36 protein-coding genes, 2 tRNA genes and 2 pseudogenes (1 of these 40 only partly in view) are annotated in these 57,671 nt (G+C 33.5%); 25 read left to right on the top strand and 15 right to left on the bottom strand.

The window, feature by feature from the left end; all coding sequences use genetic code 11:
* Window positions 1-358 precede the first annotated feature (358 nt).
* Window positions 359-1,258 (top strand): Abi family protein, encoded by a 900-nt coding sequence (locus Q4Q40_RS10335; RefSeq protein WP_303301718.1) that lies wholly within the window; start codon window positions 359-361, stop codon window positions 1,256-1,258.
* 209 nt (window positions 1,259-1,467) lie between these two features.
* Here the strand turns inward: Q4Q40_RS10335 and Q4Q40_RS10330 are convergent, their stop codons facing one another.
* The gene (locus Q4Q40_RS10330; protein WP_303301717.1) at window positions 1,468-1,896 is read right to left on the bottom strand and encodes a DUF1801 domain-containing protein; all 429 of its coding nucleotides are present in this window, start codon (window positions 1,894-1,896) and stop codon (window positions 1,468-1,470) included.
* A gap of 224 nt (window positions 1,897-2,120) precedes the next feature.
* Here Q4Q40_RS10330 and Q4Q40_RS10325 point away from each other — a divergent pair, with 224 nt between their 5' ends.
* Window positions 2,121-2,999, top strand: a complete 879-nt coding sequence (locus Q4Q40_RS10325) for a hypothetical protein (protein WP_303301716.1) — start codon at window positions 2,121-2,123, stop codon at window positions 2,997-2,999.
* Window positions 3,000-3,145: 146 nt separating this feature from the next.
* A complete protein-coding gene (locus tag Q4Q40_RS10320; protein WP_303301715.1) occupies window positions 3,146-4,453 on the top strand; it encodes a beta-helix domain-containing protein in 1,308 nt (435 codons plus the stop codon).
* A gap of 124 nt (window positions 4,454-4,577) precedes the next feature.
* On the opposite strand, the gene Q4Q40_RS10315 is transcribed toward Q4Q40_RS10320, so the two are convergent.
* Entirely contained in the window at window positions 4,578-5,111 is a 534-nt protein-coding gene (locus tag Q4Q40_RS10315; protein ID WP_303301714.1) for an RNA methyltransferase, read from the bottom strand.
* Between the two features lie 346 nt (window positions 5,112-5,457).
* Between Q4Q40_RS10315 and mutS the strand changes: the two genes are divergently transcribed.
* The 3 genes from mutS to Q4Q40_RS10300 all read left to right on the top strand — a co-directional run bounded on the left by mutS (window position 5,458) and on the right by Q4Q40_RS10300 (window position 8,350).
* Complete coding sequence (gene mutS, locus Q4Q40_RS10310; protein ID WP_303301713.1) at window positions 5,458-8,067, top strand: DNA mismatch repair protein MutS; 2,610 nt, start codon at window positions 5,458-5,460, stop codon at window positions 8,065-8,067.
* A 99-nt stretch (window positions 8,068-8,166) separates the two neighbouring features.
* A tRNA-Gly gene (locus Q4Q40_RS10305) sits at window positions 8,167-8,238 on the top strand.
* A 28-nt stretch (window positions 8,239-8,266) separates the two neighbouring features.
* A tRNA-Leu gene (locus Q4Q40_RS10300) sits at window positions 8,267-8,350 on the top strand.
* Between the two features lie 468 nt (window positions 8,351-8,818).
* Here Q4Q40_RS10300 and Q4Q40_RS10295 read toward each other — a convergent pair.
* From Q4Q40_RS10295 to Q4Q40_RS10245, 11 genes and pseudogenes are all read right to left on the bottom strand, one after another.
* Window positions 8,819-9,886, bottom strand: coding sequence for an ABC transporter permease (locus tag Q4Q40_RS10295; protein WP_303301712.1), 1,068 nt, complete (start codon window positions 9,884-9,886; stop codon window positions 8,819-8,821).
* 2 nt (window positions 9,887-9,888) lie between these two features.
* Window positions 9,889-10,845 (bottom strand): ABC transporter ATP-binding protein, encoded by a 957-nt coding sequence (locus Q4Q40_RS10290; protein WP_303301711.1) that lies wholly within the window; start codon window positions 10,843-10,845, stop codon window positions 9,889-9,891.
* 2 nt (window positions 10,846-10,847) lie between these two features.
* Window positions 10,848-11,996: a COG1470 family protein gene (locus tag Q4Q40_RS10285; RefSeq protein ID WP_303301710.1), complete on the bottom strand. Its 1,149-nt coding sequence runs from the start codon at window positions 11,994-11,996 to the stop codon at window positions 10,848-10,850.
* 81 nt (window positions 11,997-12,077) lie between these two features.
* Window positions 12,078-13,031: a DUF4340 domain-containing protein gene (locus Q4Q40_RS10280; RefSeq protein WP_303301709.1), complete on the bottom strand. Its 954-nt coding sequence runs from the start codon at window positions 13,029-13,031 to the stop codon at window positions 12,078-12,080.
* A 41-nt stretch (window positions 13,032-13,072) separates the two neighbouring features.
* Window positions 13,073-14,575: a GldG family protein gene (locus tag Q4Q40_RS10275; protein WP_303301708.1), complete on the bottom strand. Its 1,503-nt coding sequence runs from the start codon at window positions 14,573-14,575 to the stop codon at window positions 13,073-13,075.
* Between the two features lie 104 nt (window positions 14,576-14,679).
* The gene (locus tag Q4Q40_RS10270) at window positions 14,680-15,402 is read right to left on the bottom strand and encodes an ABC transporter permease subunit (RefSeq protein ID WP_303301707.1); all 723 of its coding nucleotides are present in this window, start codon (window positions 15,400-15,402) and stop codon (window positions 14,680-14,682) included.
* A gap of 2 nt (window positions 15,403-15,404) precedes the next feature.
* The gene (locus tag Q4Q40_RS10265; protein ID WP_303301706.1) at window positions 15,405-16,334 is read right to left on the bottom strand and encodes an ATP-binding cassette domain-containing protein; all 930 of its coding nucleotides are present in this window, start codon (window positions 16,332-16,334) and stop codon (window positions 15,405-15,407) included.
* Between the two features lie 38 nt (window positions 16,335-16,372).
* Complete coding sequence (locus Q4Q40_RS10260) at window positions 16,373-16,792, bottom strand: hypothetical protein (RefSeq protein ID WP_303301705.1); 420 nt, start codon at window positions 16,790-16,792, stop codon at window positions 16,373-16,375.
* A gap of 20 nt (window positions 16,793-16,812) precedes the next feature.
* The gene (locus tag Q4Q40_RS10255) at window positions 16,813-17,205 is read right to left on the bottom strand and encodes a hypothetical protein (protein WP_303301704.1); all 393 of its coding nucleotides are present in this window, start codon (window positions 17,203-17,205) and stop codon (window positions 16,813-16,815) included.
* A gap of 575 nt (window positions 17,206-17,780) precedes the next feature.
* On the bottom strand, window positions 17,781-17,834 hold the full coding sequence (locus tag Q4Q40_RS10250; protein WP_303301969.1) for a hypothetical protein: 54 nt from the start codon (window positions 17,832-17,834) through the stop codon (window positions 17,781-17,783).
* A 178-nt stretch (window positions 17,835-18,012) separates the two neighbouring features.
* Window positions 18,013-18,282: pseudogene (locus Q4Q40_RS10245) on the bottom strand (transposase family protein); the annotation flags it as partial.
* 824 nt (window positions 18,283-19,106) lie between these two features.
* On the opposite strand from Q4Q40_RS10245, the gene Q4Q40_RS10240 reads away from it, so the two are divergent.
* Both Q4Q40_RS10240 and Q4Q40_RS10235 read left to right on the top strand, forming a co-directional pair.
* The gene (locus Q4Q40_RS10240) at window positions 19,107-22,235 is read left to right on the top strand and encodes a SusC/RagA family TonB-linked outer membrane protein (protein ID WP_303301703.1); all 3,129 of its coding nucleotides are present in this window, start codon (window positions 19,107-19,109) and stop codon (window positions 22,233-22,235) included.
* Window positions 22,236-22,253: 18 nt separating this feature from the next.
* Complete coding sequence (locus Q4Q40_RS10235) at window positions 22,254-23,933, top strand: RagB/SusD family nutrient uptake outer membrane protein (RefSeq protein WP_303301702.1); 1,680 nt, start codon at window positions 22,254-22,256, stop codon at window positions 23,931-23,933.
* A 351-nt stretch (window positions 23,934-24,284) separates the two neighbouring features.
* Here Q4Q40_RS10235 and Q4Q40_RS10230 read toward each other — a convergent pair.
* A pseudogene (locus Q4Q40_RS10230) lies at window positions 24,285-24,374 on the bottom strand (IS5/IS1182 family transposase); the annotation flags it as partial.
* A 562-nt stretch (window positions 24,375-24,936) separates the two neighbouring features.
* Here Q4Q40_RS10230 and Q4Q40_RS10225 point away from each other — a divergent pair.
* Together Q4Q40_RS10225 and Q4Q40_RS10220 are read left to right on the top strand one after the other, a co-directional pair.
* Window positions 24,937-28,089 carry a SusC/RagA family TonB-linked outer membrane protein gene (locus Q4Q40_RS10225; protein WP_303301701.1) on the top strand — a complete coding sequence of 1,051 codons (3,153 nt, stop codon included), beginning with the start codon at window positions 24,937-24,939 and terminating at the stop codon, window positions 28,087-28,089.
* Window positions 28,090-28,135: 46 nt separating this feature from the next.
* On the top strand, window positions 28,136-29,845 hold the full coding sequence (locus tag Q4Q40_RS10220; protein WP_303301700.1) for a RagB/SusD family nutrient uptake outer membrane protein: 1,710 nt from the start codon (window positions 28,136-28,138) through the stop codon (window positions 29,843-29,845).
* A 352-nt stretch (window positions 29,846-30,197) separates the two neighbouring features.
* Here the strand turns inward: Q4Q40_RS10220 and Q4Q40_RS24075 are convergent, their stop codons facing one another.
* A complete protein-coding gene (locus Q4Q40_RS24075; protein WP_367892782.1) occupies window positions 30,198-30,344 on the bottom strand; it encodes a transposase in 147 nt (48 codons plus the stop codon).
* A 272-nt stretch (window positions 30,345-30,616) separates the two neighbouring features.
* Here Q4Q40_RS24075 and Q4Q40_RS10215 point away from each other — a divergent pair, with 272 nt between their 5' ends.
* From Q4Q40_RS10215 to Q4Q40_RS10145, 15 genes are all read left to right on the top strand, one after another.
* Complete coding sequence (locus tag Q4Q40_RS10215; RefSeq protein WP_303301699.1) at window positions 30,617-33,904, top strand: SusC/RagA family TonB-linked outer membrane protein; 3,288 nt, start codon at window positions 30,617-30,619, stop codon at window positions 33,902-33,904.
* An 18-nt stretch (window positions 33,905-33,922) separates the two neighbouring features.
* Complete coding sequence (locus Q4Q40_RS10210; RefSeq protein ID WP_303301698.1) at window positions 33,923-35,620, top strand: RagB/SusD family nutrient uptake outer membrane protein; 1,698 nt, start codon at window positions 33,923-33,925, stop codon at window positions 35,618-35,620.
* A gap of 240 nt (window positions 35,621-35,860) precedes the next feature.
* Window positions 35,861-37,189 (top strand): sugar MFS transporter, encoded by a 1,329-nt coding sequence (locus Q4Q40_RS10205; protein WP_303301697.1) that lies wholly within the window; start codon window positions 35,861-35,863, stop codon window positions 37,187-37,189.
* A gap of 46 nt (window positions 37,190-37,235) precedes the next feature.
* Window positions 37,236-39,164: a glucosamine-6-phosphate deaminase gene (nagB, locus tag Q4Q40_RS10200; protein WP_303301696.1), complete on the top strand. Its 1,929-nt coding sequence runs from the start codon at window positions 37,236-37,238 to the stop codon at window positions 39,162-39,164.
* Window positions 39,165-40,160: 996 nt separating this feature from the next.
* Entirely contained in the window at window positions 40,161-42,416 is a 2,256-nt protein-coding gene (locus Q4Q40_RS10195) for a GH92 family glycosyl hydrolase (RefSeq protein ID WP_303301695.1), read from the top strand.
* Complete coding sequence (locus Q4Q40_RS10190; RefSeq protein WP_303301694.1) at window positions 42,416-44,293, top strand: sodium:solute symporter family protein; 1,878 nt, start codon at window positions 42,416-42,418, stop codon at window positions 44,291-44,293. Before Q4Q40_RS10195 ends, Q4Q40_RS10190 begins: the two co-directional genes overlap by 1 nt.
* Before the next feature lie 8 nt (window positions 44,294-44,301).
* Window positions 44,302-45,267, top strand: a complete 966-nt coding sequence (locus tag Q4Q40_RS10185) for a glycoside hydrolase family 130 protein (RefSeq protein WP_303301968.1) — start codon at window positions 44,302-44,304, stop codon at window positions 45,265-45,267.
* Window positions 45,268-45,278: 11 nt separating this feature from the next.
* Window positions 45,279-46,361 (top strand): carbohydrate-binding family 9-like protein, encoded by a 1,083-nt coding sequence (locus tag Q4Q40_RS10180; RefSeq protein ID WP_303301693.1) that lies wholly within the window; start codon window positions 45,279-45,281, stop codon window positions 46,359-46,361.
* Window positions 46,362-46,370: 9 nt separating this feature from the next.
* A complete protein-coding gene (locus Q4Q40_RS10175; RefSeq protein WP_303301692.1) occupies window positions 46,371-47,477 on the top strand; it encodes a family 10 glycosylhydrolase in 1,107 nt (368 codons plus the stop codon).
* Window positions 47,478-47,481: 4 nt separating this feature from the next.
* A complete protein-coding gene (locus Q4Q40_RS10170) occupies window positions 47,482-48,492 on the top strand; it encodes an isoaspartyl peptidase/L-asparaginase family protein (protein WP_303301691.1) in 1,011 nt (336 codons plus the stop codon).
* A gap of 4 nt (window positions 48,493-48,496) precedes the next feature.
* A complete protein-coding gene (locus Q4Q40_RS10165; protein WP_303301690.1) occupies window positions 48,497-50,743 on the top strand; it encodes a GH92 family glycosyl hydrolase in 2,247 nt (748 codons plus the stop codon).
* A 22-nt stretch (window positions 50,744-50,765) separates the two neighbouring features.
* The gene (locus tag Q4Q40_RS10160) at window positions 50,766-52,373 is read left to right on the top strand and encodes a sulfatase family protein (RefSeq protein ID WP_303301689.1); all 1,608 of its coding nucleotides are present in this window, start codon (window positions 50,766-50,768) and stop codon (window positions 52,371-52,373) included.
* An 82-nt stretch (window positions 52,374-52,455) separates the two neighbouring features.
* Window positions 52,456-53,976 (top strand): sulfatase family protein, encoded by a 1,521-nt coding sequence (locus tag Q4Q40_RS10155; protein ID WP_303301688.1) that lies wholly within the window; start codon window positions 52,456-52,458, stop codon window positions 53,974-53,976.
* A 114-nt stretch (window positions 53,977-54,090) separates the two neighbouring features.
* Window positions 54,091-55,641 (top strand): alpha-L-fucosidase, encoded by a 1,551-nt coding sequence (locus Q4Q40_RS10150; protein WP_303301687.1) that lies wholly within the window; start codon window positions 54,091-54,093, stop codon window positions 55,639-55,641.
* Window positions 55,642-55,677: 36 nt separating this feature from the next.
* Window positions 55,678-57,671 carry the 5' portion of a glycoside hydrolase family 3 C-terminal domain-containing protein gene (locus tag Q4Q40_RS10145; protein ID WP_303301686.1) on the top strand. Its footprint extends 598 nt past the window's final position, so 1,994 of the gene's 2,592 nt are visible here — the first part of the coding sequence; the start codon lies at window positions 55,678-55,680; its stop codon lies beyond the right edge, outside the window.

Below are 57,671 nucleotides of genomic sequence, written 5' to 3'. Positions count from 1 at the left end.
TTGTACAACTTATGAATAAACAATAGACGAGGTATGTTCCTTGGTGTTTTAAGTTTAAGGCAAAGTAAATTACGGATTGCAAATCAGTGCTATCAGGTAAGTTTTAATATACTGAAAACTTATTCCTTTTGAAGGAAGGTAGATTGCTGGCAATTGGAAACAAAAATCCATTCTTGTTTTGGGGTGTAACTATTTTGTTTTTAGTGTGTTATAGGTGTAATTGTGTTAAATTTCAACAAAAATTGTTTGTTTGCTTGTTACAAATAACAAATATGACGTATATTTGTATACAACAGACCACTCCCGCCTATCTACGATGCGCATTAGGAGTGGTAATTTATTTTATAACCTTACTTAATTGAAGATATACGTTAAACCACCTCTTACTTACCAAGAGCAACTAGATAAACTTATTGAACGAGGATTAACTGTAGGACATCTTGATAAAGCACTTCACTTACTTGAAAATTTAAGTTATTATCGTTTGAGCGGATATCTTTATCCTATGATTGCTGAACCAAAAGGAGATCACAGGTTTAAGGAAGGTAGTACTTTTGAGAACGCCTTTAAAATCTATTGTTTTGACAGAGAGTTAAAGCAATTGTTATCAAGTGAAATAGAAAAAATAGAAGTGTCTTTTAGGGCTAAAATAACATATGTTCTTTCTCATAAATACGATGCTTTTTGGTATACTTATGAAAGATTATTCAAATCTCTAGATACTCATAGAAAAAGTTTAGATAGTACTTATGCAATGGTAAGCGATAGCACAGAAGACTTTGCAATAAAATTTAAACAAAACTATGTAAATACATATTTGCCTAGTTGGATGGCTTTAGAAATAGTGACTTTTACCCATCTTTCTAAACTTTATAGTAACCTTGTTGATTCTTCTGCTAAAAGTGAGATTGCAAGTTCTTATGGAGTTAATACTCCTATTTTGGAAAATTGGTTAATGATAATAACTTATACTAGAAATATTTGCGCTCATCACTCACGTTTTTGGAATAGAAGATTATCATATAAAATGTCTAAATTTAAGAAACAACCTATTTATGATTGGGTTGATATGACTGATGTTCCAAAAAATTCATCTTATGCTTATATTTGTATAATTAAATATTTAACAGATAGGGTAAATCCGAAAAACAGTTTTAAGAACAAAATACTCGATCTTTTTGATAAATATCAAAATATAGATATACACAAAGGAATGTCTTTTCCAGAAAAATGGGAAGAAGAAGCTTTATGGAAATAAAGCTATCCTGAATTTTCGCAAACTAGCTAAAAAAGATTGAAAAAATAAAGAGGTTTCAGTAGTCAATTTTAAGTAGTGATATGTTTGATAACGTAAAGAGGTAATTCCGTTTCAATGAATTATATCGATTGATAATAGAAGTTATAGTTTCGTAAGTTTAGAACCAAACTAAGTTGTAGGCTACAAACTAAAGATGTTGTTTTTACATCTTACATCCCCAACAAAGGCAAATGCTTAACTTTATGATAGGTGAGTGCAGCAGCAATACAATCTTTTAAAGCTTCTTTAGGAAGTTCTTCTTTTAGTTGAAGCACAATCGCTCTTTTACCTTCAAAATCAAGAACGTTTTTATATACAGTTCTAAATGTAGAGACCAATCTGCTAGTGCATTGAAAATACATAGCATATTGAACGGGGTTTTTAGGGCTCCAATTTATTCTAATAGTACTACCTTTTTTTGTTAGATAACTAGGTTCTCCCCATTTTAGTGTTTCTTCCAGATGGGTTATGTCTTCTATGTCGTTTGCGGTTTCTATAATCAATTCACGAAGGCTTGTCATTTTCTTTCTAACGGAATCTGGGTAATTATTGAAAACCGATTCAACTCTAGGATCCGTTTTTACTGCTAAATTTTTCATTCAGTTTTAGTTTCGAAAATGTACCATACCTTAACAAGAGACATTGATAAACGAAGTTATGATTTTCAAGCTTTTCAATCAAGTTAAATTATAAATAAATACCATGTTTCAAGCCATTTAAACCATAAAAACTTGTATTTAAGCGAGTTTTTTTGAGGCTATAGAAGGTAAGTATATACATTTGGAGTACCCTCATTTACTTTGTTAAACTTAATTTATAATTTATGAAAACTATTTTCATATGGTCGGTTTTTACATTCTTAACAGTATGTAATACGTATTCTCAAGAAAAGCACTACGAATTTAACAGGCTCAATACTAGGAAACAAACGTTAAAAGGGCAGTCTACTTCAAAAATTTATGATGTCTCTTATGTAAAAACAGGGGAATCATTAAATCCAGAATTTACTAGATTAAAAAGTGAGTTAGATAAGGTCATGGCCGATAGTATTTCTAAAACGGCAGATTATTACAAGACTCTTGATAGATTTAATGATATATCGACAGTTAAAAGCAAAGTCGTTGCTTTTAATAACTCAAGTGAGTCTTTTAGAAATAAAGTAGCGCTTTTAAAAGAAGCACAAATTCTAGCTTTAAAACATAATATTAACGATCTTTTTTATTCCGATAACTACATAAATAAAGATATGAAGGCTGGATTTTTACTTCTTAGTTTAAATCCTGAGAAAATGAAAGCGCATTTAAATAAGGTTTTATTGAAATTAGATAATAAAATTAAAGTTCCAGAAAAACCTACTTATCAATCAATTGCTACTTTAAGAGAGAAATTATCCAATACTAAGAAAATAAAAGATACTAAAAACCTAAAAAGTAAAAAAGGGTATAGGTTACAAAATAGCATAGTCCCTCCTGAAGAGGTAATAGGAGATTTCTTGGTTGTAGGCGAATATTTTGTATTAAGTATACCAACCAATAGGTTTTTGAAAGATCAATTAATATCGAAAAAAACTGTTTTAAATTTACGTATAACTAAAGAGAAATTATACACTAAAGAAGAGCGCGTGTTAATTCAGAATAAGCGAACTAAAGAAATGTATTTGGTGGATAATAGTTTTTTAAACAGCTTTTCTGTTAAAAGTTAAGAAGATTCTATTGGGTTTAGAAACTTTAAATTTTATCCCTTATTTTATCTTGCCTTGACTACGAACGTAATTCACCCAAACTAATTCCAAAAACAAAACTTAAACAGTCTCTTAATAAAAAACTGTTTTAATAATAAATATGTATCATGAAAAATTTCACTAAAATAATATGGTTGCTAATAGTCGTTTCTGCTAGCGTTAGTGCTCAACAAGAAAAAGGTATCATAGGTGCTAATAATTTGTTCAATGCTTGGACCGAATTTAGACCCAATACAGTGGATTATGGAGAAAGTACTCATATATTGACTGGTAATATAACAGAAGATACAACACTTTATAAAGCTCATACTTATTTGTTGTTAGGAAATGTTTTTGTTACCAATAATGCCATTCTTAGTATAGAACCTGGAACAGTTATTATGGGGGATTCTAAATCGAAAGCAACGCTTACTATTACTGTAGGAGCTGCTTTAATAGCTGAAGGGACTTTAACCGACCCTATAGTTTTTACTTCAAATGAAACGACCAAAAAAGCAGGAGATTGGGGAGGTATAATAATCCTTGGAGATGGGTATACTAACAAATTAGAGAAAAGTTCTGGTACTTCTTTTTATGCAGAAATTGAAACCTCAAACTATAAACACACAAATTTTGGAGGAGAGGGGTTAAAAGACAACTCTGGATTTATATCATATGTAAGAGTGGAATATGCAGGAGGAAAAACGAAAAGATCTAATGTTTCCAATGCTTTGCTGTTAGGTGGAGTAGGTGCAAAAACGACAATAAATAATGTTATGATAAGCTATTCTGCGGGCAACTCCTTTAACGTTATTGGAGGAGCAGTTAACTTGGATAAAATGGTTTCATATAAATCTAATGGAAATGATTATAATTTTAGTTATGGGGCGGTGTGTAATATAAATAACTCATTAGCTGTTCGGTCGCCTTATATGTCATATGGTGAATCTAAATGTATTAACGCGGTCTCCTATAATAATGTTGAAGAGGTCGATTTTACTAAAGAAGGGACAGTAGTAGTAGCAAAAAATATGACACTTTTAACGGATGCTAAAAACTTAGATTATGAAATTGAAGTAGGTCTGGTAAAGGAATCAATATATATAGGAGGAAATACAAATTTTAAAATTGAGAGAAGCGTCATATCTGGTTTTAGTAAAGCTGTAGTGCTTGATAAAAATATCAAAATTAATGATACTGGTTTGGAAAGGATACAATTTGAAAATACACATTTTAACAATTGTAAAGGGACTATTTTTTTAAAGTTTAACGATAACAATGGAGATTTAGAAAGATGGTATAAAAACCCTTCTTTTTTTAATGTCTACTCTAAAACTAATCATTCCGAATTGTTCATTGATTTAGACAACGGTAAAAGACCAGATTATAGATTGCTTAAAAATAAAATAATAGCTATGAGTATGGTTCAAAAATAACTAATGATTAATCATTGAAAATTTTTGTATGAATTTTGCGATTAATAAAAACGAATTATAAGGGGCATCGTTTTATGTTTATTTGGTGTCAAACATAAATTTTCGTGTTTTGTTTAATAGTGTGCTATTCGTTATTCAACTTAGAGAACAGATCCCAAACAACAACGCCACAACTCACAGAAATATTTAATGAGTGTTTGGTTCCAAACTGTGGAATCTCAATAACGGTATCGCTAGCACTCACCACATCTTGAGCAACACCTTTTACTTCGTTGCCAAAAACCAAAGCGTAGGTTGTATTTGGTTTTGGGATAAAATCATTTAACATGGTGGTATTCTCAGCTTGTTCAATAGAGCAAACTTTTACATTCTCAGTTTTTAATCTTTCAATTAAATCCATCGTATTTTCAATATGTTCCCAGTCTACCGTGTCGGTACTTCCTAAAGCTGTTTTGTGAATGTCTTTATGAGGAGGTGTAGCCGTTATGCCGCAGAGATAAATTTTTTCGATTAAAAAAGCATCACTCGTTCTAAATACCGATCCAATATTATTAAGACTTCTAATATTGTCTAAAACAATAATAAGTGGTGTTTTTTGTACCGACTTAAAATCATCAACACTCAATCGGTCTAATTCACTATTTTTTAGTTTTCGCATAAGAAATATTCCTTTTTTTATTTCCGCAAAAGCGGAAACCTCATTCAGTATTTACATTTATACTGTAGTAATCTCTTTTAGTAACAATTTTTATTAATAAGATTGCTATATCCCGATAGTGTTGAGTACGCTCCAAAAATTTCCCCAACGATAATAACATTTTTGTGTTTAGATTCAATTTTTGTTAAAATCTATCAATAATTGTAGATAACTTATAATGCCTCAATTTTAAAAAAAATCAAAATAGTACTACTTTAGCAACCCTGCTATATGCGCAAAAATAATATTTAAAAACCAGATTACCATTGGTAAGATTTCCGTCTTCACGGAAATGAAAAAAGATTAAATGAAAAAAGAGAAAAAAGAAACCCCTTTAATGAAACAATACAATGCGATTAAGGCTAAGTATCCAGATGCCTTATTGTTGTTTCGTGTAGGCGATTTTTACGAAACCTTTGGAGCAGATGCTGTTAAAACTGCGGGTATTTTAGGTATTATTTTAACCAAACGAGGCGCTGGCAGTGAAAGTGAAATCGAATTGGCAGGATTTCCACACCATTCGTTAAACACCTATTTGCCTAAATTAGTAAAAGCTGGTGAGCGTGTTGCTATTTGCGATCAATTGGAAGATCCTAAGCAAACCAAAACGATTGTAAAACGTGGTGTAACGGAGTTAGTAACTCCAGGTGTAGCGTTAAATGATGAGGTTTTAGTAGCAAAATCCAATAACTTTTTGTGTTCGGTTTATTTTGATAAAAAATATATCGGTATTTCGTTTTTAGATATTTCTACTGGGGAATTTTTAACCTCACAGGGGAATGCAGAGTATATTGATAAGCTATTACAGAATTTCAATCCGAGTGAGGTGCTGGTTTCTAAACAAAAACGGGCCATGTTTAGCGAAACGTTTGGAAGTGATTTTCATACATTTTATATGGAAGATTGGGTCTATCAAACAGATTATGCCCATGAGACATTAATAAAACATTTCGATACAAAAACACTTAAAGGTTTTGGGGTTGAAGATTTGCATGAAGGTATTATAGCATCGGGTTCCATCCTTCATTATTTATCGGAAACGCAGCATAATAAGTTACAGCATATTACTTCTATTTCTAGAATAGCTGAAGATGATTATGTGTGGATGGATAAATTCACTATTAGGAATTTGGAGCTTTACAATTCTACGAATCATAATGCGGTGACGCTTTTAAATGTGATAGATAAAACCATTTCGCCTATGGGCGGTCGTTTATTAAAACGTTGGTTGGCATTGCCTTTAAAAAATGTTGATAAGATAAAAGAGCGTCATGAAGTAGTTCGTTTTTTAACAGAGGAAACCACCGTACTTCAAAAAATTCAAAACCATGTTAAGCATATTGGTGATTTAGAACGACTCATTTCTAAAATAGCGACAGGCAAAGTAAACCCACGTGAAGTTATTCAGCTTAAAAATTCTTTAGAAGCTATTGTGCCTATAAAATCGTTAACATCTCATTGTGAAAACGAATCGGTCAAAACAATTGGTGATAAGCTACAGAGCTGTGATGTACTTCGCGAAAAAATTAAAGAAACACTTAATGAAGAGGCTCCTGTAAATGTGCTTAAAGGAAATAGTATTGCGGCTGGTTTTTCTTCAGAACTGGACGAATTGAGAGATTTGTCGAAGTCTGGAAAAGATTATTTAGATAAAATGTTGGAGCGTGAAAGTGAACGCACAGGGATTGCATCACTAAAAATAGCCTCAAACAATGTATTTGGATATTATATTGAAGTACGTAATACACATAAAGATAAAGTACCTGAAGATTGGATTAGAAAGCAAACCTTAGTAAGTGCCGAAAGATACATCACAGAAGAACTTAAAGAATACGAAGCTAAAATATTAGGTGCAGAAGATCGAATTCAAGCCATAGAACAACAGTTGTTTGCAGAATTGGTTGCATGGATGAGCCTATATATAAAACTAGTGCAGCAAAATGCTTATTTAATTGGACAATTAGATTGTTTATGTGGATTTGCTCAATTGGCAAAAGATAATAACTATATATATCCTCTTATTGACGATTCATTTGATTTAGATATAAAAGAGGGGCGCCACCCAGTAATAGAAAAGCAATTGCCTATTGGTGAAGCCTATATTGCTAACGATGTATTTTTAGATAGAACTACACAACAGATTATTATGATAACGGGGCCTAATATGTCTGGTAAGTCTGCTATATTACGCCAAACCGCACTTATTGTACTATTGGCTCAAATAGGAAGTTTTGTGCCAGCAAAAGAAGCTCGGATAGGTTTGATAGACAAAATTTTTACCAGAGTAGGAGCGAGCGATAATATTTCGATGGGAGAATCGACCTTTATGGTAGAAATGAATGAAACGGCTTCTATTTTGAATAATATTTCAGATAGAAGTTTGGTGTTGCTTGATGAAATTGGTCGTGGTACGAGTACTTATGATGGTATTTCAATAGCCTGGGCGATTAGCGAATATTTACATGAACATCCTGCAAAGCCTAAAACATTATTCGCAACGCATTATCATGAGTTAAATGAAATGACTGAAACCTTTGAGGGTGTTAAAAACTTTAATGTATCAGTCAAAGAATTAAAAGACAATGTGCTTTTTTTAAGAAAATTGGTAGAAGGAGGTAGTGAACATAGTTTTGGGATTCATGTTGCGAAAATGGCAGGTATGCCACAGCAAGTTTTGCGTCGTGCAAACAAGATTTTAAAGAAATTAGAGAAGTCTCATTCTAGTGATGAGTTAACAGATAAGGTTAAATCGATAGACGATGAGATGCAACTAAGTTTTTTTAATTTAGATGACCCATTATTGGAGAATATCAAAGAAGAAATATTAGAGACTGATATTGATACACTTACACCCGTGGAAGCGTTGATGAAACTCAATGAAATTAAGCGAATGTTGGTTAAGAAAAAGCGCGCGTAAAATAAATTTTATTTATTTTGCTAAAAGGCTTTGCAATTAGTAGAAAAATTTTAAATTTGCATCCGCAATAGCGATATTGCTCGTTCATTAAAAAAGACTGCGAAAGTAGCTCAGGGGTAGAGCATCACCTTGCCAAGGTGGGGGTCGCGGGTTCAAATCCCGTCTTTCGCTCTGAAACTTTCTTGAAAAATATACCAATGCTGAAGTGGTGGAATTGGTAGACACGTTGGACTTAAAATCCAATGTCCATTAGGACGTACGGGTTCAAGTCCCGTCTTCAGTACTAAGCCTCTACAAGATTTCTTGTAGAGGCTTTTTTTATTCAGATACATATGGTGCAACATTTTGATGTTTTGAGAGTACTCATAGCAAATAATATAAATTGATGTTATTTACGTTAATTTGACGTAAATTAAAAAGATAAATAATGTATGTTGTTTATAAATAGTGTTTTATCATGTATTCAGAGTGAGGCATGAGTGACGAACATCTCATAAAGAAGAGATGCCTCATCAAAAGCTACGTTCCATGCCTTCAAACAAAATATATTTTGTTTTCGATAGCCTTCGAATGACACAATTTTATTATTTATATACACAAATTGCTTATTATCAATATTTAATATGTCGACTGACGTTATTTGGTAACAAAATGTATTATTTTTCAGGATAGGTACTAATCAAGGTTTAATTTTCAACCCTCTATATTGCGTGTTTATAACAAGCACAATTTTTACAATCTGAGTTTATCACTACCCTCTAGAACGGATTTCTCGCTTCATAAAAATTACATATGAGAATAAAAAACATAATAAAGTCAACGCCAGTAAACCTGTAACTTGTGGCCAAACCAGCAATAAACTTTGTCCAATTGGCAACGAGCTTGGAATAGCCCCGTGCATCTGTTCCATAGTTAACGGACTTAAACTGCGAACAGATGGCACTAAAAGAGCAGAGGTAATTTCATTGAATAACTCACTTGGCATTATTTGAACCAAATAAAACTTTAACTTTTGATATATAAAGATCTTGCTTTCTGAAGCAAATTTTGAAGGTTCTGAACCTTTAATTATTATGTTCACAATTAGCGGATAAAAAATGGTAAAAAATAACCATACAGCTAGACCCGACAATGCAGAAGTCGCAGGTTGTTTAAAACGAACCGAAAACAAAATAGACAAGTTTAGCCAGAAAGAAACGTATACAATGCTTAATATGGTATATATAACAATACGTATAAACTCTTCTGCAGTAGGAGGTATTCCTAAGGCTACTAATCCAGCACCTATAACCAGAAAACTTAATGTAAAAAGCATGACACTTATTACGATGATTCCTGCCAAAAATTTCGCGTTAATGATATAATCTCTTGGAATTGGTTGTGCCATAACACGACTCAATGTGCCTTTGTTTTGTTCCGAGCTAATAGCATCAAACCCTAAGCTTATTCCAAACAGAGGACCTAAAAATCCAACAAACACAAAAAACGAAGGTAGAGTTCCGTCTGATTTGGTAAACAAATTCAAAAAAAAGAAGGTGTTTTCTGAGTTATTTGTTGCAAATGTTTTAGCTGTATCTGCGAGTGTTGAAAATAATGTTCCCATGCAAGCTAATGCAATAATGGCAAATAGAATAATGAAGCGCCAATTTCGGATATGATCCGTAATTTCCTTTTGTACCATTACTTTAAAAGACGCTAAGGAAAAATTAGAGGCATTATCAGGAGTCCTTCTTTTAAAAAAATCAATAAAATTGATTAATTCTAAGAATTTTATTTTTGCAAAATTCGCAATATTTATTTTAAATACTTTAGTGTTCATATTTATTTTTCTTCTTGAAAATATTGATGATAAATATCGTCTAGTCCATATTCTTTTTTAGTTAAATAACTAAGACCGTATCCTAAATTCACAATAAGTTTAGATAGTTCATCAGAAATATCATGTTTCGATTCTATCAAAAAACAATTATTGTTCAACGTTACGTTAGCAACACTTTTTATCTGTTTTATTTTTTTTGTAACTTCTTCCAAAGGGGGATTTAAATTTGTCTGATCGCTTGTAACTCCTACTTCAATAGTAAAAGTGTTTTTAGTGAATAATTGTTCAGCTAAATCACTAATTTTTCCTTCAGCCAATAACTTACCCTTTACAAAAATCCCTACACGGTCGCATACCTGCTGTATTTGATGTAAATGATGAGATGAAAAGAGCACGGTAATTCCTTGCTTTCGACTTAATCGAACTATAAGCTGAAGAAACTTTCTTACACCTTCGGGATCAAGTCCTAAGGTGGGCTCATCCAGTATAATTACTTCAGGTTCTTTTATTAAAACATCTGCAAGACCTAGCCGTTGACGCATTCCTCTGGAGTAGCTTTCAACTTTCTTATCTTTTGCATCCAGCAAACCCACCTTTTCAAGTATATCTAAAGCACTTTTTCGAGCTTGTTTAATGGGAATATTATTTAAACGAGCTATATACATTAGATTCTGCAGACCAGAATAATCATTATAAAAACCTACATCTTCAGGTAAATACCCGACTTTACTTTTAACATCAAGCGGGCTTCTTGTAGCATCTATACCACATACTTTAACAGATCCAGAATCTACTTCAGTTAAACCAAGAAGCATAAGAATTGTTGTTGATTTACCTGCTCCATTGGGACCCAACAAACCAAAAATTTCGCCTTTTTCTATGGAGAGTGTCAAATCATCTACCGCTAGATGGGATCCATATTTTTTAGTTAAACCAGATACTTCTATACGCTTTCCCATAATTATCTTCTACCATATTTTTTAAATAGGTAATAAATGGCTCCTAATGTTCCAGCTATTATAAAAATACCTAGCCAACCCCATAATAAAGGTGTTTTTACCAGGATTCTTATGGATGCTATTGAAGATGTTTCTGGGGTTTTAGCTGTGATTTTTGATATATAATCTCCTGGTATTGCTTTATCGGCTGCCTTTATAGTTGCATATACCTGCGCACTAGTACCAGCTTCTAGAGAAGGTATGGTATCTGGTTTCATTGAAATTTCCCAATCTTTAGGTTTTGATGTCTTAAAAGTAATATCACTCAATCTACTCGAGCCAGAATTCTTTACCAATAGTTCTATTTGTTTTTCTCGACCAGAAGTTATACTAGAACTTAATAAACCTGTAGGCGTAGTCAGTTCTAAATTATAAGAGCCTTTTATAACTACTTCTAGTTCCAAATTGGCAGAACTATACTTATTAGTTGCCTGTACAGGTATTTTATAGGATCCAGATTTTATTCCAAACGGAGGTTTTACTTCAATAGAAATATTGCTTGTCTTTCCAGGTGCTATTTCAACTGCTGTTGCTTGTCTGCTGTTAGGCTTAAAAATGACATTCCAGCCTCGAGGCACTCTGGCAAGCAATGAATACACTTGCTTTTCTCCAGTATGATTTTTTAATTTTGCAGAAAAATTAAAATTCGACTTAGAGTGACCTTCCATATTAATCTGATCGGAGGTAAACTCAGTCTTAAAAGTCCCTTGTTCAGACACATCAATTATTATAGGAAGTACATCATAATTTTTAGCAATAACTCTAATTTTATAGGCTCCCTTGTTAACTTTTGAAGGTACATTAATAGTCAAAGAGACCGTTTTTTTCTCACCTGGGAGCACCGATATTCGATTAATACTAAACCCTCCTGCTTTTAAAGTAGAATTCCAATCTTTAGGCAATCCTGACAAAAAGAGGTCTACATTTTTTAGCTGACTTCCATAATTTTTAACTTCAATGGTATAGTCAATAGACTCTCCAGGGGGGACAGAAATATTTGTATATGGTGTATACAAAATGATCCCGTTACCAGCTTTGACTGAAAAACTACAAAACAATACAAATGCTAATGAAAATAAAAAAGTACTTAATAAAGATTTATTGGGTGTCATAAAAAACTATTTTATAATTCTTAAATAAATTCGAAAAATTGTGATGATTTAAATATTATACTTGGTTGTTACATAATAAACTTATTTTGAAAAATGGTCTTGGCTCATAAACAATCGCTTAAATAGTCCTGTGGAATCGCTTTCAACAAAAACATTTGGATGTTGGGAAGCATTCATGATAAACTTATTTCCTGTAGAATCTCTATAAACCTTCACAATAAGGTCTTCCATTGAATTACTTTTAATAGTCAACTTATAATCGGCTTTATCTTTTGGAGTAAAACCATCTGTAAATTGTGAACTATTTTGACTTCGTAGTGTATTAAGATATTGAGCCACCTTGGTAGAATCAGTTGAAACCGTTCCCATCGTCCAAACAGAATCTTTTTTAGTAATGGAGAACTCCTCGTTACCAGTCTCAAATTTCAATTGTGTAATTAAATCTTTATCAACTTTTATAAATTCTGAATTTCGCCATGTGTTAAATTTGCGTTTAAAAGTACTGGAAAGGCCACTTTTTGTAGCATAGGTCTTAGGATTGCCTTTTAATCTGAAATAAGTAGACGCATCCATGGAAGGTTGTCCTCCATACCCAGAGTTTAAAGATTGTTTATAAGTCGTTTTTCCAAAATATAGTTTTGTTGTTTTTTCTTTGCCCTTTTCTTTAATTTCAACGCATTGCGCTAAAGAATCGGTGAGTTCATACGTACCCCATTTATCTTTGGTTTTAGCAACTAACTGTTCTGTTTTTATATGTTCTAACTGTCCTAGTGCAGTTCTAACAGTTGATTGGTTAGCCATAGTTTTTATATGACCTTGTGCCACTTGCCAACCATTAGTTTCCCTTGAAATAATAATAGGATCTTCTTTTATAGTTAATGCTGGGTGAATGGTAATTTTATCCACTTGGCTTGAGTCCAATTGAATCACTTCAGCTTTAAAATTTGCACTGCTATTCTTTTTAAAATAATTTGTGGTTACAAATAGCAGAATCAAACCAATTAATACTGCAATTAATATGTTGTTTTTTTTCATTTGTTTATTTTTTAAAGTCGTACTTGCCCTGCGCTCATGTGTCATTCATAACTTTCTTCTATTCTTCTACTACGTTTATTTCTGTTTATCTGCATTCTAATAATACCATAGATAACTACTAGTAAAATAGGTAGTAAAAAATTGAGGTACTTCAACGTTGTTTTAGTGCCTTCTTCCAAGGTGTCAATTGGGCGGTATCTAATGCCTTTATTTCTTAGGTCTATTAGCCCAGTATCATCACTTAACCAATCAATAGCATTAACCATTAGATTAACATTTCCTTGTTGTATCTGTTGTTGTTCTTTATTAATAGGGAAATCGCCATCCGCAACTACGCAAATGCGTGATCGATTACCGTTGGCATGAGTTTGTTCCAATACACCTGCTATTACTTGATTTGGTGAATTAAAATCCTTTTCTGTCCATTGTTTTTGAATGTCAAAAAATTGAGGGGCTTGCATTGTTGCCGAATTTTTTGAAGAAAAAGCTAAGGGGGTGAATGTGGAAAGAGAATCTTTAGCCGTAAACTTTAACGAACTGGTAAACTGCATCACCACGGCTTCTAAGCCTTTAGTTATTGGATGATCTGCAAATTTACTCACAATTGGGATATACGGAAAAGAAACATTTGAAGTGAAATTAAAGAAACCTTGCTGTTGTTGCACGCCTACAGTTGCACATTGCGCATCCACAACAAAATCCTCTCGTATTTCCAATCCCTTTTCTTTAAGCCATTTTTCTACACCAGTAGTAAGTGCAGTACCGTAAGAATTATTTAAATCTCCGTTTACCCTATTTAAAGCGATAAATAAGTTACCTCCATTTTCCAAAAATTTATCTAATTGATTAAGACTAGATTCGTTAATAGTATCCTTAGGGCGCACAATAGCTAAAGTCTTTATGTTTTCAGGAACAGGCACGCTGTCGTTTACTTTAGTAGACTTAAAATCATATAAAACATCTAAGGCCGTTTTTACTTGTGAAAGTTCCGAAATTGAGGCTTGCCCGTAACCTTCCATCAAACCGGCTTCAGGTTTGTCGGTTACGGCAATCTTTTTTATTGATGAGGATAACAGATATTCTAAAGGTGCCCCAGGCTGCATAAATGGAATCACTTCTTTCTGTTCTTCCAACTCTAAAACGGCTCCTAAAAAGGCTCGCTGCTGTTTCATTTGATCCTTTTCACGAACATTGATCATGACTGGATTAATACCTGCTTCAATAGCTTCGCGCTCTGTGTCTTCATTTTCATTAGGGTTAATAAAAGTAAATACCAGATTATCATCTGAGTTTCGGGCATATTCTATTAAATATGCCTCAAAATTATTCTTAGTTTTTGCAATATCGGGAGGAAGATTCTCAGAAAAATAGGCTTTAACAGTAATTGGATTTTCTAAAGACTTCATAATATTTTCCGTTGCTTCACTCAGGGTATACTGTTTGTCTTCGGTTAAATCTATCCTAAAAAAATACTGTTCTGATACTAAGTTTACAAATAGAAGAATGCCTAGAATCAATAGAATAGTTATGTATGTTTTTTTCATGTGTTTATAATTATTTTTTTTCAACGATCACATGTAACATTCATTTAGTCATTTTCAGTGTATCGAAAATTTAGTAATGAATGTTTCATTTGATATAATATTGATTAAGAAAAATGTCTTTTAGATAAGGACCACTCTCCGAGGTAAAGCCCTAAAACGGTTATGGAAAGAAAATAAACTAAGTCTTTGGAGTCTATCACGCCTCTTGAAATAGATTCAAAATGAGATTGAAGATTTAAGGTATCGAAAATCTGCCCTAAAGGACCTGTAAAGTTTTGAGCTAATACTCCAAAAATAATATGAAAAAACAAGCCAATAAATAGGGCTGTCATAAATGCAACAATCTGATTTGTAGTAATGCTACTTGCGAAAACCCCAATAGCTGTGTAGGTTATACTCATTAATAATAAGCCAAGGTAGCCACAAATAGTACCTCCATTATCTAAATTTCCGATATTGGAAATAGTGATAACGTAAGGCAATGTTGCTAACAAGGCAATACATACTAACAAAACCGAGCCTAAAAATTTACCTAGTATCAGTTGGCGGTCAGTTACCGATTTAGTCAACAAAAGTTCCAATGTTCCTGTTTTTCTTTCTTCAGCTAACATTTTCATGGTTATAGCAGGAATAAAAAAGAAAAGGCTCCATGAAGCAATACTAAAGAATACACGAAGATTTGCTTGCCCTACTAGAAAAATATCGTTTCCATAAAGCCATGTGAAAAATCCACTGAATCCTAAAAAAAGGCCTAAAATGATATAGGCTATAAGTGAGTCGAAAAAGGTTGCCAGTTCTCGTTTGGCAATGATCCAAATTGTTTGCATATTTAGTTTACTGTTAAGTTTCTGAAAATATCCTCAAGTTTTGTTTCCATAGGGGTGAGTTCGGTCAGCACCCATTTTTTCTGAACACATAGGTTAAATATATGCCGTTTAGAAGTCTGTTCGGCAAGGCTTTGCACTTCAAATAAATTTTGATTTTGTTGAACATATTCTACAGATTGAACGGTATTCAATTCTTTTAAAGATTTCAAAATCAAATCAGCATCACCATCCTCGATACGGAGCTTTAGCACTTCATTGCCTTGAGCCTGTTTTCTGAGTGTTTCTGGTGTTCCGTTTGCTACTATCTTTCCTTTATTAATAATAAGAATACGGTCGCAAGTAGCTTCTACTTCAGGAAGGATGTGTGTACTAAGGATGACTGTTTTTTCTTTACCTAAATCACGAATTAATTTCCTAATCTCAATAATTTGGTTAGGATCTAGTCCAGTAGTAGGTTCATCTAAAACTAGAATTTCTGGGTCATGAATCATGGCTTGTGCAAGCCCTACACGTTGCCGATATCCTTTAGATAATTCTCCAATTTTTTTGTGCTTTTCTCTGTTTAAACCACAAACCCCAATCATTTCACGAATTCTTTTATCAATATTCAACGTGTCTATTCCTTGGAGAGACCCACAAAATTCTAAGTAATCCATCACAGGCATGTCGAGGTATAGTGGGTTATTTTCTGGAAGGTAGCCAATATGTTTTTTTAAATCATTAGAAGGATTCGTAACACTTTTACCTCCTATATGAATATCGCCTTTTTCAATTCCAATATATCCAGTAATCATTTTCATTGTGGTAGATTTTCCTGCCCCATTGGGACCTAAAAATCCAAGGACTTCTCCAGTCTTAACATCAAAGCTGATATCATTTACAGCTGTTTGAGGTCCATAAGTTTTGGTTAGTTTTTCTATTTGTATATCCATATTTGATATATCACTTATTAATTTAGTTAAACATTAATTTAAATTTTTTTGAGAGATGATTGCTCTTTTTTTTGGTGATGCCTTTTAAATATGCTGTCAAATTGCTTTTGATGGTCTTCTAGTCTTTGCTGCAAAATGGAATCGAGGCTACTAAAGTTTTGATGGAATAGGTTTGGAAATCCAAAATCTGAGTGATCAAAAGTATCTCCAAAGGGTATTGATTCCCGATTTGAAAAAAAATGTTTCATGATAGAATCCATTCTTTTAGCATCCATATTTAAATTGCTACTGGAATAACTGTAAATAGAATCATATCTGATGAGGTTTCCATTTTCATCAAACTCCTTATTTACTTCTATCTTCTCTTCAGGTTGTTTTATAGAATCTTTTTTTTGGGCATTGATAGCTACACTAAACCATAGGGGAGTTGCCAGAAGTATTATATTTAACTTTTTCATGATGTTTTAAATTTGACATTTTATGAAGCTTCGAAAAATTCCATCGTATTTTTTGCATTGTTCTTTTTTGTAAGATGAATTTGTAACGTATTATTTTGAAACAGAATTGAGTTTATAAATTGATATTGTTTATTAGGTAATAGTATATCGAAATCCATATCCTTTTCATTAGCTTCAAACGGCGATGAATTACTTTTAAAATAGAAGGTGTTTTTTGGTTGTTTTATTTTTAATAGGAGCCTTCTATTTTGTACAGTTACCTTATAATTTCCTCTTTTTAGGAAATTGGCTGAAATAAGAATATGAACCCCTGTAGCATCTAAATCCATTTGAAATTTTTTAAATCTCAATGGAGGAAAAGAATTATTTTTAATCTGATTATGCTCTCTTTTAATTTTGTTTAATGAATCCATGACCATTTTTTTAAATTATACTTTAATGTTGGTAAGTATTTGTCTAAAGAAACAGAACTGAAAATGATATATGTACTAAAAATATAAGGGCTATATGAAATAGAAAAATCCCTCAATCAATACGCTTATATATTTATCGATAAAACTTAAATTCAAAAAATTTAATTCCTAAAAGAAGAATAGGAAAAATTAATCGGAATAATTTATGGATGAATTGTAATTCCGAAATAAGCCCGCTTGCTGTACTATTTGGCAGTAAGTTACCTGCTGTTTTTCCAATAGACCAAACAGAAAACGCGGGCATAAAGCTGTTTTCTCGTTTAATAAATTGCATGTTATTATTTCAAATTTTTGTTAAAATTAAAAAAAACAAAAAAAAACCAAAAGTTAAAAAAAGTTAAAATTTCGGTTTTGAACAGACATTTATGTTTTTAATTTTAGACTATTTAAATAATTTATATCCTTTAAATAAAGAGGTTGTTAACTATAGATATTTCCGATAAATCCTGCTTAGTTTCTTATATTTGGATGAGATTTTTTTACACGAATGTTTTTTACATCCCAATATTTAAAATCTAAATAATGCCGATATAGTGGTAGGTAGAACGTCTGTTTTTTGTAATTCGAATTGCTAAAGGATATAAGCCTTCTTTATTCTGTTTTTTCTTAAAACTATTTTTGCATTTGAGATCATAATTTCAATAAATTCATTAAAAAAGATGCTAGGTGTAGAATAGGTATAACATTTTGCTTTTTACAATAGCTTTAATGTCTCTAATTGTTTTTTCATCTATATGCTAAATCACGCCATTCTATAAAACAGGTTTCAAACAGACTGCTATCAATATTAGAAAAGACACGATTAAATGTGTCATGTGATGGTGTCTCCCGTTAGGCAGTTTTAGAAAGCTTTTTTGTATACGTATAGTCTTCCGTTTCATTTCATGATTTTGCGTCACAAGTCACCAAAATTATCCCGATAAGAAAGATGTTTTCTAAATCGTAGAGCTGTTTGTGAGAACGTCTAAAGTCGGATATTTTTCCAAATATGGTCTTTAATTTATTCGTTGTTTTCAATTACTGCATTATATAGATAACCAATATAACACGCGGATTTTTAAAACGGAAAAAAATCAATAATAAACTGATTATTAGTTGTTTGTTTTTGTTTTGTTCTGAAGAACATGATTAGTTTTTAATGTGTTTGCCCTAACTAAAGGAAGGGGGAGAATTTTTAGATTAGAAAAAATATACTTATCTTAAATTTTTGTTAATTAAAATTATTGACCAATAACCACAGAGAATAGACAAAAATTCAACATTTTTGATAGTTTTAGATTATCATTTTACTGTTTTAATTAAAAAAAGAAAAACAACTCCAATTCTTATCTATTATTTTATATATATATCATAAAAAGATAGAAAACCTACCTACTCAGTACTTGAGTACAATAAGCCACAAATAGAATATTTTTTTAACCTAAGAATTAAATTTAACAAACTTCTAACAGGATGTTAATTTTTTTTTGTCGACGGACTGAAGTTATTGGTCGAAATTTTTATTCGCAAGAAATAGAAATTTATATGTTTAAGCGTTCGTGTAAAAACCACTAAAACAAGCGAATAGCACAAATTAATATTAATTTTAACTAAAAAACTTTAAAAATATGAAATGAAAAATACTATTTATTGAACTAGATTTAGAAACAAAAGACAAAAGCCAAAAAAAATCAAAGATCAATATAACCATTGATTTCTCTCTAATAAAAAGATTGTACAGGATAGTGCAGGACAGCACAGTACAGCACAGGATGCTAATGTGCATGTAAACTTTACTTTTGTTAAGAATTTGTTAAAAATTCGTTAAAACTTTATTAAACTAATTAAAACTATGTTACACAATGAAAAAAATTCGATTTAAAGAAATTAGAACACGGGTATTATTTTTAGTCCTTACGTTTGCTTGCTTGGGTGCTTATGCCCAAGAAAGAGTCTTAACAGGGACTGTTCAAGATAATATGGGAACACCGTTAACTGGTGCCAATATATTGCAGGTAGGAACAAATAACGGAACACAGGCCGATTTTGATGGAACCTTTTCTATAATGATTGCAGGCGGCAATGCACAATTAGAAATCTCTTATATTGGTTTTACAACCAAAATTGTCCAAGTTGGTGATCAAAACACTTTAACTATTGTGATGGAAGAAGATGCTCAAGGACTTGATGAAATTATTCTAGTTGGTTATGGAACAGCAAAAAAGAGAGATATAACAGGAGCAGTAGAGCGTGTTACATTAGAAGATTCCCCTGTAGCATTAACTTCTAATACTAGTATTTACCAATCAGTAAGAGGTGCCACAGCTGGTGTAAATATAGGCGCACAAAATACAGCAGGAGGTACTCCTTCAATATCAATTAGAGGGCAAAATTCAATTGATGGTAATAATGAGCCCTTAATTGTGTTAGATGGAATTATATTTCTAGGAAATGTTAATGATATTAACCCTAATGATATTGCTTCTATAGATATTTTAAAAGATGCTTCGGCTTCTGTGGTTTATGGTTCACGTGCAGCTAATGGTGTGTTATTAATAAATACTAAAAAAGGAAAAACAGATAAACCAGTAATTAATTTTTCTTCATCTACAGGTTTTAATACTTGGCAAAATAAACAAGAGCTAATGGGTAGAGACAGATACTTAAATAAATATATCGCACAACAGAACTTTGCTACCGTTGATGATATTGTTTGGGAAGAAGAATATAGAGATGTATTGCAAGACGAAGGTGTAGACACAGATTGGCTTGATTTAATATCTAGAACTGGACAAATTCAAAAACATAATATTTCAGTTTCAGGTAGATCAGATAAATTCAATTATTTCTTTTCTGGTAGTTATGAAGATCACGAAGGGGTTGTTCTTGGTGATGATTATAATAGAATAACAGTACGTTCGCGTTTACAAACAGATATAACAGACTGGTTAGAAGTGGGTATTGATGGATCATATACTAATAGTGATTTTTCTGGAGTAGAAGCTGGTGTTGTTGAAGCAATTCGAATGGCACCAATAGGTTATCCATATCGTTATGACGGGCAACCATTTAATACAGCATCAAATACATCAACAGATTTAGAACGCTATCCAACAGGGAACAATGTAGAAAGTCCACTTTGGGGTACAGATGGTACCGCAGATGATTTTGATGTAAGAAATTATTTTAGATTAGCCGCTAATGCCACCGTTAGAATACCTTGGGTAAAAGGGTTGAAATACACATTGAATTATACATTAAGCCAACAAAATCGTAGAAGAGATCAATTTGAATACGAAAGTCATTTTATAGCACTTCCAGTTCAAGGAACACCTTATTTTGATAGGTACTCTCAAGAATCTTTACAAGCCAACCTTTCTCAGGCAAATGGTAGAAATAGACGATATACAGATAGAAATTATGTGATAGACAATATTATAAATTACAACAATACTTTTGGTAATCATAATATTGATGTGACTTTGGTTGCCACAAGAGATTATAGATTCCAAGATGAATCTTCATTAACTGGTTCTGATTTTGCAGCATTTGGAAATACTAATTTAGGAGTAAACGGCGTACATTTTGCTACAGAAACAACAACTGATTATGATGTGGTTGAAAGATCAAATATAGGCTACTTAGGACGTTTATCTTATGGATTTGATAATAAGTATAACTTAACAGCTTCTATAAGAAGAGATGGAGCTTCAGTTTTTGGAGAAGACATAAGATGGGGTACTTTTTGGTCAATTGGTGGTGCATGGACACTTTCTGAAGAAAACTTTTTAAAAGACAATGAAATTTTAAATTATTTAAAAATTAATGCATCCTATGGAGTTTTAGGTAACCAAGGAATAAAAGAATTCAATTACCAAACATTATCACAAGTAAGTGCTGGAGAACCTGGTAATATTAGATATGCTTTTGGAGACAATCCTTCAGAAAGCCAATTTGGTATTGCACAAGGTAATATTGGTAATTCAAAATTAGGTTGGGAAGGAAGTGACGCATTTAACTTTGGTTTACATGCTGCATTTTTAAATAACCGTATTTCCTTAGATGCGAATGCTTACTATTCTAAAACAAGAGATCAACTTTTCACACGTAACATCCCTACTACAAGTGGGTTTTCAACCATACTTACTAGTTTAGGTCAAATTGACAATAAAGGTCTAGAAATTTCTTTAAGTACTGTAAATGTAGAGACTAAAGATTTTAACTGGACATCTACATTAACGTATTGGCTTAATAGAAGTGAAATTGTTGAGTTGTATGGTGATGATATAGATGGTGATGGTGTAGAAGATGATGATGAAGGTAATAGTTACTTTATAGGTAAACCTTTAGGGGCACAATATGGTTTGGAATATATAGGTGTTGTACAAGCTGATGACACCCAATATATGACAGATAACCCAGGAGCAGAACCAGGAGACCCTATGTTTAGAGATGTAGATGGAGTAGCTGGAATAACTGGTGATGATCGAAAAATTGTAGGATATAATACGCCTAGATTTAGAATGGGTTTAGCTAATACTCTTCAATATAAAAACTTTACATTATACGCGCTAGTTAATGGTACCTTTGGAGGAGGTAAGGATAATTATTTTATAGGTAAAAACCCAAGATATAACTCCTTACAGAGCAGATCAGATTTTAATGAGATAGAAAATGGAGACTGGTGGACACCAGAAAATGAAAGCACAACCAACCTACGTCCAAATTTTGATGAAGACGGTTATGATGGCTACCAATCTAGAGGTTTTGTGCGTGTACAAAATGTTAATTTATCTTATCAGTTTGATCAAAACATCTTTGACAGTTTAAATCTTGGAATAAAATCATTAAGTGTTTATGTAAACGCAGACAACCCTTTACTTTTTACAGATTGGTTTGGAGGAGGAGATCCAGAAAGAGGAATAGCTGCATATGCTGACACACCGCCAGTAATGAGTGCTTATACTTTTGGAGTTAATCTTAGTTTTTAATCTTAAAAAAAAGAAAACATGAAAATAAATAATATAAAAAGAATAATATTTCTATCATTAGTTATCTTAGCTATTGGTTGCGACGATGCAGATTTTTTAGATAATCCGCCAGAAACATTCTTAACGGTTAATAATGTATTTAATTCTGGAACACAAGTAGATCAGGTGCTCATTACTATGTATCAGCAAGACCGTGAATTACGCACAAGAGTAGATCGAAATCAATCTAGAGTAATGCATGGACAAGGTACAGATGTTTTAACTGTGCCAACATTTCGTCAAAACACAAATTTTAGTGATTACAATTCTACAATTACGCCTACAGCTGGTCGTTTAAATACATTATATGCAGAACTCTATCAAATGATATATAATGCCAATTTGGTACTTTCTTTAACAGAACAAGAGGATATTAGTTTTGAATCAGAAGAATCTCGCAAGTATATTGCTGCGCAGGCAAAATTCTTTAGAGCAAAAGCTCATGGGCAAGCAGCTCAACTTTTTGGCAGAGTTGCTATTGTTGATGAAGCAACTACCACAGTTAGGTTTGATTACATACAGTCAGAAAGAGCAGAGATTTATCAATTTGCAATTGATGATTTAGAATCTATACTCGATGACTTACCAGTAACGACAAGCCAACCAGGAAGAGTTGTTAGAGGGGCAGCACAACATTACTTAAGTGAATTTTATTTAGGTGTTGGTGTAGAAAATAGTGATAATGCTGCTTACGATCAAGCTATAAAATATGCCTCTGATATTATTGATGGTGGTGTTTATTCGTTGATGACTAGTCGTTTTGGATCAAGATCTTCAGAGCCTGGAAAAAACGTATGGTGGGATTTATTTCGTTTAAACAATCAAAATTATTCCGATGGGAATACCGAAAGTATTTGGACATACCAATATGATTATGAAGCTTTCAAAGCAGGTGATAATAATGCAAGATTACGTTATCCTTATTTTTTTAGTCCTGTTTGGAGAGCAATACCAGGTGTTATTGGAGAAGATGAATATACAGGTGGTAGAGGAGTTGCTTTTATGAGACCTACAGAATTAACAGAAACTATTATTTGGGATCCAAGTATTTCTGATGGTGATATTAGAGGAGATGAAAGCAACATTAGACGAACTGTTTACTATAATGACCCAGCATATGAAGGAGGTAGCCTTGTAGGACAAATAGTGCCGCAAGATGAATTGGATGCAGCTAACCTAGGATTAGCAGATGGTGCATATTTTCCAATTTATGAAAAGTTAACTACAGATCAATTTGAAGGTCTTGATGACGGTGAAAGAAAAGAAAATTTATTTAGAGATAGATATGTAATTAGACTACCTGAAACTATTCTTTTAAGAGCAGAAGCGCATTTAAGAAAAGGAGATAATCAATCTGCTGCAGATGATATTAATTTAATAAGAGAAAGAGCGCAATGTAACATATTGGCTACTGCAGGTACGGTAGATTTAGATTTCATTTTAGATGAAAGAGCCAGAGAGCTATTTGTAGAAGAATCAAGATGGAATACTTTATTGCGTATGGGTGGTAATGTAGCTTCAGACCGTATTAGAAGATATGCTAAATACGATTATCAAGTTAATAGCTTAACTTTTGATTTTAATACATTTCCAATTCCACAAGCGGTTATAGATCGTAATAAGGATGTTGTTTGGGAACAAAACCCAGGTTGGGAGTAGAACATAACATGTATTTGGTTAAATAATTTAAAGTTTATCTTTTGAATTAATATCGATAAATTAAAAAAACATTTTTAACCACATTACCCCGCTAGCGCGGAAATGTTTGTCTCATTGTACGTAAGAAAAAAAAGAAAGTTTTTGTACGTGTGGTAGTAGCTTTATATAATAGGCTATGTTTGAGATAAAAATCAAGGATTATAAATCCGAGTTAGCGAGGTGTTAAATAATATCGTTTAACCAGATAAAACGAGTTTAGTTGTTTTAAGATTACTCAAATTAAGATTCTTTTATAAAGTAAATCTTTTTTTGGGTAATCTTTTTTTTTATACCTCCCCATAGGCTTACGTACTTTCTGCTTTTTACCTTTTTACCTCCATCAAATCCTCTTTCCTCAGTTCCACTTTTCGTGGTTTTAACAGATTGACTGTCAATTATCCCGATACCAGATTCTTGTTTTTTTATTTGCCTTTTCTTAAATCATTTTCCTTATGATTTGGTAAGGTTGACTAGGTGTTTTTTACTTCAACTTAATTAATTGTTAGCCATTTAGTTATAAAATAGGCATGCATTTAAATAACTGCAAATCAGTTTATTAAGTGTTTGTTTTTGTCTTTTTAATTTGAAATAGTTGCTAAGATTATAGACGAATTCTTTTGTCGATCATGAGAAGTTGTTTGTCGAAATTTTCATTTTTCTGGTGAGAGAAACGGCTAAGTTTATCCATTATTTTAAAGATGCAAATGAAAAAATAAGTATTTAATTATAGTTCAAGAATAGGTTATTCTGAATATAAATATCTTTTAATAAGTATCAAATAAATTACTAACTAAAACAAAAAATTATGGTATGAAATAACATGTATTAAATGTTTAACAAATTCAATTAAAAATATAAAAAAGATCAACCCCCTTTTTTACCACATTAACTAAACTCATATTTTATGAAAATCAAATTTAACAACAGCTTTTTGTTCTTAAAAAAAAGGCTGCTAATTCTCATTATGAGAACCTCCATCTTCTTAAGCATTACAATAGCTTTTGGTTTTTCACCAAAAACAGTAATTGCATCAGAAAACATTAATAACAACTTACAACAACGAATTAAAGGTATCGTTACAGACTTAGATGGTCAACCGATTGCAGGCGTTCATGTTGTGGAAAAAGGCACTAGTAATGGTGTGCATACAGATTTTGACGGCAGTTTCTCAATACATTTATTAAACCAAAGCGGCACCTTAGTTTTCTCGTATGTTGGGTTTAAAACTCAAGAAGCCTCTGCAAACCAAGCTAATTTAACCATTGCTTTAGAAGAAGACATTGCAAAACTTGACGAAGTAATCGTTGTAGGGTTTGCTAAACAAAAAGCTAGTTCTGTAATAAGTTCGGTTGCACAAGTTACTAGCAAACAGCTAAAAGTAGAGCAAAGACCAGTAACAAATGGTTATTCTGCTTTAATAGGAGCAGTTCCTGGTTTAGTATTAAGTAATAATAATGGTTCACCTGGTGCAATACCAGACATATCTATTAGAGGGACAAGTACTATAAATACAGATGCTGAATTATTAATTATTATAGATAATTTTGAGGGCTCGTTAGCCGATATTGATCCGCAAACTATAGAAAGTGTGTCTGTTTTAAAAGATGCCTCTGCAGTAGCTATTTATGGAGCCCGTGGTGCAAATGGTGTATTGTTGGTAACCACAAAAAATACGAATCGAAACAAAAAAACTTCTGTAAGTTATAATTTTAGTTCATCAGTACAATCAAAACCTAATTTGCCTACAACCTTAAATTCCTCTCAGTATATGCAATTTCAAAACGAAATTGTTCCTGGAACATGGGATCAGGCGGCTTTAAATTTGGCTAGTAGTGGTTTTTACCCAGATACAAATTGGGCAGATGAACTTTACGAAAATACTGCTTTGCAACAATCACATAACTTAACATTGACTGGTGGTTCTGAAAAGACAGGCTATTTAATGTCTGGAAGTTACTTAACCCAAGATGGTTTAGCTATTGGAGATGATAAATTTGAAAGATTGAATTTACGTTTAAAAATAGATACAGATATTACTGATTGGTTCTCTACAGGAGTTAATGCTTTAATTAGTAATGTAACAGATAATGCTGTTAACACTATTGGAGGTATTGGTGTTAGAGGTTTACCATTTTTCCCTGTTCAGACTGTAGATGGTCTTTGGGTAGATAATGGTACTAGTAACTCACAAACCAACCACGTAGCAAATGCAGCGTCTGGAAGCTTTACAAAAGATGATATAGACAGAGTTAACCTGCAATTATACGCTAAAGTTAAACCTATTTTTGGATTAACTTTAGAAGAAAGAGTATCTATTATTAAAACGAATGAAAACACAAGAGAATGGAACAATACTTATGACAGAGTTTTATTAGACCCAACAGATACTGACTCGTATACTAACCCAGATTCTGCTAACAGGGCTTATTTTTTAGGGAGTACAGATGCTAGATCATTAAATTTAATATCTCAGACATCCAAAACCATTCGTACATTGACCTCTTTAACTTACGAATTTGAAAAAGATAAGCATAAGGCAAAAGCATTCTTAGCTATGCAAACCGAAACAGGAGAAGCTCAAGAGTTTGGAACTGGAAGAACAGGTTTTCTTTACGATCATATTATAGCCTTAGGTCAAGGTAATCTAATAAACCTTATTGATACAGACTATGAAAATGTAGGGAATTATGAGGTTAGAGATGGCAATGAATCTACACTATCATATTTTGGAAGATTTAATTATAGTTTTGATGATAAATATTTAATTGAAGCTTCATTTAGAAGAGATGCATCTTCTTATTTTACAGATACTAATAAATGGGCATTTTTCCCATCTGTTGCTGTTGGTTGGTTGGTTTCAAAAGAAGACTTTTTGAAAGATGTTGACTTTTTGGATCAATTAAAACTTAGAGGTTCTTATGGTACTGCTGGAGATGATGGATCACTTGGTTCTGTAACTCAGCAACTTGTTCGTTTTGATGCTTCAGGTTACCCATTAGGAGGGGTAAGTGCTCCAAGAATTTTTATAAGTGATGTTGTTAACCCAAATTTAATTTGGGAAACAGCAACAATCCTTAATATTGGTGTTGACGCTTCATTATTTAATGGTAAACTACAGTTTGAAGCAGATTATTTTAATAATAAGCGAACAGACATCATTTCAGAGATTAAAGGAACGCCATTTGAATATGGTTTTGGTGATGCTCAAGGTAACCCTTATGATGTTAAAAGTTGGGGTTGGGAACTAAATGCAACGCATAGAAACAAAATAGGAGATTTTGGTTATACCATTTCAGGTAATATTTCTAGTTATAACAACGAAATTACTTATATTACAGAGGATGCTCTAGACCCTAATTTCCAAATTGGTCAGAGTGTTAATGATCGTTTTGGCTATGTAACAGATGGTTTCTTTGATAATCAAGAAGAACTAGATAGCAATACCTTTGTAACCAATGGTACTACAACGCTTATCGATCAATCTGCAGTAGGAGGTAGTGCCATAGGTAATTATAAATTTGTAGACCAATTAACTATAGATACCGATGGAGATGGCATTATGGATGCAGCAGACGGTATCATTAACGATGATGACCGTGTTATTATTGATGATAATTCAGATACTAATCTAAACATTGGTTTTAACTTAGCTGTATCTTATAAAAATTTATCATTATCTGCTCGTTTTTATGGTGCATTAGATAATAATCAATACTGGAATAAGGATGAAATTGTACAACCATTCTTAGGAAACTCTGTACCTTATACTTATCAAACGGATGTTTGGTCGCTTACAAATCCAGATGCTATTTTTCCTCTTCCTCAAGATTTAGGTGCCCGACAACCAAATTATTTAAACAATGTAGATCGTTTGATTGTTGATGCTGAATATATTAAGCTTCATAATATTACTCTAAACTATGATTTTGGTAAAGAAATTCTTCGTAAAATTTCATTTATAAAAAGTTTAAATGTTTACCTATCTGCAGAAAATTTAGGTGTGGTATGGACAAATAGCCCGGTCTTTAAAAAAGGATGGGATCCTGAGCTTGGAATAAATGCAGTGAATTATCCGCTACCATTTACATCTGCCATTGGTTTAAATGTTAAATTCTAAGATGATGAGCAGTATTAAAACGCAACAGAAATATAAAATATTGAATATGAAACATATAAAAATATATAAACTAACGCTCTTGTTGGTATTACTAGGTACTTTTGTGTCTTGTAATGACTTCTTAGAGGTTGAAGATCTTGATGAATTAGATATAACGACTGTTTTCAAAACAGAAGAAGATTTAAAACTGGCATTAAATAATTTATATTTAACACTGCCAATCTTAGACCTTGAAGATGACCTAAATACTCAAGAAGCAGCTCAAGCTTATGTAGTGCCGTATTTTTGGACAGATGATGCTATACATAGAAACATAAGTGGAGCAAGTACTAATGCTTCAGAATTTAATTGGCAAGCAACCACAAGAGCTTTAAGAACTTTTTATCGTTATCATGATATTGCAGATATAAATTTTTTCTTAGAAGCTCTTCCTGACGCTGAATTTGAAACAGAATCTAATAAGGAACGATTTGCAGCAGAAGCAAGATTTTTTAGAGCCTGGATATATGAGTCTATGGCATTTGCTTATGGAGATGTTCCTTTATTAACCAATACCATTTTGCCATCAGAACAACCTTCACAAGCACCTAGACAAGACGTTTTTGATTTTGTTATAAGTGAATTAGATGAAATAGGTGATATGTTACCAGAGTCTTATGAAGGAGAAGATATAGGCCGAATTACTAAAGGTGCAGTTTTAGCCTTAAAAGCCAGAGCTTATTTAAATGCTATTGGTTGGGCCAGTGATGAGAGTGCTATGTATGCTGGAGCTGAAGCTGCTTGTGAAAGCATTATTAATAGTGGTGTATATGCTATGGTAGATGGGATTGCTGGTTTTGAAGAGCAGTTTACAAGTGCTAGCGATTTAGTTTCTCCAGAAACTGTTTTAGCCACTATGTATGTACCAGAATTTAGAACACATAGATATGCTAGACAAATAGCACTTAGAGGCACATGGCGAGGTACTTCTGGAACACTAACAAACCAAAGAAGACCTGGATATACTTCAGATTTTATTGAAGAGGTGCAAACTATAAATGGGGTATTTCCAAAAGATGATCTGTCTTATGATCCTGCTGATCCGTGGACTGATAGAGATCCTAGGCTTGCAGCTTCTGTTGTGTTACCTGGAGATATTTTACCTGCAACTAGTGGTATTAATGATACATATGAATTTCAACCACACCCAAATATTGCGCCTTCTGCTGATGATGTTGGTGGTACAAATAATCCAACTGGATATGGCTTTAAAAAATATTTGGACTATAGCTTAGCTGTATTGAATAATGGAGATGTTGATCTTAAATTGATTAGGTATTCTGAAATCTTATTAATGTATGCAGAAGCTTTAGCTGGTAGAGGAGATAATAGCGGGGCATTAACATATTTAAATATGGTTAGAAATCGTGTTGGGATGCCATCATATACAGCAGCTAATTTACCAAATGTAACCAGAGGAACTACTGGAAATGACATGATTGATGCTATTCTGTTGGAAAGACGATATGAGTTTGCTGGAGAAGGTCCACAACGATGGTTTGATATATGGAGATATAAATTGGGAGATCAAGTTATTACTTCTGTTTATGGAATTCCTCAAAGTGAAACTCAGCCAGGAGATTTGGTAGGATCAAAATTTAGTGGAGGAACTAGTACACTTTTTGAAAGAGTATGGAATGACGATTATTATCTACTTCCTATTTGGCAAACCTTTAGAGATGCAAATCCTAACCTAGACCAAAATGGTGGTTATTAATAGTATTAATATGTGGTTAAGAATTAAAAAATAAACTATAAAATTTAGTTTAAAAAATTAGAGCTAGTTTATTTTTTATGGGTTGCTCGAAAATAGAGTCAATATGTTTTACGTATTGATTTTATTTTCGGGCAACCCTTTTTTATATAGTACATGTTACATTTCTTAACCCGCACTATTCATCGAGTGTACAATTTTCATATTTTTTGAGTTTATAGAATTGATTAGCAGATTAGCTCTTAAATTTTGTCCTTTTCTAAGGATTTCAATCTGCTTTTCCAGGTTTTGACGGGCTGCTTTATTGTTAAAAATAGGTACCCCATGGTTGTTATATTTTTCAATGTAACAACCTTTACTGTTTTATAATCTCCAGAAACAAATCTTGATAAACAAAAGCTTTAGAGAAGCGATAAAATATTCTGCGTTTAGTCTTTTTGATAGTTGCGCCTACCTTGAGCAAGTATGTTCTAATACTGCTAATCTGCCATTTCTTAGCAATTCGAACTTGGTTTTTTAAATTTTTGTCTTTAGGCTTACATTGTACGCCTTCCTTAATAAGACTAATCAGTTAATTTCTAATCTAATGTGTTACCTATTCTTGGTCGAAGCGCTGAAGTTGTTGGTCGAAATTTTTCATTAATAACTGAGATAAATAATTAAGTTTAATAAAAAACATTAAAAATATGAAATAAAAACTGCTCACCTCTAACACGTTACAGTGTACTCAAAAAAAATTAAAATGTATTCAATAACTATTTAACTAATAAGTTTATGAAAATTAAATTAAAAAACGCTTTTTTATATTTTAATAAAAAGCCGTTAAATCAAATTACAAAAGTTGTTGGAGTCTTATGCTTGACAACTTTTTTCGCTTTAGCACCAACTGTTGTCTTTGCTAATAACATTAATGACTCTAACATGCAACAACGAATTACTGGTACTATATCAGATGCCAATGGACAACCTCTGGCTGGAGCAAATGTTCTTGAAAAAGGAACTACCAATGGTGTTCAAGTGGATTTTGATGGTAAATACTCTTTAACTTTATCTAATCAAAATGCTATACTAGTGGTTTCATACCTTGGTTTTATAACCAAAGAAGTCCCAGTAGGAACCAAAACCAATATAAACATCATTTTGGATGAAGATATATCGACACTTGACGAAGTAGTTGTAGTTGGTTATGGCACACAGAAAAAAGTAAATTTAACGGCTGCTGTATCTGTAATAGGTTCTGAAGCTTTTGAAAATAGACCAACTGCTAACGCCATACAATCTTTGCAAGGAACGGTACCTGGTTTAGTAATATCCAATACCGCTGAAGGTGGTCAGCCAGGAGCTACTCCAGATATAAATATTCGTGGTTTTATTACCAGTGGTGGTGATGGTGATATAGGAGATGCTGGTCCTTTGGTTTTAATTGACGGTATTGAAATGAGTTTAGGTGATATTGACCCTGAAGACGTAGAATCTGTTTCTGTATTAAAAGATGCCGCCGCCGCATCTATTTATGGATCTCGAGCTGCAGGTGGAGCCCTTTTAGTGACTACAAAAAGCGGCAAAAATATGAATGGAGATGTTAAAATTACGTATAGTAATAATTTTCAATATTCAAGACCTTCTGTATGGCCAAATTCAGCAAGCCCAATTAACTATGCATATGCCATACAAGATGCTAGACGTAACAATAATGAAGCCGATTACTGGACAGAAGAAGAATATGGCTATATTATTCAAAATATGACTAACCCAGGAAGCGCTCCATCTGGTATAGCAGATATTGACAATAATAATTCGTGGAATGTTAGTGCAATAGGTCAAGGTGCTACATCTGCAACAGATTGGCAAGATTTTCTGTTTAAAGATTTTGCTGAAAAACGCAAACATAACCTAAGTATTTCAGGTGGTGACCAAAAATTAAACTATTATTTCTCTGTTGGTTCTTATGAAGAAGAAGGGTTATTGGTTCATGGAAAAGAGTCATTTGAGCGTTATAATGTTGATGCAAAATTTTCTGCAAAAGCTAATGATTGGCTTACCATAGAGTTTGTCTCTAAATTTTTAAAGAGCAATTCAGATTTCCCAACAGATACTGGCAGAGGAAGCGTATTAAGAAATACATCTAGAATATTAGATGTATTAACTAAATTAAAACCTACCTTACCAACAGTTGATGATTTTGGAAATCCTTTACTTCAAGCTCAGTATCCAATATGGGAAAATCAGCGCTATCAAGCTGAAAATAACCAAATAGTATTATCGCCAAGGTTTATAATAGAACCCATTAAAGACTTGAGATTTAATGCTCAGTTAAATTATAGAAGAAATAATAATTCTCGAGCCTATAAAATACTTACAACAGAATATACGCAACCAGATGGAACTGTTGCATTTGATGCTTCTCAAAGTGAAACTAGTTATGAGCCAACCTATATAAATAATGAATATTTTTCTCCAAATTTATTTGCCTCATATGATAAATCAATTGATAAACACAACTTTCATGCAACCATTGGGTATCAAAGTGAATCATATAATTACGATGAAATTTCTGCATCAACATCTAGTCTAATTAGTGACAACTATGTATCTATAAGCACTTCAGCTTTAGATGATGCAACTGTAAATGATGCATTATCTCATTGGGCTATACAAAGTGTATTTAGTAGATTTAGATATAATTTTGATGAGAAATACTTATTTGAATTTAGCTATCGTAGAGATGGATCATCAAGATTTGAACCAGAAAACAGATGGGCAGGATTCCCTTCTTATTCCGCAGGATACAATATCGCTAAAGAAGAGTTTTGGCCTTTTGAAGCAATAAATACATTTAAACTAAGAGGTTCTTATGGTACTTTAGGAAACCAAAATGTAGATAACTATTTGTACATTTCGTCTATAGATGCAGATAATAATGGTACCTTTTTATTTGATGGTAGTCAAGAACTTTTTGCTAATACTCCAATTTTAGAAAGTGAGAGTTTAACATGGGAAACCGTAAAAACGACAGATATAGGTTTTGATTTAGGAGCTTTTAACAACAAATTAAACGTAGGTTTCTCTTGGTATAGAACAGATATTGAAGGTATGGCTGCACCTGGTATAGATTTACCTGAACAATTAGGAACCGATTCTCCATTAACTAATATTGGAACATCTAGAGTACAAGGCTGGGAAATAGAAGCCTCTTGGAGACAACAATTAGGAGATTTTAGCTATAATATAAGAGCAGTATTATCTGATTATAAAAGAACCATAGTTGAATATCCTAATGAAACTAATGATTTTACTCAAACATATTGGAATGGGAAAGATTTAGGTGAAATTTGGGGGCTACAATGGGATGGCTGGTTTATGACAGATGATGAATATGATACTTATCCAATAGATCAATCTTTCTTACCTAATTCAGGTACTTGGAATGCTGGAGATACTAAATATAAAGATCTAAATGAAGATAATGTAATAGATAGAGGTGAATGGGTTCTTGGAGATACTGGTGATTTTAGCGTTATTGGAAACTCAACACCTCGTTATCAATATTCATTTAACATAGGTTTAAATTATAAAAACTGGGATATGAATATGTTTATTCAAGGTGTTGGTAAACGAGATGTTTTAGTATCAAATCATCAAAGATTTAGAGGCCCAGCTCAAGGAGAATTACATGCTTTGGTTTATGAAGAACATTTAGATTATTTTAGACCAGAAAATACTACTAGCCCTTTAGGCCCAAATACAGATGCCTATTTTCCTGCACCGTATTCAAACAATCCTGGAGCCAATAATAAAAATTATAGGTATGCAGTAGATCGCTACTTACAAAATGGTGCTTATGCTCGATTAAAGAATATGCAAATTGGATTTACTATTCCAAAAAAGCTTACAGATAAATATAAAATTAAAAATTTTAGAATATTTATTTCTGGTGAAAATCTCCTTACTATTTCTGATATGTTATTCTATGACCCAGAATTTGTAGCAGGTAGTTTTGGTAGTGCACAAGCTTATCCGTTATCAACAACATTCTCTACAGGAGTAAACATCTCATTCTAATCAAAAAAATTACGAATTATGAAAAATATATTAAAATTATTTATATTGAGTTTTGTAATTTCTTTAACTTCTTGTGAAGATTTTTTAGACAAAACTCCCCTGGATGAAGTTTCTGAAACTGACTTTTATTCAACCCCTGCAGAATTAAGGGTTGCTGTTAATTCTTTTTATAGAGATTTACCTACTTGGGCTAATGCAGGAGTTGGTTCTTCTGCTTTACCAGACAATGGTACCGATTTAGTGATGAACCAAACACCTTCTGACAGACTATTAGGGATCTACACTATTCCTACAGCATCAACTGCAGCAATATGGAGTTGGGACGAAGTAAGAGAAGCTAATTGGTTTTTAGATCATACAAATCAAGCATCTGGAAATCAAACCGATATAGATCAATATACTGGTGAAGGTTATTTTTTTAGAGCATATTACTATTTTAATTTATTAGTTGATTATGGAGATTTACCAATATTTGAACAATATTTTGACAATACGAACGAAGAGTTTGTATTTGCTGCTAGAGACCCAAGAAATGAAGTTACTGATTTTATCTTATCTGATTTAGATACTGCTATTTCTCTATTGAAATCCTTTCCTGATTTAGGTTCTTGGCCTCGTGTAAGTAAGGAAGCTGCTCAGCTATTTAAAGCTAGAGTTGCTCTTTTTGAAGGTACTTGGGAAAAATATCATAGTGATACCGATTTTGGGGTTCTTGGATCCGATGGGACTTCTTACCTGGAAATTGCGGCAAATGCAGCAGAAAGTGTTATTGATGGCGGTGTTTTTACACTTCATAATGATTATGAATCTTTATTCAACACATCTGGATTAAGTGGTAATAGTGAAATGATTTTATGGAGAGATTATAACTGGCAAGACTTAGGAATTGGAAATGATTTACAAATTTCATGGCCAAACAATTGTTCGTATTCGAGATTTGCAATACGTAGTTATCTTTGTACAGATGGCGATCCTATATCGGTAAGCCCCCTATATGTAGGAGATCAAGATTTATCAACCATTGAAACCAATAGAGATCCAAGATTAGCAGCAACAATAATGGTTCCTGGAGATATTATCAGATTAGATAATGGGACAGCTACGTTATGGACCGTTCCGTTCCTTGATAACGCATTTGGTGGTTATGAATCTCAAAAATATAGAGATTATAATTATGATGATACAGATGCTGATAACTTTACTAGAAGTACATCTAAAATTGCTATGCGCTATGCTGAAGCTTTATTAATATTTGCTGAAGCTAAAGCTGAATTGGAAACTATTACTCAAGCAGATTTAGATAAGTCTATTAACCTATTACGTGCACGTGTAGGCATGCCTGGAATTACCTTAGGTTCTATTACACAAGATCCTGATTGGCCAAATTATGGTTATACTCTAACAGATATATTATATGAAGTTAGACGTGAACGCTCGGTAGAATTGATGGCAGAAGGTTTTAGATTAAACGATTTATTGCGTTGGCGTGCTCATGAATTATTTAATGGAGATACGCCATTAGGAGCTTACTTTCTTGATGGCATTGTTGAAAATGGAACTAACGATCCTAATATTCTTTTAGATGGTGATGATTACTTAGACCCTTATCAAACTTATGGTGCTTTTGATTTTGATGAATCTAAAGCTTACCTTAAAGCTCTACCCTTGGATGAACTTAAACTAAACCCTAATCTAGACCAAAACCCTGGGTGGTAATAAATAAATTTCCTCACTGTACATTTTTTAATAAATGTACAGTGAGTTTTTTTTAGATAATCAATAAATTTATTTGATCGCTAAGGTAGATAGCACAACAATAATTGCTTTTGTTATATTTTTAAAAGTATATATACCTACTAAATGTAAAGTGTTTTTTTACTCTAGGATTAGAAAAAAAATCTAGAAAGTATCAAAAATGATATTAGTAAAACTTAAAATATTAAAAAGAGGTATTATATGGCAAAATCACAAAACGTATCAGGAGCAAAAAATAATTTAACACCCATACTAATAATAGCAGGCTTATTTTTCATTTTCGGATTTGTCACCTGGATAAATGGAGCACTAATCCCCTTTATGAAAACCATTAATGAGTTAACCGATGCCCAATCTTACTTGGTAGCCTCTGCTTCCTATATCTCATTTGTAGTGATGGCTCTGCCAGCTTCCTATATTTTAAATAAAATAGGCTATAAAAAAGGCATGTCTTTAGGCTTAATAATTATGGCTATTGGAGCTTTAGTTTTTATCCCTGCAGCCGAAGCAAGAACCTACTGGGTGTTTTTATCTGGTATTTTTATTCAAGGCATCGGTATGACCATATTGCAAACAGCAGCAAACCCATACATAACCATTTTAGGACCCATAGAAAGTGGAGCCAAACGTATTGCTATTATGGGCATAGCAAACAAAGTAGCAGGAGCTTTAGGCTCTTTAATATTTGGAGCCTTATTATTATCAGGAATAGACGAAGTAAAAGATAAACTAAGTAGTGCCTCAATAGAAGAAAAAGGCCATCTTTTAGATACCATGGCAGATAGTGTTTTTACACCCTATCTAGTGATGGCTATCATTTTATTTATATTAGGAGTATTAATTAGAAAAGCCCCATTACCTCATGTAGAAGCCGCCGAAGTAGAAGACACAAAAGATGGCACGACTACAAAAACCAGTATTTTTCAATTCCCCCATTTATGGTTGGGCGTACTAACCCTATTCGTTTATGTAGGAGCAGAAGTTATAGCAGGCGATACTATTATCGCATACGGTATTTCATTAGGCTTTCCTGCTACAGATGCTAAGTTTTTTACAACCCTCACATTATTAGCCATGGTATGCACCTATGGGCTAGGTGTTATTTTAATCCCCAAATATTTAACGCAAGGCACCGCACTTAAAATCAGTGCCACCTTAGGGGTCATCTATAGCATTTGCATCCTATGTACCACAGGATTTACTTCCATTTTATTTGTGGCAGCACTGGGAATTTCCAACGCTTTGGTTTGGCCAGCAGTATGGCCATTAACCCTGGAAGGATTAGGCAAGTTCACAAAAACAGGCTCCGCCTTATTAATTATGGCTATCTCAGGAGGTGCCATCATTCCACCACTATATGGCAGAATGGTAGATGCCAATAAAGAGGAACTTATTACTAGCGGTATCAACGAAGTAGATGCCTTAGCAACAGCCTCTACCCATAGTTATTGGCTATTAATTCCTTGCTATGCATTGATCCTGTTTTTTGCAATGCGAGGACATAAGTATAAAAGTTGGACAAGAAAATAAATAAATAAAAGAAACTATCTATAATTAAGAAATAAACAAAAACGCCATGTTACAGAGTAGTATAGACAAATCTACAGATTTTGAAAAAAGGTTTGAAAACGTAGGAACCATTGTTTTTGAAAACTCCACTAGCGCTTCCAAAGCAGTAGCTAAAGAAATAGCAGATTTAATAAAGGTAAAACAAGCCCAAAAACAACCCTGTATATTAGGTTTAGCCACAGGTTCCTCCCCTAAAGGTTTATATGCCGAATTAGTACGCTTACATAAAGAAGAAGGATTGAGTTTTAAAAATGTGATAGCCTTCAATCTAGATGAATACTACCCTATGGAACCCGATTCTATAAATAGTTATGTGCGTTTTATGAAAGAATTACTCTTTAACCACGTAGATATATTGCCAGAGAACTACCATATTCCAGATGGCACCTTATCCAAAGATGCTATTTCAGAATATTGCAGTCAATACGAATCAAAAATAGAAGCTTACGGCGGTATCGATTTACAAATATTAGGTATTGGAGGCAATGGTCATATAGGATTTAACGAATCAGGCTCCTTACAAAACTCAAAAACCCGATTAGTAGCATTAGACCATATAACCAGAGTTGCCGCCAGTGGTGATTTTTCAGGTTTAAACAACACACCAAGAACAGCCATTACTTTAGGAGTCAAAAAGATAATGGAAGCCAAAAGAGTGATCCTTATGGCTTGGGGCGAAAGCAAATCCCATATAACAAAAGAATCCGTTGAAGGCACCGTAACCAACCTGGTACCCGCCTCGTTTTTACAAGAACATAATAACGCCACCTTTGTATTAGACAAAGAAGCATCCTCAAAACTAACCCGTATAAATACACCTTGGTTAGTCGAAAAAATTACCTGGACAGACAAACTTATAAGAAAAGCAGTATTAGGCTTAGCACTTCATTTAAAAAAACCTATTCTAATGCTCACCGATGCCGATTATATAGAAAACGGTATGAGTGATTTATTGGCAGATTCAGGTCCAGCTTACGATATAAACATTAAAATATTCAACAAACTACAAAATACGATTACAGGATGGCCAGGAGGCAAGCCCAATGCCGATGATGCTAAACGCCCAGAGCGTGCCGAACCCGCAAAAAAACGCGTGCTTATTTTTAGTCCGCACCCAGATGATGATATCATAAGTATGGGAGGCACATTTAAACGCTTACATGAACAAGGACACGAAGTGCACATAGGATACCAAACCTCAGGAAACATAGCCGTAGCAGATGATGAAGCCTTGCGTTTCGCTAGTTTTGTATGCGATTATAATGCCAAATTTGGAATAGAAAGCGCAGAAGCAGAAACGATCTACAAAAAAGCAGAAACATTTCTTAAAAACAAAAAAGCCAGCGAAATAGATATTCCAGAAGTTCGCTATATCAAAGGATTAATTAGAAAAGGAGAAGCCCAATCTACCTCTTATTTTATTGGTATTCCAGATGCCCAGATTCATTTTATGGAACTGCCTTTTTATGAAACAGGGGCTATAGAGAAAAAGCCTTTAGGTGAAGAAGATATCGAAATAACGATGAATCTTATTGAGCAAATCAAACCACATCAAATATATGCAGCTGGTGATTTGGCAGACCCCCATGGGACACACAAAGTATGCTTAGATGCCGTTTTTGAAGCCGTAAAACAACTAAAACCTAAAAAGTTTATGAAAGACTGTTGGGTTTGGTTGTACAGAGGCGCATGGCAAGAATGGGGCATTGATGAGATAGAAATGGCTGTTCCTATGGGGCCTGACCAAGTATTAGAAAAGCGAAAAGGTATTTTCAAGCATCAATCTCAAAAAGATGGTGTGGTATTCCAGGGAACAGATAGCAGAGAGTTTTGGCAGCGAGCAGAAGACAGAAACAGAGAAACAGCCCATTTATACCATGAATTAGGCTTGTCTCACTACGCCGCTATGGAAGCGTTTGTGAGGTGGGAATATTAGAAGTTATTTTAGTTTGTTAATCGAGTTGATTAGTTTAGTTGGGACTACTAAGTGGTGTTTTTTGTAGTTGTTTAACATCACAGTAGTCCGCTAACTAAACCTATTTCAAAAAAAATAGTTTCTTAGTGTTAAAAGCAGGTATATTCTAAGATACCTGCACAACGCAGTAAGTTCCTTTAAGCAGTATTGGCTTAGACAAAGAAACCTTAATTGTGCCGTAAGATCTTTAGAGATTAATTATAAAGATTCTTTAGTCGTAAGCTTCGCTTATATCTTCAAACAAAATATATTTTGTTTTCGATAGCCTATTATTGATGTTTTTTTTATAAATACCTAATTTTCAATCGTTTGTAATTCAGAGCATTCCGGCAATTGTCGGAGTCGAAGAATCTTTATTATTAATTTCTATAGATTCTTCAGTCGTACCTCCTTCTGAATGATACGAACCTTTTGCAAACATAAGATGATACCCCAATTACGTCATTTCATACGCTAGTTAAAATTTTTAACACAGATCTTAGACTGACGTTTTAGCCTTAATTTAATGACATTGAACGGCAGACAGGTTTGTTACTTTTCTTTGGACGAGAAAAAGAAATCGAAGATTCATGAACTCCTATTTTTATCAAATAAGATTTGTGAACTAAAAGTAAATAATAAAATATACCTCTTCTTTAAAAAAAGAATGTGGGTACACCGTAGCTTTGCCAGTAGGTAGACTAATTCCGCTTTTTAGTGGATCTAGGTTTAATGCCTTTTACTTTTATTTTAGTGCTTTCATGAATTTCGTCCCATTTAAGGAATAATGATAGTAAAATAGATGGGTCAAAAAATGACATGATGTTTTAAATATATTCAATAAAGAGGACTATTTTAAAAATTGATTTCAAACTTTTTTTTTGATGTTTAGCTGTGTTAATGCGTTGTCCGTCTAAATTACTTTTAATAATTGTTAAATTTATTAATTTTTATATAGTCAAATCGATAAACCATTTTATGAAGAATACTACCCTTCTTTTTTTGTCCGTAATTTTTATTATTAGTTGTAATAAAAACGTTGAGAAAAAAAAGACTAAACCAGAACGGTTAATTAGTTATGTAGACCCTTTTATAGGTACAGGCGGTCACGGACATACATACCCAGGAGCAACAGTGCCATTTGGGATGCTTCAAGTTAGTCCTGTAAATGGTATAAGCAGTTGGGATTGGTGTTCGGGTTATCATTACTCAGATTCAATTGCTATTGGTTTTAGCCATTTAAGTTTGAGTGGAACTGGTATTGGAGATTTAGCCGATGTGTTATTTATGCCAATAAACAAAGCGGTAGATTTATCTAAAATGCCTAAGTCTCGCGATTCACTAACTTATAAATCATCATACAGCCATGCAAATGAAAAAGCGAGTCCAGGATACTATCAAGTCTTTCTTAATGATCATAATGTAAATGTAGAGTTAACAACATCGTTGCGTACTGCGTTTCATAAATACACTTTTAAAGATGGTGATAAGCAATCTGTTATTGTTGATTTAGGTTTTGGCATCAATTGGGATAAAGCCACAAATACATCTATAAAAATTGAAGATGATTACACTATAATTGGCCATCGTTTTAGCACAGGTTGGGCAAAAAACCAAAAAGTGTTTTTTGTTGCAAAATTTTCAAAACCAATAACTAAAAATAATTTGGTTTCAGATGAAAAAAATGTTGAAAAAATTGATGAACATACTATAAAATCTGCGGCGCAATTCTTTTTTAATGAGAACGAGGGCAGCCAATTGTTAGTAAAAGTGGCATTATCTTCTGTAAGCGTAGAAAATGCTAAAGAAAATTTAGATAAAGAAGGTTTTGATTTTGAAGCTGTAAAAGCACAATCAGAAAGCACATGGAATCAAGCATTGTCTAAAATTAAAGTAGAAACGCCCATTGATTCTTTAAAAACCATTTTTTACACCGCTATGTACCATGCGCAATTGGCACCAGTTACTTTCAGTGATAAAAACGGGCAATTCAGAAAAGAAAATGATAGCATAGTAACTGCCGAAAATTACACCGCATATTCAACATTATCGTTGTGGGATACATTCAGAGCAGAACATCCATTATTAACGTTATTAGCTCCAGATAAAGTGGCCGATATAACAAACACCATGCTGGCATATTACGAAACCAAAAACATATTACCTGTTTGGACGCTTTATGGAAATGAAACCAATACGATGACGGGCTATCATTCCATTCCTGTAATTGTAGAAGCTTATTTAAAGGGTATTAAAGGCTTTGATGCTGAAAAAGCTTATGAAGCCATGAAAGCTACCATGATGCAAAACGAACGTGGGCTAAACCATTATAAAAAATACGGTTACATTCCTTATAATTTGTTAGATGAATCGGTTACTATTACATTAGAATATGCTTATGATGATTGGTGTGTGGCGCAAATGGCAAAAGCACTGGGGAAAGAAGAAGATTATAAATTCTTTTTAAACAGATCCAAAGCATATCAACATTTATTCGATGCCGAAACAGGTTTTATGCGTGGTAAATCTGAAGATGGCGCATCGTGGCATGAGCCTTTTGATGCTAAATATTCTAACCATAGAGAACATACCGATTACACCGAAGGCAATGCATGGCAGCATAGTTGGTTTGTACCACATGATGTTGAAAACATAGCTTCCTTACATGGAGGTAATGAAATTTTCACAAACCGATTGGAGCAATTATTTACCGAGAGCTCAGAAATTACTGGAGATAACACATCTGCTGATATTTCTGGTTTAATCGGGCAGTATGCACACGGTAATGAACCAAGTCACCATATAGCCTATATGTTTAACCGTGCTAATAAACCATGGCGCACACAATATTGGGCGAGACATATTTTAGACACACAATACAATACAACACCTAATGGTTTAAGTGGTAATGAAGATTGTGGGCAAATGAGTGCATGGTATGCATTAAGCTCTATCGGTTTATATGCTATGAATCCAGCTTCAACCGAATACGAAATAGGAAGTCCCATTTTCGAGAAAACGACTATGAATGTTTCAAAAGAAAAAACATTCACCATTGAAGCTGAACATGTTTCAAATAAAAATATTTACATACAATCTGCAACACTTAACAAAAAGGTATTCAACCAAACTACAATTTCGCATAAACAAATATTAAATGGAGGAACACTTCATTTTGTTATGGGAGACACACCCAATAAAAACTGGGGTATTACTAAAAACATACACCAATAATGGATACTATAGACGTTTTAATAATAATATTTTATATTGTATTAACGCTAGGTGTTGGTATATGGGTTTCAAAACGTGCTTCAAAAGGATTAACCTCTTATTTTCTTGGAGGAAAAACAATTAAATGGTACTATCTAGGATTAAGTAACGGGTCTGGAATGTTTGATGTTTCTGGAACAGCGTGGATGGTTGGTGTCCTGTTTTTATATGGAGCTAAGAGCTTTATGTTTATGTGGCTGTGGCCTGTTTGGAATCAGATTTTCATCATGATTTTTTTAGCAGCTTGGATTAGGCGTTCAAACATTATGACTGGGTCGGAATGGATTTTAACACGTTTTGGAGATGGTAAAGCTGGTAGAGCCTCACATCTTATAGTCGCTATTTTTGCTATAGTAGCAGCGATAGGTTGGATTGCTTATTTTTTTGAAGGTGTAGGTAAGTTTATGACTATTATTTTACCTTGGGATATGTCAATCATTTTTAATGAAAGCATTCTTTTAACATCAGATCAAAGCTATGCATTATTAATTATATTTTTAACAACAATCTATACCATTAAAGGCGGTATGTTTTCGGTTGTGGCTACAGAAGTATTGCAATATGGTATTATGGTGATTGCAGGAGTTTTAGTTGCCATTTATGCTTTTGTTACAGTAACTGATGTTGAAATAAGTAATGTTATTTCAGCAGAATGGGCTAGTATTTTCTTTAGAAGCGAACTCGAAGGTTCATGGACGGGCAAGTACGAAGCATTTAATAATCTAATAGATACTCAGGGTTATAAAATGTTTGGAGCTCTTATAGGAATGTCTCTTTTTAAAGGGTTTTTTGCAAGTATTGCTGGTCCGACACCTGGCTTTGATATGCAGCGTATTTTATCGACTAGAACGGTAAAAGAAGCAGCATATATGAGTGGATTTACAAACTTAATTTTATTCATTCCGCGTTACTTGCTTATTGGAGGGATAGTAGTTCTTGGCTTAGTGTTTTTAGCTCCAGAAATGGCGCTATCGGGTCAATTATGTTTAGGGGATTTAGAAATTATTTTGCCTAAAATTATCAATTTCCATATCCCTGTAGGAATAAAGGGATTATTGCTTGCGGGGCTTTTAGCGGCATTTATGTCTACATTTTCAGCCTTTGTAAATTCGGCTCCTGCATATATAGTAAATGACATTTATAAAAAATATTTTAAACCAAAAGCTTTAGATAAACATTATATAAAAGTGAGTCATATTGCATCGTTCTCAGTAGTTACTTTAGGGGTGATTATGGGCTTCTTTGCAGATTCAATTAATTCATTAACCCTTTGGATTACAAGTGCCCTCTATGGAGGTTATGTCGCTGCTAATTTTTTAAAATGGATCTGGTGGCGTTTTAATGGTTGGGGGTATTTCTGGGGTATGACTTCAGGGTTGATTATTGCCACCTTGCAATTTTTGTTAGACCAGAATAAAGCGAATTTTGATATAGATACTAATTTGTATTTTTTAGCTCAAATTCCAGCTATTTATGTTTTTCCTGTTATTTTTACAGTTTCATTATTAGGGTCGTTTTTAGGGACACTTTTAACACCTGCAACCAACATGAATACATTAAAAGAGTTCTATTTTAATATCCGTCCATGGGGGTTTTGGAGTCCAGTTTATAAAGCCCTTAAAATTGAAAACAATACCATTACCAAAAACACCGATTTTGTAGGAGATATGTTAAATTGTGTTATTGGGATTATTTGGCAATCCAGTATGATTCTATTGCCAATATATTTTATGATTAGAGATTATCCAAAAACATTAATAACCTTATTCGTGTTTTTAATAACATCAATTATATTAAAATTCACATGGTTAGATAAAGTTAAAAAATATAAAGATTAAGAATGAAAATAAATGCTATGCCATGGCAAGACAAGCCAGAAAACTGTAACGATGTTATGTGGCGTTATTCTCAAAATCCTATTATAGATAGGTATGCCATACCAACATCTAATAGTGTTTTTAATAGTGCGGTTGTGCCTTTTAAAGATGGTTTTGCAGGTGTTTTTAGATGCGATAATAAAGCAGTGCAGATGAATATCTTCGCTGGTTTTAGTAAAGGTGGCATTAACTGGGATATTGAACACGAACCCATTAAAATGAAAGCAGGAAATACCAATATGATTGATTCTGAATATAAATACGACCCACGCGTTGTGTTTATAGAAGATCGTTTTTGGGTGACTTGGTGTAATGGCTATAACGGACCAACTATAGGTATTGGTTATACTTTTGATTTTAAGGAATTCTTTCAGTGCGAAAATGCCTTTTTACCGTTTAATAGAAATGGGGTCTTATTTCCAAAAAAAATAAATGGCAAATACGCTATGTTGAGCCGACCAAGTGATAATGGTCATACACCATTTGGAGACATATATATAAGCTACAGCCCAGATATGAAGTATTGGGGAGAACACCGATGCGTTATGAAGGCCTCTAAATTTCAAGACAGTGCCTGGCAATGTACAAAAGTGGGAGCAGGGCCAATTCCAATACTTACAGATGAAGGTTGGCTGATGTTGTATCACGGTGTTATTAACACTTGCAATGGATTTAGATATGCTATGGGAGCCGCTATTTTAGATGAAAACAAACCTGAAGAACTAAAATACAGAACGCAACCTTATATCTTAGGACCCGCAGAAACTTACGAACAAATTGGCGATGTACCAAATGTGGTATTTCCATGTGCCGCTTTACATGATATAAAAGAAGATAAATTAGCCGTATATTATGGTGCCGCCGATACTGTAGTAGCATTGGCTTTTGGGCGCATTAGTGAAATTGTTAGCTTTACAAAAAACAATAGTTTATAATAACTCAATAGATGGATTTTTTAGGTAAATATTTATGGTTTATCTTAATAGGTGTTTCTTCTGTAGCCTGCGCTCAGACTACAGAGGAGATAGAAGAAATAGTGCCTAAAACGTATACGGCTTACAAAACATCACAAAAAATTAATATTGATGGCGAAGGTTTAGATGCCGCATGGCGCAACATGGCTTGGTCTGAACCTTTTACAGATATAGAAGGTGAAAAACAGCCAAAATATAAAACGCAAGTTAAAATGCTGTGGGATGACACGTATTATTACATTCTAGCAAAAATGGAAGCCCCGCATGTATGGGCTAATTTAACTAAAAGGGATACTATTATTTTTTATGATAATGATTTTGAGGTGTTTATTGAACCAGATGGTGATACCCATAATTATTACGAATTAGAAATTAATGCACTAAATACCGTTTGGGATTTATTCATTACAAAACCATACAGAAATAATAATGCAGTGTTAAACGATTGGAATATTACAGGATTAAAGTCTGCCGTAAAAGTTAACGGAACTATTAATAATCCTGAAGATAAAGACGAAGGTTGGACATTAGAAATAGCCATTCCTTGGGCTGTATACAAAACAGGTTATTTTCAAAAAAATGTGCCTACCGATACATATTGGAGAGTCAATTTCTCAAGAGTCAATTGGGATTTTCAGATAACCGACGGTAAATATGAAAGAAAAAGAGGTGCCAACGGTAAACTTTTACATGAATACAACTGGGTGTGGTCGCCAATGGGAGTCATTAATATGCACGAACCAGAAAAATGGGGTTATGTATATTTTTCATCAGAATCACCAAAGAAAGAAAACCATTTTAAAATTCCTGAAGACGAAAAAATAAAATGGGAATTGTATAAAATGTATAGAATTCAAAATGCAGAATTCAAAGCTCATAACAAATATTTTACTTCATTAGATAGCTTAACAAAATCAGATATCGTAGTTGAAGGGAAAATAGTAAAACCAAAATTAGAAAACCATAGCACAGGATTCAATTTATCAATTAAAAGCCCATTTACGAATAAGCTATTAATTGTTAAAGAAGATGGAAAATTTATATCAAAAAAATAATATATTCATATGAAATTAAAAATAGCATTTTTTAGCCTTTTACTAAGTTTGGTAGCGTGTAACAAGGCTACAAAACAGAATACCGTTGCAGAACTTAATAACGAGGAAGTAGAAAATACTACAAAATTTAAGTACTGGAACTGGATTACTGTTGGTCACAAAAAATCAGATTCGGCGTACACGGTACATTTCAATAAATTAAAAAGTAACGGGATTGATGCTGTTTTAATGAATACAGGTGCAGACCCTAAACTATTAAAAAGACTAACACCAATAGCTAAAAAAGCAGGATTGGAAGTACACGCCTGGATGTTTACAACCAACAGACCAGGAGATTCAATTGCTTTACAACACCCAGATTGGTACATGGTAAGCCGTAGCGGAAAATCTTGTTTTGATGAGCGCCCGTATGTAGGGTATTACCAATGGTTATCCCCAAGTCATCCCGAAGCCAGAAAACATATTTTAAGTTTAGTAGAAGGTTTAGCTAAAGTTGAAGGTGTTGCAAGTGTGCATTTAGATTATATCCGTTACCCCGATGTGTATTTGCCAATAGGTTTATTGCCAAAGTACAATTTAAAGCAAGAAGAAGAATTACCAGATTACGATTTCGATTATTCTGATGCCAGCATAGAGAAGTTTATGAAAATTCATCATAAAGACCCTCGAAAAATGGAAAATCCAGCCATAGATATAGAATGGAAAAACTTCCGTTTAAACGAAATTAAATCTTTAGTTGACGAAGCATACGACGTGGTGCATAAACATGATAAAAAATTAAGTGCAGCCGTATTTCCTTATCCAGAAATGTCAGACCACATGGTACGCCAACGTTGGGATAAATGGAAAGTAGACATGGTATTACCTATGATTTATTATAATTTTTATAATGAAGAATTAGATTGGATTGGTTACGCTACAAAGCAAGGTATACAAGATTTAGAAGAAAAACAAACAGAATTACACACAGGATTATACACTCCTAAATTGAGTAATCCTGATTTAAAAGAAGCCATTCAACTAGCAAAAGATAATGGCGCAAAAGGAGTTGCCTTTTTTGATGATTATACACTAACAGAAGAACAATTTGAAATTATAAAAGCTTCAAAAAAATAAAGATATGTCAAGCAGAAGACGTTTTATAAAAAAAGCTGCTATAGGAACAGTTGGGATTACTACAACCTTTAGTTGTGGAGGATCTGCAACGAACAAAGATGATGTAACTAAAAATACAAAGCCTCAAAAAAAACCATTGATTATATCTACGTGGCGACATGGTTTAGCGGCTAATGATGAAGCTTGGAAACAATTAAAAAATAATAAATCTGCCTTAGATGCTATTGTTGCAGGAGTAGGTATTCCCGAAGCAGACCCAGAAGTAAGAAGCGTAGGTTATGGTGGTTTACCCGACAGAGAAGGAAAGGTAACACTAGACGCCTGTATCATGGATAAAAATAGCGATTGTGGTTCGGTGTCCTTTTTACAAAGCATTAAGCATCCTATTGCCGTTGCCAAAAAAGTACTTACTAACACACCACATGTTATGCTATCAGGTAAAGGTGCTTTACAGTTTGCTTTATCCGAAGGTTTTGAAGAAGAAAATTTACTTACAGAAAAATCTAAGATAGCTTGGAAGAAATGGTTAGAAGATTCAAAATATAAACCCGTTATCAATATCGAAAATCACGACACTATTAGCATGCTGGTTTTAGATGAAGAAGGTCATTTGTCTGGCGGGTGTACCACGAGTGGTGCCGCATGGAAAATGCATGGTAGAGTGGGAGATTCTCCTATTATTGGAGCAGGTCTTTTTTTAGATAATGAAGTAGGAGCAGCTGCAGCAACAGGTTTAGGTGAAGCAGTTATTAGAACAGCTGGTAGTGCGATGGTGGTTGAATTAATGCGTCAAGGAAAATCCCCTTTAGAAGCTTGTAAAGAAATTGTAGAACGCATTTACAATAAGCATAAAAACCATAAGGATATGGAATATCTTCAAGTCGGTTTTATTGCGGTTAACAAGTCTGGAGAACATGCAGGTTATAGTATAAGACCAGGTTTTAACTATGCTGTTTGCGACGACATAGATGGAAACAGAATGGAGTCTGCAACCTCTAAAATAACTAAAAAATAATTAAATGTATAGAACACTTTTTTTGTTTTTAACTTTGTTTAGTTTGAGTATGTCATCCGTAGTATCTCAAGAGTATGCTACGTATGTAAACCCTTTTATTGGAACGTCAAATTACGGCGCTACGTTTCCAGGTCCCATTACACCTAGAGGCATGGCAAGTATTACACCTTTTAATGTAGCAGGCAAACAAAACAAGCTAGAAAAAGATAGCAGATGGCATTCTACCCCTTACGTAAATGAAAACACCTTTTTAACGGGTTTTAGTCAAGTGAATTTAAGTGGTGTTGGTTGCCCAGATTTAGGCGTAATATTAGTAATGCCAACAACAGGAGAAGTTGAAACCAATCATTTAAAATATGGCACGACCTATTCCAACGAAATTGCTAAAGCAGGCTATTACAGCAATACATTAGATAAATACCAAGTTAAAACCGAATTTACAGCATCCAAACGTGTTGGAGTAAGTAAATTTACGTTCCCAAAAGGGCAGTCAAACATCCTTTTAAATTTAGGTTTAGGCTTAACTAATGAAGAAGGGGCCATGGTACAAATTATTTCTCCTACCGAAATTGAAGGCATGCGTAGCGTTGGTTCTTTTTGCTATAACAGTCCAGAAGATGCTTATCCTGTTTATTTTGTAGCTAAATTTTCTAAACCTGCAGATAAATTTGGAGCATGGAAAAAACCAAGAACCTATGAGGGCGAAGAGGCCAAATGGATGACTTACAATGGTAAAACCCGAATAATGGAGCAAACGACTAAAATGGTTGTTGGCGATAGTATCGGTTCATATTTTTCATATCATTTTGATAAAGAAGAAACTATTGAAGTCAAAATTGGAGTTTCGTATGTAAGTATCAAAAATGCAAGAGAAAATTTAGAAACAGAAACGGCAAACAAATCTTTTGATGCTATCTATAAAGACACGTTTAACGAATGGAATACACTACTTTCTAGAGTAAAAGTAAAAGGAGGTACAGAAGAAGATAAAATTAATTTTTATACAGCATTATATCATACCTTAATTCATCCGAATACCTTAAACGATAGTAATGGTGATTATCCTGAAATTAAAACAGGGAAAACAGGCCATACTTCGGGGACGCGATATACCGTATTTTCATTGTGGGATACCTATAGAAATCTACACCAATTAATGTCTTTAGTATATCCCGAGCAACAATCCGATATGGTAAAAAACATGTTGTCAATGTACGATGAAAACGGTTGGTTACCTAAATGGGAATTGAATTCAACCGAAACCTTTACAATGGTTGGAGACCCTGCAGGCATTGTTATAGCAGACACGTATTTAAAAGGCATACAAGATTTTGACGTGCAAAAAGCTTACAAAGCGATGCTAAAAAGCGCGAACCAATTAGATAACAATCCACTACGTCCTGGTTTAAAAAACTATCTAGAAAAAGGATATTTAACAACTGATGATGGTGGTTCGGTATCAACCACGCAAGAATACAATGCTTCAGACTATGCTATTGCCGTATTAGCAAAAAAACTGGGAAAGAAAAACGATTATAAAACCTATAAAAAACGATCTATTTCATACAGGAAATTATTCGATAAGAGTTTTAAATTATTAAGACCAAGAAATTCAGATGGGTCTTTCTATAAACCATTTGATCCATTGGCAGGCGCTAATTTTACTAAAAGCGTTGGCTTTATAGAGGGTAATGCCTGGCAATATGCATTCATGGCGCCACATGATATTAACGGACTTATAAAGTTAATGGGCGGTGATAAAAGTTTTGTAAAACAATTACAAAAAGTTTTTGACGACAATCAATTTGATATGGCTAACGAGCCAGACATTGCGTATCCTTTTCTTTTCAATTATGTAAAAGGAGAAGCATGGAGAAGTCAAAAGTTGGTTAGAGAATTATCCAATCAATATTTTCAAAACAAACCTGCTGGATTACCAGGAAATGACGATACTGGAACTATGTCTGCTTGGTTAGTATATGCTATGATGGGGATTTACCCAGCGTCTATTGGAGATAATGTGTACCAAATTACAAGTCCTGTTTTTGATGCTATTGAAATTCAATTAGATAATAAATATTACTCAGGAAAAACCCTGAAAATTACAACGAAAAACAATTCTAAAGAAAATAGATATATACAATCGATTAAGCTCAATAACAAAACATTAAATAGATATTATGTAACGCATGAAGAGCTAGTTAACGGGGCTGTTTTAGAATTAGAAATGGGAAATCAACCCAAAAAATAAAAGACTATTAAAATTTATATTGATGAAAATAAACTTGAACCAAATTGGCATACTTACATGTTTCGCTTTAACACTTTTAGGGTGTAAAGAATCGAAAAAACAAATAAGTGAGGAAAAAAACCAAAGGCCAAACATCATTTTTATAATGAGTGATGACCATGCCTACCAAGCTATTAGCGCTTATGGATATGGCTTAAATAACACGCCAAACATAGATAGAATTGCTAATGAAGGCGCTATTTTTAATAAAGGTTTTGTTACAAACTCTATTTGTGCACCAAGTAGAGCTGTGATGCTAACTGGGAAGCACAGTTTTGTAAACGGTAAAGTAGATAATATCAGTCCGTTTAACTGGGATCAAGACAATTTTGCAAAAACACTACAAAAATCGGGTTACCAAACTGCATTAATTGGTAAAATTCATTTAGATGGCTTGCCACAAGGTTTCGATTATTCCAATGTATTACCTGGGCAAGGTCAGTATTATTCTCCAGAATTCATTGAGAATGGTGTAAAGAAGACACTACCTGGCTACGTAACAAATGTAACTACAGATATTGCTTTAAACTGGTTAGAAAACAAGAGAGAAAAAGATAAGCCTTTTTTAATGCTATACCATCAAAAAGCACCACACAGAACTTGGATGCCTGAAGAAAAATATTTAACACTATTCGACGATAAAACATTCGATCCACCAGCAAATTTCTTCGACGATTACGAAGGAAGACCTGCTGCTGCTGCTCACGAAATGGGAATCTTCAAAGACATGGATCTTGTGTATGATCTAAAAATGTTAGACAAAGAAGAAGAAATTCAAACCAAATATAGAAATGTTTTTCAAGGTCGTTATAACAGAATGACCGACGATCAAAAAGCAGCTTGGGATGCTTATTACGACCCTATCATTGCCGACTTTAAATCTAAAAAACTAAAAGGTAAAGAACTCGCACTTTGGAAGTATAACCGATATATGCATGATTACCTAAGAACCATTCAATCTGTAGATGATGGCGTTGGAGAAGTTTTAGATTATTTAAAAGAAAACGGATTAGAAAAAAATACAATTGTTGTCTACACATCAGACCAAGGCTTTTATTTAGGAGAACACGGTTGGTTTGATAAGCGTTTTATGTACGAGGAATCTTTTAGAACGCCAATTTTAATTAAATATCCAAAAGAAATAAAAGCAGGTACGGTTGTTGATGGTCTTGTGCAGAATTTAGATTTCGCACCAACATTTTTAGATTATGCTGGAGTAGAAATTCCTAAAGAGATACAAGGAGAATCTTTTAGAAAATTAGTGAATGGTGAAGTAAGCGAATGGCGACATGCTATTTATTATACATATTATGAATTTCCAGGCGAACACCATGTAAAACGTCATTACGGAGTAAGAACAGATCGCTATAAATTAATACATTTTTATTATGATGTTGACCAATGGGAGTTATACGATTTAGAAAAAGATCCATCAGAAATGAGCAATGTTTATAACGATCCCGCTTATGCAAGTGTAAAAGCAGATATGCATAAACAATTAGAAAACATGAGAACTAAATATGGCGATAGCGATGCGCTTAATGCATCAAGCCTAGAGCACTATTTAACAGCAAAAAAAATAGACCATTAATAAAGAATCAACTGAAATTTTAAAGAAAGTTGATAAAATATTAGTTAAAGAAGAATAAGATTATTTTATAAAAAGACTGAAGATGATTAACAAAAATATATATTATTGTTTTGCTTTTATTGCTTTATTAGCTACAGGATGCAAGGAAACTAAACCTGAAAAAAAAGTAGTTCAAAAGCCTAACATACTCTTCTTGTTTACAGACGACCAACGTGGAGGAACCATAGAAGCAATGAACAAGTATGATGTGAAAACGACCAATATGGATAAGTTGGTTCAAAACGGGACATCATTTACAAACTCCTATATTTTAGGAGCTACAACTGCGGCAGTTTGTTCTCCAAGTAGAGCCATGTTAATGACGGGGCGTCATTATTTTAATATAGAACCCAATGTTTATGCACAATTTGCATTTCCAAAAGAAGAAAAAGGAAAAAGTAATTTATTAACGTTTCCAGAATATTTTAAAGCAAACGGTTATGAGACTTTTGCAACAGGGAAACAACATAATGGAGCCATTTGGTTAGAACGAGGTTTTAAACAAATTAAGTCTGCTTTTTTAGGCGGAATGACCACCCATTTTGGAACCAAAGTAAAAGATTATACACCCGAGACTGGTTGGTCGGATGCCTATCAAAATAAAGAAAAATTTAGTAGCGAAGTATTTGCCGATGCCGCAGTAAGTTTTTTAGATACCTATAAAAAAGAAGAACCTTTCTTAATGTATGTAGCATTTACAGCACCACACGATCCACGTACAGCACCACAAGAGTTTCATGATATGTATCCTTCTGAAAATATCGTATTGCCAGATAATTTTATGCCAGAACATCCTTTTGAAATTGCAGACGATAAAATTAGAGATGAAGTATTAGCTCCTTTCCCAAGAACAGAAGCTATAGTTAAAAAAGAAATCTCAGATTACTATGCCATGATAACGGCTACCGATACACAAATTGGTAGAATTTTAAAGGCTTTAGAAGCTTCTGGTCAAGCAGAAAATACGATAATAGTTTTTGCAGGTGACAACGGATTGGCACTAGGACAACATGGCTTACTAGGCAAACAAAATGTTTATGAGCACAGTGTAAATATCCCATTAATTTTTTGCGGTCCCAATATTCCTAAAAACAAAAAAAATAATGCTTTAGCTTACTTGCATGACGTATTCCCAACATTGTGTGGCTTAACAGGGCTTGAAATTCCTGAATCTGTTGAAACTAAAGATTTAACCCCTGTAATTAAGGGCGAAAAAGAAAGCGTAAGAAACAGCATGCACTATGCTTATAACTCATGGCCAGGAGACCTTTTGAATAAAAACAGGAAACATAATCCTGGAGGGGGGCACCGCGCTGTTCGAAAAGATAATTACAAACTTATTGTAAGTGCAAAACACGATGTGTTTACATATTCATTATTCGATTTAAAAAAAGATCCTTGGGAACTTAATAATTTAGTTGAAGATGAAGCTTATAACGATATTAAGAAAGGTTTAATTGCAGAGTTAGAAAAACTAATCACCGAAACAGGCGATCCTGCTCGATTAGATAAGAAAGAATTTGGACTGTTTGATAACCTTGAAGCTTTTAATTTTAAAAAATAATATATAATGATTTTTATTTTCTCAGGTAAGAATAACCTAAAATTTAGTCTTAAAAAAAGAGATATTGTCAACTTGTTTTTTGTTGGCATTTTATGCCTTTTTAGCACTAACACTATGATTGCCCAAGAAAAAGAATTGTCATGGGAAGCACTAGCAGACCAATACGAATGCCCAGAATGGTTTAGAGATGCGAAGTTTGGTATTTGGTTTCATTGGGGACCACAAAGTCAACCAGAGCAAGGTGGTGGTTGGTATGCAAGACATATGTATATGAAAGATGTGGGGCGTCAGAAGTTCGGAAAAATGGCTAATCCATATCATATACAAACTTATGGACACCCTTCAGAATTTGGGTTTAAAGATGTCATTAATTTATGGAAAGCAGAAAAATTTGATGCAGAAGCATTAATTAAATTTTCAAAAAAAAATGGCGCAAAATATATTGTAGCCTTAGCAAACCATCATGATCATTTTGATTTGTTTGACTCTTCACACCACCCATGGAATTCGGTTAATATAGGTCCGAAAAGAGATATTATAGGCGAATTTGCCAAAGCGACTAGAAATGAGAATTTAAAATTTGGAGTTACCAGTCATGACGATCGTTTTTTAAACTGGTGGAAACCTGCATTTGGGGCTGATGAAGAAGGAATCTATAAAGGAGTTTCTTACGATGCTCGTTTAACTAAAGAAGATGGAAAAGGAAAATGGTGGGAAGGTTTAGATCCTAAAGATTTATATGGCCCTGCTCCAGAAGATCGTACCCCAGAAGTTATTGAGGCAATTAAAAAGAACTGGCAAAAACGTCATATTGAATTGGTAAATAAATACAAGCCAGATTTATTATACAACGATGGTTTTAATTTTTCCTATGGCAAATACGGACAAGAGGTAGCTCGTAAATTATATAACAACAGCTATAATAAAAATGGTTTTGTTAATGCAGTAATGCTATTAAAAAGGGAAGAAAAAGGAACCGTTAACGAAGTGGAATCGGGAGGAAGTAATACGCTTAGAGCAGAACCTTGGCAATCGGAAATTACTTTTACAGATTGGTTTTATAAAAAAGACCGACACCTAACCCATAATGCCAGAACCATTTTAGAAATGCTTATTGAAGCAGTAAGTAAAAACGGAAACTTATTACTTAATATAGAATTACACCCAGATGGAACCATTCCTGCAGAGCAAGAAGTTATTATAAACACTGTAGGCGATTGGTTAAAAATAAATGGTGAAGCCATATATGAAACGCGACCATGGAAAGTTTATGGAGATGGTAAAAGTGTACGTGGAGAGCGTGAAATAACGAGCCATGGGGAAATAAGAAATGCAGGAGATGATATTGCTAAAAAAACAAAAAAAGGAGAACATTACAACCAGCGAACAACAGCTTCACAACCATTTGCAAGCGATGAGGTTCGATTTACCACAAAAGGAAACACATTTTACATTATTGTTATGAATCCTGCTAAAGGTGAGTTTCTAATCCCAACATTAGGTCTTGATAACGAAATGAATCCTGGTAAATTAAAAAAACTATATCGATTAGATACAGGTGATAAAGTAACATTTACACAAACCAAGACAGGTACAACAGTAACAATTCCAGTAATTAATGGAAGAAGTTACCCTATAGTTTTAAAAACACAGTTTAAAAATTAACATGAAAAAAAGATGTTAAAACAAAAACAAATAGCAATGAAATCAAGTAATTTACTGTTAACTTTTATGCTTTTAATTGTTAGTTTAAGTTATTCTCAAGATGCTCAATTCCCTTTTGAAAATCACAAACTTTCTACAGAAGAACGCGTAAATGATTTAGTTTCTAGGATGACTTTGGAAGAAAAAGTAGGGCAAATGATGAATGATGCACCTGCTATTCCTCGTCTTAAAATACCTGCTCATGAATATTGGAACGAATGTTTACATGGTGTAGCAAGAGCAGGAAAAGCAACCGTTTTTCCACAAGCTATTGGTTTAGCGGCGACATTTGATACCAATTTAATTTTTCGCTCTGCAACAGTAATTTCTGATGAAGCTCGTGCAAAACACCATGAAGCCTTACGTAATTCTTCGTTTAAGAGATATGAGGGATTAACGTATTGGACTCCAAATGTAAATATCTTTCGTGATCCACGTTGGGGACGCGGACAAGAAACATACGGAGAAGATCCTTATTTAACGTCACGTATGGGAGTTAATTTTGTAAAAGGTTTGCAAGGTGATGACCCTAAATATTTAAAATTAGTAGCAACGCCAAAACATTTTGCTGTACATAGCGGTCCAGAACCAGAAAGACACTTTTTTGATGCTACTACTACAGAGCGCGATTTATACGATACCTATTTGCCAGCTTTTGAAGCTACTGTAGTAGAAGGAAAAGCCTATTCCGTAATGGCTGCGTACAACAGATATATGGGGAAACCATGTTGTGCAAGTCATCAGTTATTAGATGATATTTTACGTAAAGACTGGGGATTTGAAGGCTATGTAGTTTCAGATTGTAATGCTATTCGCGATATTCATGATTATCATAATTACGTAGATTCTAAAGAAGAAGCTGCAGCTGTAGCTGTTAAAGCAGGATGCGATTTAAATTGCGGAAATAGATATTCCTATTTAACCAATGCCGTTAAAATTGGAGAAATTACGGAAAATGAAATTGATGTGTCTTTAAAAAGAATCTTTAACGCCCGATTTAAATTAGGCATGTTTGATCCCGCTGAGGTTGTTCCATATGCAAGTATTCCTATGAGTGTGGTAAGTTCTGAGAAACACAGAGAATTGGCTTTAGAAACAGCGCAAAAATCTATAGTGCTATTAAAGAACGAAAACAGCATATTGCCATTAAAAAAAGAGACACAATCCATAGCTGTTATAGGACCAAATGCTAATAATTTGGAAGTTCTTTTAGGAAATTATAACGGGTTTCCTTCACAATATTTTACACCATTAGAAGGTATTAAAAATAAAGTTTCAAAAAACACAAAAGTATATTATGAAGCTGGTACAGAACTAATAGCTAAAAGTTCAGTGATGTCTTTAGTTTCTGCTGAATTTCTAAGTTTTGAAAGCAGCTCAGGTTTACAAGCTAAGTATTACAATAATCACGATTTTTCAGGAACACCAGTTGTTACCAGAATAGAAGATGTGATTAATTCTAATTGGAATTCTAATCCAGTGGCGGGTTTAAACGAAGCAAAATTTGCCGTAGAATATACTGGAGCAATTAAAGTGAATGTTTCAGGTAAATATGAATTGGGACTTCAAGGCCACCACAAAGGATATACTTTAGAAATTGATGGCAAAGTAATTGTAGATAATACCGATCGCCCAAAAAGAAGAATTATAAAAGAATCTATTTATTTAGAAAAAGGAAAATCACATCAAGTAAAAATTAAATATTTCCACCAGGGGTATCCAGCTAAATTAAAATTTTTATGGGCTTCACCAGATAAAACATCATTTGAAAAAGCCATTGAGTTAGCAAAAAAGTCTGACGTGGTAGTTTTTGTAGGTGGTATTTCTCCTGGTGTAGAAGGAGAGCAAATGCCAGTGAATCAAAAAGGTTTTGATGGAGGAGACAAGACCAATATTAAGCTTCCAGAAATACAAACAGAACTGTTAAAAGCATTACACGAAACAGGAACTCCCGTGGTTTTGGTATTACTCAATGGAAGTGCTCTGGCGGT

Origin of the sequence: Flavivirga jejuensis (assembly GCF_030540765.1) — a bacterium.
Taxonomy (GTDB): Bacteria; Bacteroidota; Bacteroidia; order Flavobacteriales; family Flavobacteriaceae; genus Flavivirga; species Flavivirga jejuensis.
This window is presented reverse-complemented; position numbering and strand designations above follow the sequence as displayed.

Bases quoted from the DNA above. Each gene is read 5' to 3' on its own strand.
- Q4Q40_RS10210 (WP_303301698.1), top strand. From the start codon at position 33,923: ATGAAAAATATATTAAAATTATTTATATTGAGTTTTGTAATTTCTTTA.
- Q4Q40_RS10160 (WP_303301689.1), top strand. From the start codon at position 50,766: ATGAAAATAAACTTGAACCAAATTGGCATACTTACATGTTTCGCTTTA.
- Q4Q40_RS10325 (WP_303301716.1), top strand. From the start codon at position 2,121: ATGAAAACTATTTTCATATGGTCGGTTTTTACATTCTTAACAGTATGT.
- Q4Q40_RS10275 (WP_303301708.1), bottom strand. From the start codon at position 14,575: ATGAAAAAAACATACATAACTATTCTATTGATTCTAGGCATTCTTCTA.
- Q4Q40_RS10315 (WP_303301714.1), bottom strand. From the start codon at position 5,111: ATGCGAAAACTAAAAAATAGTGAATTAGACCGATTGAGTGTTGATGAT.
- Q4Q40_RS10290 (WP_303301711.1), bottom strand. From the start codon at position 10,845: ATGGGAAAGCGTATAGAAGTATCTGGTTTAACTAAAAAATATGGATCC.
- Q4Q40_RS10235 (WP_303301702.1), top strand. From the start codon at position 22,254: ATGAAAATAAATAATATAAAAAGAATAATATTTCTATCATTAGTTATC.
- Q4Q40_RS10150 (WP_303301687.1), top strand. From the start codon at position 54,091: ATGATTGCCCAAGAAAAAGAATTGTCATGGGAAGCACTAGCAGACCAA.
- Q4Q40_RS10270 (WP_303301707.1), bottom strand. From the start codon at position 15,402: ATGCAAACAATTTGGATCATTGCCAAACGAGAACTGGCAACCTTTTTC.
- Q4Q40_RS10240 (WP_303301703.1), top strand. From the start codon at position 19,107: ATGAAAAAAATTCGATTTAAAGAAATTAGAACACGGGTATTATTTTTA.
- Q4Q40_RS10255 (WP_303301704.1), bottom strand. From the start codon at position 17,205: ATGGATTCATTAAACAAAATTAAAAGAGAGCATAATCAGATTAAAAAT.
- Q4Q40_RS10225 (WP_303301701.1), top strand. From the start codon at position 24,937: ATGAGAACCTCCATCTTCTTAAGCATTACAATAGCTTTTGGTTTTTCA.
- nagB (WP_303301696.1), top strand. From the start codon at position 37,236: ATGTTACAGAGTAGTATAGACAAATCTACAGATTTTGAAAAAAGGTTT.
- Q4Q40_RS10330 (WP_303301717.1), bottom strand. From the start codon at position 1,896: ATGAAAAATTTAGCAGTAAAAACGGATCCTAGAGTTGAATCGGTTTTC.
- Q4Q40_RS10165 (WP_303301690.1), top strand. From the start codon at position 48,497: ATGTATAGAACACTTTTTTTGTTTTTAACTTTGTTTAGTTTGAGTATG.
- Q4Q40_RS10220 (WP_303301700.1), top strand. From the start codon at position 28,136: ATGAAACATATAAAAATATATAAACTAACGCTCTTGTTGGTATTACTA.
- Q4Q40_RS10265 (WP_303301706.1), bottom strand. From the start codon at position 16,334: ATGGATATACAAATAGAAAAACTAACCAAAACTTATGGACCTCAAACA.
- Q4Q40_RS10205 (WP_303301697.1), top strand. From the start codon at position 35,861: ATGGCAAAATCACAAAACGTATCAGGAGCAAAAAATAATTTAACACCC.
- Q4Q40_RS10180 (WP_303301693.1), top strand. From the start codon at position 45,279: ATGGATTTTTTAGGTAAATATTTATGGTTTATCTTAATAGGTGTTTCT.
- Q4Q40_RS10285 (WP_303301710.1), bottom strand. From the start codon at position 11,996: ATGACACCCAATAAATCTTTATTAAGTACTTTTTTATTTTCATTAGCA.
- Q4Q40_RS10175 (WP_303301692.1), top strand. From the start codon at position 46,371: ATGAAATTAAAAATAGCATTTTTTAGCCTTTTACTAAGTTTGGTAGCG.
- Q4Q40_RS10195 (WP_303301695.1), top strand. From the start codon at position 40,161: ATGAAGAATACTACCCTTCTTTTTTTGTCCGTAATTTTTATTATTAGT.
- Q4Q40_RS10280 (WP_303301709.1), bottom strand. From the start codon at position 13,031: ATGAAAAAAAACAACATATTAATTGCAGTATTAATTGGTTTGATTCTG.
- Q4Q40_RS10215 (WP_303301699.1), top strand. From the start codon at position 30,617: ATGAAAATTAAATTAAAAAACGCTTTTTTATATTTTAATAAAAAGCCG.
- Q4Q40_RS10260 (WP_303301705.1), bottom strand. From the start codon at position 16,792: ATGAAAAAGTTAAATATAATACTTCTGGCAACTCCCCTATGGTTTAGT.
- mutS (WP_303301713.1), top strand. From the start codon at position 5,458: ATGAAAAAAGAGAAAAAAGAAACCCCTTTAATGAAACAATACAATGCG.
- Q4Q40_RS10170 (WP_303301691.1), top strand. From the start codon at position 47,482: ATGTCAAGCAGAAGACGTTTTATAAAAAAAGCTGCTATAGGAACAGTT.
- Q4Q40_RS10295 (WP_303301712.1), bottom strand. From the start codon at position 9,886: ATGAACACTAAAGTATTTAAAATAAATATTGCGAATTTTGCAAAAATA.
- Q4Q40_RS10190 (WP_303301694.1), top strand. From the start codon at position 42,416: ATGGATACTATAGACGTTTTAATAATAATATTTTATATTGTATTAACG.
- Q4Q40_RS10320 (WP_303301715.1), top strand. From the start codon at position 3,146: ATGAAAAATTTCACTAAAATAATATGGTTGCTAATAGTCGTTTCTGCT.
- Q4Q40_RS10155 (WP_303301688.1), top strand. From the start codon at position 52,456: ATGATTAACAAAAATATATATTATTGTTTTGCTTTTATTGCTTTATTA.